General features: G+C 72.2%; 55 protein-coding genes. 21 read left to right on the top strand and 34 right to left on the bottom strand.

What is annotated here, in order from left to right; translation table 11 throughout:
• Window positions 1–56 precede the first annotated feature (56 nt).
• From CHB94_RS00290 to CHB94_RS00260, 7 genes are all read right to left on the bottom strand, one after another.
• Complete coding sequence (locus CHB94_RS00290) at window positions 57–452, bottom strand: ankyrin repeat domain-containing protein (RefSeq protein WP_089334594.1); 396 nt, start codon at window positions 450–452, stop codon at window positions 57–59.
• A 9-nt stretch (window positions 453–461) separates the two neighbouring features.
• Window positions 462–959, bottom strand: coding sequence for a GNAT family N-acetyltransferase (locus CHB94_RS00285; RefSeq protein WP_254920299.1), 498 nt, complete (start codon window positions 957–959; stop codon window positions 462–464).
• A 46-nt stretch (window positions 960–1,005) separates the two neighbouring features.
• On the bottom strand, window positions 1,006–1,758 hold the full coding sequence (locus CHB94_RS00280; protein ID WP_089334593.1) for a dienelactone hydrolase family protein: 753 nt from the start codon (window positions 1,756–1,758) through the stop codon (window positions 1,006–1,008).
• Window positions 1,759–1,804: 46 nt separating this feature from the next.
• Window positions 1,805–2,350: a hypothetical protein gene (locus CHB94_RS00275; protein ID WP_089334592.1), complete on the bottom strand. Its 546-nt coding sequence runs from the start codon at window positions 2,348–2,350 to the stop codon at window positions 1,805–1,807.
• Window positions 2,351–2,516: 166 nt separating this feature from the next.
• On the bottom strand, window positions 2,517–3,038 hold the full coding sequence (locus tag CHB94_RS00270; RefSeq protein ID WP_089334591.1) for a hypothetical protein: 522 nt from the start codon (window positions 3,036–3,038) through the stop codon (window positions 2,517–2,519).
• A 7-nt stretch (window positions 3,039–3,045) separates the two neighbouring features.
• Complete coding sequence (locus CHB94_RS00265; RefSeq protein WP_089334590.1) at window positions 3,046–3,633, bottom strand: RNA polymerase sigma factor; 588 nt, start codon at window positions 3,631–3,633, stop codon at window positions 3,046–3,048.
• Between the two features lie 38 nt (window positions 3,634–3,671).
• Entirely contained in the window at window positions 3,672–4,139 is a 468-nt protein-coding gene (locus CHB94_RS00260; RefSeq protein WP_089334589.1) for a PPOX class F420-dependent oxidoreductase, read from the bottom strand.
• 73 nt (window positions 4,140–4,212) lie between these two features.
• Between CHB94_RS00260 and CHB94_RS00255 the strand changes: the two genes are divergently transcribed.
• Both CHB94_RS00255 and CHB94_RS00250 read left to right on the top strand, forming a co-directional pair.
• On the top strand, window positions 4,213–5,526 hold the full coding sequence (locus tag CHB94_RS00255) for an AI-2E family transporter (protein WP_089334588.1): 1,314 nt from the start codon (window positions 4,213–4,215) through the stop codon (window positions 5,524–5,526).
• Between the two features lie 103 nt (window positions 5,527–5,629).
• Window positions 5,630–6,580 carry a proteasome assembly chaperone family protein gene (locus tag CHB94_RS00250; protein ID WP_089334587.1) on the top strand — a complete coding sequence of 317 codons (951 nt, stop codon included), beginning with the start codon at window positions 5,630–5,632 and terminating at the stop codon, window positions 6,578–6,580.
• Between the two features lie 57 nt (window positions 6,581–6,637).
• Here the strand turns inward: CHB94_RS00250 and CHB94_RS00245 are convergent, their stop codons facing one another.
• The 8 genes from CHB94_RS00245 to CHB94_RS00210 form a co-directional block, all read right to left on the bottom strand.
• The gene (locus tag CHB94_RS00245; protein WP_089334586.1) at window positions 6,638–7,939 is read right to left on the bottom strand and encodes an MFS transporter; all 1,302 of its coding nucleotides are present in this window, start codon (window positions 7,937–7,939) and stop codon (window positions 6,638–6,640) included.
• A gap of 158 nt (window positions 7,940–8,097) precedes the next feature.
• Window positions 8,098–9,759 carry a catalase gene (locus CHB94_RS00240; RefSeq protein WP_089334585.1) on the bottom strand — a complete coding sequence of 554 codons (1,662 nt, stop codon included), beginning with the start codon at window positions 9,757–9,759 and terminating at the stop codon, window positions 8,098–8,100.
• Complete coding sequence (locus tag CHB94_RS00235; protein WP_089334584.1) at window positions 9,756–10,229, bottom strand: Fur family transcriptional regulator; 474 nt, start codon at window positions 10,227–10,229, stop codon at window positions 9,756–9,758. Before CHB94_RS00235 ends, CHB94_RS00240 begins: the two co-directional genes overlap by 4 nt.
• 102 nt (window positions 10,230–10,331) lie before the next feature.
• Window positions 10,332–11,213, bottom strand: coding sequence for a formyltetrahydrofolate deformylase (gene purU, locus CHB94_RS00230; RefSeq protein WP_089334583.1), 882 nt, complete (start codon window positions 11,211–11,213; stop codon window positions 10,332–10,334).
• A 48-nt stretch (window positions 11,214–11,261) separates the two neighbouring features.
• The gene (gene ligD / locus CHB94_RS00225) at window positions 11,262–12,185 is read right to left on the bottom strand and encodes a non-homologous end-joining DNA ligase (protein WP_089334582.1); all 924 of its coding nucleotides are present in this window, start codon (window positions 12,183–12,185) and stop codon (window positions 11,262–11,264) included.
• 58 nt (window positions 12,186–12,243) lie between these two features.
• Window positions 12,244–13,725, bottom strand: a complete 1,482-nt coding sequence (ligD, locus tag CHB94_RS00220; protein WP_089334581.1) for a non-homologous end-joining DNA ligase — start codon at window positions 13,723–13,725, stop codon at window positions 12,244–12,246.
• Between the two features lies 1 nt (window position 13,726).
• Window positions 13,727–14,737 (bottom strand): non-homologous end joining protein Ku, encoded by a 1,011-nt coding sequence (gene ku / locus CHB94_RS00215; protein WP_089334580.1) that lies wholly within the window; start codon window positions 14,735–14,737, stop codon window positions 13,727–13,729.
• A 201-nt stretch (window positions 14,738–14,938) separates the two neighbouring features.
• Window positions 14,939–15,514 carry a DUF1360 domain-containing protein gene (locus CHB94_RS00210; RefSeq protein ID WP_089334579.1) on the bottom strand — a complete coding sequence of 192 codons (576 nt, stop codon included), beginning with the start codon at window positions 15,512–15,514 and terminating at the stop codon, window positions 14,939–14,941.
• 182 nt (window positions 15,515–15,696) lie between these two features.
• Here CHB94_RS00210 and CHB94_RS00205 point away from each other — a divergent pair, with 182 nt between their 5' ends.
• The gene (locus CHB94_RS00205; protein WP_089334578.1) at window positions 15,697–16,110 is read left to right on the top strand and encodes a hypothetical protein; all 414 of its coding nucleotides are present in this window, start codon (window positions 15,697–15,699) and stop codon (window positions 16,108–16,110) included.
• A 250-nt stretch (window positions 16,111–16,360) separates the two neighbouring features.
• Complete coding sequence (locus CHB94_RS00200) at window positions 16,361–16,756, top strand: STAS domain-containing protein (RefSeq protein WP_089334577.1); 396 nt, start codon at window positions 16,361–16,363, stop codon at window positions 16,754–16,756.
• 186 nt (window positions 16,757–16,942) lie between these two features.
• On the opposite strand, the gene CHB94_RS00195 is transcribed toward CHB94_RS00200, so the two are convergent.
• Together CHB94_RS00195 and CHB94_RS00190 are read right to left on the bottom strand one after the other, a co-directional pair.
• Window positions 16,943–17,950 (bottom strand): DNA topoisomerase IB, encoded by a 1,008-nt coding sequence (locus tag CHB94_RS00195; protein ID WP_254920298.1) that lies wholly within the window; start codon window positions 17,948–17,950, stop codon window positions 16,943–16,945.
• A 69-nt stretch (window positions 17,951–18,019) separates the two neighbouring features.
• Window positions 18,020–19,879 carry a SpoIIE family protein phosphatase gene (locus CHB94_RS00190; protein WP_254920297.1) on the bottom strand — a complete coding sequence of 620 codons (1,860 nt, stop codon included), beginning with the start codon at window positions 19,877–19,879 and terminating at the stop codon, window positions 18,020–18,022.
• Between the two features lie 227 nt (window positions 19,880–20,106).
• Between CHB94_RS00190 and CHB94_RS00185 the strand changes: the two genes are divergently transcribed.
• A complete protein-coding gene (locus CHB94_RS00185; protein ID WP_089334575.1) occupies window positions 20,107–20,604 on the top strand; it encodes an ATP-binding protein in 498 nt (165 codons plus the stop codon).
• On the top strand, window positions 20,601–21,563 hold the full coding sequence (locus tag CHB94_RS00180; protein ID WP_254920296.1) for an RNA polymerase sigma factor SigF: 963 nt from the start codon (window positions 20,601–20,603) through the stop codon (window positions 21,561–21,563). The genes CHB94_RS00185 and CHB94_RS00180 overlap by 4 nt, the downstream gene beginning before the upstream one ends.
• 165 nt (window positions 21,564–21,728) lie before the next feature.
• Here the strand turns inward: CHB94_RS00180 and CHB94_RS00175 are convergent, their stop codons facing one another.
• Together CHB94_RS00175 and CHB94_RS00170 are read right to left on the bottom strand one after the other, a co-directional pair.
• The gene (locus CHB94_RS00175) at window positions 21,729–22,913 is read right to left on the bottom strand and encodes an SPFH domain-containing protein (RefSeq protein WP_089334574.1); all 1,185 of its coding nucleotides are present in this window, start codon (window positions 22,911–22,913) and stop codon (window positions 21,729–21,731) included.
• Window positions 22,914–22,989: 76 nt separating this feature from the next.
• Window positions 22,990–23,427, bottom strand: coding sequence for an NfeD family protein (locus CHB94_RS00170; RefSeq protein ID WP_089334573.1), 438 nt, complete (start codon window positions 23,425–23,427; stop codon window positions 22,990–22,992).
• A gap of 95 nt (window positions 23,428–23,522) precedes the next feature.
• On the opposite strand from CHB94_RS00170, the gene CHB94_RS00165 reads away from it, so the two are divergent.
• Entirely contained in the window at window positions 23,523–24,263 is a 741-nt protein-coding gene (locus CHB94_RS00165) for an Rv1486c family protein (protein WP_089334572.1), read from the top strand.
• Window positions 24,264–24,343: 80 nt separating this feature from the next.
• On the opposite strand, the gene CHB94_RS00160 is transcribed toward CHB94_RS00165, so the two are convergent.
• The 4 genes from CHB94_RS00160 to CHB94_RS00145 form a co-directional block, all read right to left on the bottom strand.
• Window positions 24,344–25,468: a ferrochelatase gene (locus CHB94_RS00160; RefSeq protein WP_089334571.1), complete on the bottom strand. Its 1,125-nt coding sequence runs from the start codon at window positions 25,466–25,468 to the stop codon at window positions 24,344–24,346.
• 37 nt (window positions 25,469–25,505) lie between these two features.
• The gene (gene fabI, locus CHB94_RS00155; RefSeq protein WP_089334570.1) at window positions 25,506–26,273 is read right to left on the bottom strand and encodes an enoyl-ACP reductase FabI; all 768 of its coding nucleotides are present in this window, start codon (window positions 26,271–26,273) and stop codon (window positions 25,506–25,508) included.
• Complete coding sequence (gene fabG / locus CHB94_RS00150; protein ID WP_089334569.1) at window positions 26,273–26,977, bottom strand: 3-oxoacyl-[acyl-carrier-protein] reductase; 705 nt, start codon at window positions 26,975–26,977, stop codon at window positions 26,273–26,275. Before fabG ends, fabI begins: the two co-directional genes overlap by 1 nt.
• Window positions 26,978–27,099: 122 nt before the next feature.
• Window positions 27,100–27,600 (bottom strand): MarR family winged helix-turn-helix transcriptional regulator, encoded by a 501-nt coding sequence (locus CHB94_RS00145; protein ID WP_089334568.1) that lies wholly within the window; start codon window positions 27,598–27,600, stop codon window positions 27,100–27,102.
• 90 nt (window positions 27,601–27,690) lie between these two features.
• On the opposite strand from CHB94_RS00145, the gene CHB94_RS00140 reads away from it, so the two are divergent.
• A complete protein-coding gene (locus tag CHB94_RS00140) occupies window positions 27,691–28,266 on the top strand; it encodes an NADPH-dependent F420 reductase (protein WP_089334846.1) in 576 nt (191 codons plus the stop codon).
• Window positions 28,267–28,461: 195 nt separating this feature from the next.
• Window positions 28,462–29,367 (top strand): dioxygenase family protein, encoded by a 906-nt coding sequence (locus tag CHB94_RS00135; protein WP_089334567.1) that lies wholly within the window; start codon window positions 28,462–28,464, stop codon window positions 29,365–29,367.
• Here CHB94_RS00135 and CHB94_RS00130 read toward each other — a convergent pair.
• Entirely contained in the window at window positions 29,325–30,596 is a 1,272-nt protein-coding gene (locus CHB94_RS00130; protein WP_089334845.1) for a 3-deoxy-7-phosphoheptulonate synthase, read from the bottom strand. The two genes, CHB94_RS00135 and CHB94_RS00130, sit on opposite strands and share 43 nt — an antisense overlap.
• Window positions 30,597–30,885: 289 nt before the next feature.
• The gene (locus CHB94_RS00120; RefSeq protein ID WP_176445337.1) at window positions 30,886–31,785 is read right to left on the bottom strand and encodes a LysR family transcriptional regulator; all 900 of its coding nucleotides are present in this window, start codon (window positions 31,783–31,785) and stop codon (window positions 30,886–30,888) included.
• Window positions 31,786–31,881: 96 nt separating this feature from the next.
• Between CHB94_RS00120 and CHB94_RS00115 the strand changes: the two genes are divergently transcribed.
• The 7 genes from CHB94_RS00115 (at window position 31,882) to ocd (ending at window position 39,935) form a co-directional block, all read left to right on the top strand.
• Complete coding sequence (locus CHB94_RS00115) at window positions 31,882–32,721, top strand: amino acid ABC transporter ATP-binding protein (RefSeq protein WP_438264901.1); 840 nt, start codon at window positions 31,882–31,884, stop codon at window positions 32,719–32,721.
• Window positions 32,718–33,647: an amino acid ABC transporter permease gene (locus CHB94_RS00110; protein ID WP_089334564.1), complete on the top strand. Its 930-nt coding sequence runs from the start codon at window positions 32,718–32,720 to the stop codon at window positions 33,645–33,647. Before CHB94_RS00115 ends, CHB94_RS00110 begins: the two co-directional genes overlap by 4 nt.
• A 34-nt stretch (window positions 33,648–33,681) precedes the next feature.
• On the top strand, window positions 33,682–34,662 hold the full coding sequence (locus tag CHB94_RS00105) for a transporter substrate-binding domain-containing protein (protein ID WP_141137381.1): 981 nt from the start codon (window positions 33,682–33,684) through the stop codon (window positions 34,660–34,662).
• Window positions 34,663–34,667: 5 nt separating this feature from the next.
• Window positions 34,668–35,930 (top strand): M20 family metallopeptidase, encoded by a 1,263-nt coding sequence (locus tag CHB94_RS00100; protein WP_089334843.1) that lies wholly within the window; start codon window positions 34,668–34,670, stop codon window positions 35,928–35,930.
• 57 nt (window positions 35,931–35,987) lie between these two features.
• On the top strand, window positions 35,988–37,622 hold the full coding sequence (locus tag CHB94_RS00095) for an amidohydrolase (protein ID WP_089334562.1): 1,635 nt from the start codon (window positions 35,988–35,990) through the stop codon (window positions 37,620–37,622).
• Window positions 37,623–37,656: 34 nt separating this feature from the next.
• The gene (locus CHB94_RS00090; protein WP_089334561.1) at window positions 37,657–38,628 is read left to right on the top strand and encodes a transporter substrate-binding domain-containing protein; all 972 of its coding nucleotides are present in this window, start codon (window positions 37,657–37,659) and stop codon (window positions 38,626–38,628) included.
• 275 nt (window positions 38,629–38,903) lie between these two features.
• Window positions 38,904–39,935 carry an ornithine cyclodeaminase gene (ocd, locus tag CHB94_RS00085; RefSeq protein WP_089334842.1) on the top strand — a complete coding sequence of 344 codons (1,032 nt, stop codon included), beginning with the start codon at window positions 38,904–38,906 and terminating at the stop codon, window positions 39,933–39,935.
• 527 nt (window positions 39,936–40,462) lie between these two features.
• On the opposite strand, the gene CHB94_RS00080 is transcribed toward ocd, so the two are convergent.
• The 4 genes from CHB94_RS00080 to CHB94_RS00060 all read right to left on the bottom strand — a co-directional run bounded on the left by CHB94_RS00080 (window position 40,463) and on the right by CHB94_RS00060 (window position 46,659).
• Complete coding sequence (locus tag CHB94_RS00080; protein WP_089334841.1) at window positions 40,463–42,625, bottom strand: DEAD/DEAH box helicase; 2,163 nt, start codon at window positions 42,623–42,625, stop codon at window positions 40,463–40,465.
• 605 nt (window positions 42,626–43,230) lie between these two features.
• Entirely contained in the window at window positions 43,231–44,715 is a 1,485-nt protein-coding gene (locus CHB94_RS00070) for a mannitol dehydrogenase family protein (RefSeq protein ID WP_089334560.1), read from the bottom strand.
• Window positions 44,712–45,887: a LacI family DNA-binding transcriptional regulator gene (locus tag CHB94_RS00065; protein WP_176445336.1), complete on the bottom strand. Its 1,176-nt coding sequence runs from the start codon at window positions 45,885–45,887 to the stop codon at window positions 44,712–44,714. The genes CHB94_RS00070 and CHB94_RS00065 overlap by 4 nt, the downstream gene beginning before the upstream one ends.
• Window positions 45,888–45,930: 43 nt before the next feature.
• Window positions 45,931–46,659 (bottom strand): SDR family oxidoreductase, encoded by a 729-nt coding sequence (locus tag CHB94_RS00060; RefSeq protein WP_089334559.1) that lies wholly within the window; start codon window positions 46,657–46,659, stop codon window positions 45,931–45,933.
• Window positions 46,660–46,881: 222 nt separating this feature from the next.
• Here CHB94_RS00060 and CHB94_RS00055 point away from each other — a divergent pair, with 222 nt between their 5' ends.
• Entirely contained in the window at window positions 46,882–47,589 is a 708-nt protein-coding gene (locus CHB94_RS00055; RefSeq protein ID WP_254920295.1) for a nucleoside/nucleotide kinase family protein, read from the top strand.
• A 100-nt stretch (window positions 47,590–47,689) separates the two neighbouring features.
• Here CHB94_RS00055 and CHB94_RS00050 read toward each other — a convergent pair whose 3' ends face one another.
• From CHB94_RS00050 to CHB94_RS00035, 4 genes are read right to left on the bottom strand one after another with little or no spacing between them, the layout of a single operon-like run.
• On the bottom strand, window positions 47,690–48,649 hold the full coding sequence (locus CHB94_RS00050) for an ABC transporter substrate-binding protein (protein WP_176445335.1): 960 nt from the start codon (window positions 48,647–48,649) through the stop codon (window positions 47,690–47,692).
• Window positions 48,650–48,669: 20 nt separating this feature from the next.
• Window positions 48,670–49,776, bottom strand: coding sequence for an ABC transporter permease (locus tag CHB94_RS00045; protein ID WP_089334556.1), 1,107 nt, complete (start codon window positions 49,774–49,776; stop codon window positions 48,670–48,672).
• Window positions 49,773–50,531, bottom strand: coding sequence for an ATP-binding cassette domain-containing protein (locus CHB94_RS00040; RefSeq protein WP_089334839.1), 759 nt, complete (start codon window positions 50,529–50,531; stop codon window positions 49,773–49,775). Before CHB94_RS00040 ends, CHB94_RS00045 begins: the two co-directional genes overlap by 4 nt.
• Before the next feature lie 28 nt (window positions 50,532–50,559).
• Window positions 50,560–51,696 (bottom strand): LacI family DNA-binding transcriptional regulator, encoded by a 1,137-nt coding sequence (locus tag CHB94_RS00035; protein WP_176445334.1) that lies wholly within the window; start codon window positions 51,694–51,696, stop codon window positions 50,560–50,562.
• A gap of 248 nt (window positions 51,697–51,944) precedes the next feature.
• Here CHB94_RS00035 and CHB94_RS00030 point away from each other — a divergent pair, with 248 nt between their 5' ends.
• On the top strand, window positions 51,945–53,198 hold the full coding sequence (locus tag CHB94_RS00030; protein WP_089334554.1) for an AGE family epimerase/isomerase: 1,254 nt from the start codon (window positions 51,945–51,947) through the stop codon (window positions 53,196–53,198).
• Between the two features lie 4 nt (window positions 53,199–53,202).
• On the opposite strand, the gene CHB94_RS00025 is transcribed toward CHB94_RS00030, so the two are convergent.
• Window positions 53,203–54,036 (bottom strand): class II fructose-bisphosphate aldolase, encoded by an 834-nt coding sequence (locus CHB94_RS00025; RefSeq protein WP_089334553.1) that lies wholly within the window; start codon window positions 54,034–54,036, stop codon window positions 53,203–53,205.
• Window positions 54,037–54,244: 208 nt separating this feature from the next.
• Between CHB94_RS00025 and CHB94_RS00020 the strand changes: the two genes are divergently transcribed.
• The 3 genes from CHB94_RS00020 to CHB94_RS00005 all read left to right on the top strand — a co-directional run.
• Window positions 54,245–55,219, top strand: a complete 975-nt coding sequence (locus CHB94_RS00020; RefSeq protein WP_089334552.1) for a 1-phosphofructokinase family hexose kinase — start codon at window positions 54,245–54,247, stop codon at window positions 55,217–55,219.
• Window positions 55,216–56,604, top strand: a complete 1,389-nt coding sequence (locus tag CHB94_RS00015) for an FGGY-family carbohydrate kinase (protein WP_089334551.1) — start codon at window positions 55,216–55,218, stop codon at window positions 56,602–56,604. Before CHB94_RS00020 ends, CHB94_RS00015 begins: the two co-directional genes overlap by 4 nt.
• A gap of 207 nt (window positions 56,605–56,811) precedes the next feature.
• The coding region (locus CHB94_RS00005; protein WP_176445333.1) for a transposase at window positions 56,812–57,104 on the top strand (293 nt) is incomplete at its 3' end.

Below are 57,104 nucleotides of genomic sequence, written 5' to 3'. Positions count from 1 at the left end.
GTCCTACACCGTGCCCGCATACGGGCCGGCGCGCCTACCGGGTGCTTCCCGGGGCGCTAGCGAGCCTCGAGCAGCTCCGCCATCGCCGGCAGCTCGAAGAACACCGCGGTGGCCCGCGCGCTGGGGGCGCCGGCGTCCGGGTCGGCACCGGCCTCGAGCAACCGGGACACGGTCTCGCTCGACTGCCGGAAGACGGCGGCGGCGAGCGCGGTCTGGCCGCGGTCGTTGGCCCGCGAGTGGTCCGCGCCCCGGTCGAGCAGAGCCGCGACCGTCTCGGGGTGCCCGTGGTAGGCGGCCAGGATCAGCAGCGTGTCGCCCTTGTCGTTGGTGAGGTTCACCGGGACGCCGGCGTCCAGGTACGCGGCCAGCTCCTCCGTGCGGCCACCACGGGCGAGGTCGAAGACCCGCCCGGCCAGTTCGATGACGCCCGGATCGATCGGCTCGCCTGTCACGCGCTCAGCCTAGGAGGACCCGGCGAGCTGGAGCTTCATGCCCTCGTGCGAGGCGACGAAGCCCAGTTCTTCGTAGAAGCGGTGCGCATCGGCACGGCTCTTGTCGGTGGTCAGCTGCACGAGGCCGCATCCCCGGCGCCGGGCCTCCTCCACCGCCCATCCGATCATCGCCGCGCCCAGCCCGTGGCCGCGGGCGCCCGCCGCCACCCGTACCGCCTCGATCTGCCCGCGCAGGGCACCGCGGCGGGCCAGACCCGGGAGGAACGTCAACTGCAGCGTCCCGACGAGGGCGTCGCCGTCCACCGCGGTGACCAACAGGTGGGCGGGATCGGCGTCGAGGAGGGCGAATGCCCGGCGATAGGGCGACAGGTCGCCGTCGGCCGACTCCCGGGTCGCCCCGAGGGGGTCGTCGGCCAGCAGCCCGACGAGCGCGGGGAGATCGGCGGCGGTCGCCCGCCGGAGCTCGATGGGTGTGCCGTCCACGGTCAGGGTCACGGGCAGCTCCACGCCGACAGTGTCGCCGAACCGGTCCGGGAACTCCGGGCCGGCTCGCTCAGCGGAGCGCCACCCGGTCGGTGAGCGCCAGGATGTGCTCCCACGCGTCGTGGCAGGCGTCGGCCCACTCACCGTGCGCCCGGTCGAGGAAGGAGTGCGGCGCGCCCTCGTAGACGACGGCGTCGACCTCGGCGCCGGCCGCGCGCATGGTGTCGGCCAACGCCAGCTGATCAGCCACCGGCGTCGCGGCGTCGGCGCCGGCGATCAGCATCACGGTGGGCAGGTGCGCCCGGCCCGCCGCGTCCCCGACGACCGACGGCTTGCCGTAGAAGCCCACGCAGCCGGCGAGATCGAGATCGCCGGCCGCCTGTCGCCAGGAGAGGCTGCCGCCGAGGCAGAAGCCGACCGTGACCACCGGCAGGTCCGCGCCGGCCCGCTCCCGCAGGTAGGCGATCCCGGCGGCGATGTCGGCGTCCATCGTCTCGGCGGTGGCCGCCTCGACGTGCGACCGCCACGCGAAGTCCGCATCCCGGACCCCGCCCTCGGCCACGCCGGCGGTCCGACCGAACCAGTCGATGGCCACGGTGGGCAGGCCGGCCTGCGCGAACTGGTCGGCGAGCGCCACGTAGAAGGGAAGGAGGCCTCGGACATCGGGCAGGAGCACGACCCCGGTCCCTGCCGAGGCCGCCGGTGCGGCGTACGCGGCCGAGAAGTCGGTGCCGTCCGCCGCGGTCAGCGTGAGGACGCCTCGTTCGGCGACGTCGCCGCGCCGGGGTGGCGCGGGCGGGCGGCTGTCGTGGTCGTGGCACATGCGCCCGGTTCTACCCGCGGGCCGGAGGGCCCGCCCGGTGAGCCGTTCAGCTGTCGGCGGCAGCATCCGCGGGCTGGGGGTCCCCGCCGAACACCCGGGTGGCCACCTCGCGGCGGGCGTCGGCCAGCCAGCCGTGCTGCTTGTCGGCCTGCGCGATCAGCCGCTCCAGCAGGCCGGCGTCGAGCCGGTGGTCCACTTCGGCGAGCGCCCGCAGGGTCTCGAAGCCGGCCCGCTTGGCCAGCACCGCGGTCGCGATGAACTCGAACTCGACCAGGTCACTGAGCGGGGAGCGGGACAGCACGCGCCCGTTGAGCTTGCCCCGGGAGAGCTTCTCCCCCACCCACGACGCCACCTGCTTGTACTGGCGGACCGGCAGGCCCAGCGCGGCCATCGAGGAGCGCAGTCTCGCCCGCTCCTCGCGCAGCTCGTCGAGCAGTTCCTCCAGCCGCGGCTCGTACGCGGTTCCCCGGTGCACGCCGAGCATCCGGCTGACCAGCTCGATCCCACCGGTGGCGGCGGCCAGGTGGTCGTTGCAGTAGATGCCGAGCAGGTCGGGGTTGCGGACGGCGCCGGCTGCGGGCGACTCGGACACGGGGCCTCCAGGGACGACGACGGGTCGTGGGCCATTCTGGCGTGCGGCTCCCCAGCCCGCTCCCCGCCCGATGAGCCGGTCGGGCTCGACGACGCAGTCCGGCCGATGCTCGCGGCCGCCCATGATCCCGTCGCCGTGGAGCCGGGCGTCGGGACGCCGACGGAGCTCACCCGCGCAGCAGGACCGCCACGCCCACACAGGCAGCAGCCCAGAGCCCGCTGGCCAGGGTTCCGACGATGAAGCGTTCCGCGGCCGCGGGCGCCCGCAGCTCGGCGAAGCGGCCCAGGCCCTTGACGGCGAGGACGACGGCGAGCCCCTCCGCCGAGCCGGCCAGCAGCGCCGCGGCGACGGCGGCCCGCTCGAGCACCCCGATCCAGGCGCCACCGCGGAGGATCGACGGATCCTGCGGTCCCCCCGCGACACCGACCGCGGCGGGGTCGGCCGCCCGGAGGACCAGGGTGGCGACCGGCCCGCCGCCCAGCACCGCGGCCAGGACGGCCGCGACGGTGACGCCCTGGAGCAGTCCCCCGGCCGGGTCGTCCGCGGCCCAGGCCAGGACGGCGGCGGCCGCCAGCAGGACGGCCAGGACCGCTCCGCCCCAGCGCGGGCGGACCCGCTCACCGCGAGCGGTCAGGGCGAGGCCACCGGCGGCGATGACGGCGAGCAGGACGAGGACGGCGACGCTCATGCGCGGTTCACCCCGCGGCCCGGCTCAGCAGACGGGCCGCCGTCGGCCGCAGTTCCCGTTCGAGGTCCCACAGCCCGGCGGCCAGCCGCTGCCCGACGGCCTGCCGGGAGATGCCGAGCGTCGTGGCGGCCTCGGCCTGGGTACGCCCGCCGCCGACCAGGGAGATCGCCTCCCACGCCTGCGGGCTGCGCCGGTCGACCAGGACCGCCAGCGCACTGAGCACGGCCTGCGCGTCACCCGCGTCGGCGGGTACCGCTCCGCGCACCGCGAGGCGGGACGGCCGCTGTTTCGCCGCGTCGACCGCCCGGCGGGCACTGAGGAACGCCTGCCCGGCCCCTGCCCGCGTGGTCGGCGGCAACGGTGTCTGCACGGGGCCGGCCCCCACCCCGATGCTCCAGCCGCCGGCCCGGACCAACCGCAGCACGACGTCGACCACGCGGTCGGGGTCGTCGAGCACACCTTGGAACTCGTCTCCGGCCGTCCGCTCGAATGCCAGCAGGGTCGGGACGTCGGCATTGAGCTCCTGGAGCGCGTCGGCGACCCGGTCCAGGGTCCGCCGACTCCCCTTTTGGTCCACGGTCAGCACGTAGGGCACCAGGCAAGCCTGACAGCTTTCTCTGGTCAAGGCAAGCCTCAGAGCTTGTCGGCCACCTCGGGCGGGAATCCTCCGGTCGCGATCGGACCCCAGCCGGTGATCGTGACGCGCATCAGCGACTTCCCCTGGCGGCTCATGGCCGCGCGGTACTCGTCCCAGTCCGGGTGTTCACCACTGATGGACCGGTAGTACTCGACCAGCGGTTCCACTGCCTCCGGCAGGTCGAGCACCTCCGCCCGCCCGTCGACCTGCACCCAGGCGCCGTCCCAGTCCGGGGACAGGACGCAGAGCGAGACCGCCGGGTCCCTCCGGGCGTTGGCCACCTTCGCCCGCTGCGGATAGGTCGAGACGACGATCCGGGACTCGGCATCCACGCCGTAGGTCACCGGCGAGAGCTGCACACCGCCCTCGCGGCGGTGGGTGAGCAGTACCGCCTGGTGCCGCGGGCGCAGGAAGTCCAGCAGGGCGTCGCGGTCAACTCGGTCGGCGGTCGCGGTCCTCGGCATGCCCGCGACGCTACGACGACGGGGCCTGCCCCGCCGTCCGGTCGGAAGCCGCCCGATGTGTTGTGATCACCGCATGAGGCTGCGCCTGCCCGGTCACGCGTCCGACCGCTCCGAGACCTCGGACCGGCCGGGCACGCGCAGGACGCCGTTCACCGGGGCGACCCCCGCCGAGGTGGGTGACGCCGTCACCCGGGCGCCCGCACCGCCCGAGGGCCGGGGGCCGAAGCTGCAGCGCGCCTCCCGCAACCTGGCCATCGCGTCGGCCCAGTTCCTGCTCATCGTCGCGGCCCTCGTCGTCCTGTTCTACGTCCTCGGCAGGCTGTGGTCGATCCTGCTGCCGATCGTGCTGGCTCTGCTCATCGCCACCGTCCTGTGGCCGCTCACCCGGTTCCTGCGCAGCCACCGCTGGCCGCCCGCGCTGGCTGCGGCGACGGTGCTGATCGGCTTCCTGGCGGCGTTCGTCGGCATCATCGCCGCCATCGCCCCACAGGTGGCCGACCAGGTCACCGAACTCGCCGACGCCGCCACGGCCGCCCTGCAGGACGTGCAGGAGTGGCTGCAGGGCCCGCCGCTCAACCTCGGCGAGGACCAGATCGGCGACGCCGTCGACTCGGTGATCAACTCCATCCAGGGCAACGCGCAGAACATCGCCGGCTACGCCCTCACCGGCGCCTCCGCCGTCGGCAGCGGCCTGATCAACCTGGTCCTGGCGCTGGTGCTGGTCTTCTTCTTCCTGAAGGACGGGCCGCGCTGGGTGCCCTGGCTGGCCGCCCAGACCGGGCCCCGCGCCGGCCGGCACGTCGCCGCCCTGTGCTACCAGACCTGGACGACGCTCTCGGAGTTCATCCGCCAGCAGGCCCTGGTCGGGTTCATCGACGCGTTCTTCATCGGTCTGGGACTCTGGATCCTCGACGTGCCCCTGGTGTTGCCGCTGGCGGTCCTGACCTTCTTCGGCGCCTTCATCCCCATCATCGGCGCGTTCGTCGCCGGCGCCTTCGCCGTCCTCATCGCCCTGGTCAGCAACGGCCTCACCACCGCGCTGATCGTGCTGCTCATCGTGCTGGTGGTGCAGCAGATCGAGGGCAACGTCCTGCAGCCGGTCATCCAGGGCCGCGGGTTCAACCTGCACGCCGCCGTCGTCATCCTCGCCGTCACCGCCGGCAGCAGTCTGGCGGGCATCATCGGCGCGTTCCTCTCGGTGCCGGTCGCCGCCCTCATCGCCGTGATCTACCGCTACGCCCGGGACGAACTCGACGAGCGCTCCCCTGAGATCGCCGACGACGGCACCCGCGCGGCGCTGATCGGCGACGAGTCCGGGGCGGCGGTGATCCAGGAGCCGGTCGCTCCACCCACCGGCGGCCCGTCGGAGGAACGCCCGGTCGGCTGACCCACCTCTCTCGGGGGGACGATGGGAATGCCGCGGCCTCCGTCGCGGCTGCACCGGTCGCGGCTGCACCCGGCCGCGACGTACGACATCAGGAGGTCCGACCGTGCCGCAGCTACCGGAGGAGCTCGTCGAGCTGCTCCCGGAGGCCGAGCCCTTCCTCACGCGGGAAGCGGCGGTCGGCGCGCCGGGCGAGCGCACTGGGCTGGTTCTGGTGCACGACCTGGCCGGGGAGTTCGACGCCGCGCACGCCGGCGCCCTGGCCGGTGCGCACCTGCTGGCCGGCCTGCCGCACGAGGTGATCGCACGGTTCGACGCCGACAGCCTCGTCGACTACCGCGCGCACCGGCCCCGGATGAGCTTCAACAGCGACCGGTACGAGTCCTTCGCCGCGCCCGAGATCCTGCTGTACGCCGTGGAGGACGACGCCGGCACGCCGTTCCTGCTGCTCCACGGGGCCGAGCCCGACTACGCGTGGGAGCGGTTCGTCGCCGCTGTCGCTCAGCTCGTGGACCGCCTGGGCGTCACCTCCGTCGTGGCGCTGCAGGCCATCCCGATGCCCGTTCCGCACACCCGCCCGGTCACGGTGACCGCCCACGCGACCCGACGGCAGCTGATCGAGCCCTATCCCGTCTACTGGGGCGAGATGCGCATCCCGGGGAGCGCCTCGGCCCTGCTGGAGCTCCGTCTCGGCGAGGCCGGTGTGGATGCCCTCGGTGTGGCCGCCCACGTGCCGCACTACCTGGCGCAGGCGACCTACCCGGCTGCGTCGCTGACCCTGCTCGAGCACCTCGAGCGATTGACCGGGCTGCACCTGCCGACCGAGACGCTCCGCGAGGCCGCCGAGGCCAACCGGACCGAGATCGACGAGCAGATCGCCCGCTCCCCCGAGAACACCGCCGTCGTGGCGGCCCTCGAGCAGCAGTACGACTCGTTCAGCGCCGCGCGGGAGGGCACCGACCTGCTCTCCGGCGGGGAGGTGCCCAGCGCCGAGGAGATCGGCGCGGAGTTCGAGCGCTTCCTCGCCGACCAGGACCGCAAGCGCCCCCGCGACTGAGGTCCTCCCGAGTGGGCCCCGGAGGGGTCCGCGCAGCGGCTCCGCTCGATTGCGACGTCACCGGTCCCGTCGCCGGGCCAGGCTGAGCGCGAGCGCTCCCAGCGCCCCGACGACGGCGAACAGGTAGAAGCCTCCGGGGAAGGCGTTCCCGGCGGCGAACAGGGCTCCCGTGATGACCGGCCCCACGATCGCGCCGATCCGGCCGGCACCGGCGGACCAGCCCAGCGCCGTGGCGCGCACCTGCGGCGGGTGGTTGGCGCTGACGAAGGCGTAGACCAGCACCTGCGCGCTGAACACGAAGCAGCCGGTCAGGAAGACCATCACGTAGATCCCGGCGATCGGCAGCCGGATCGACAGCAGCGCCAGGAAGACCGCGGCGCCGGCGAACCAGGCCACTCCCGCCGCGCGGGCGCCGATGCGGTCGGCGACGGTTCCGGCGACGAGCAGGCCGACGACCGCCCCCACGTTGAGCACGACGAGGAAGGCCAGTGCCGCGCCGAGCTCGTAGTCGGCCTCCCGCATGATCGTGGGCAGCCAGTTGTTCAGCCCGTACACCAGCAGCAGGCCCATGAACGACGTGACCCCGATGACGACGGTGTTGCGCACGTAGCCGCTGGAGAACAGGGTCCGCACCGTCGCGCCGGCGCCCTCCCCCGCATGCGGAGCGACGGGGGCCTGCGGGCTCTCCAGCTCCAGCCCGTACCGGCGAGCGACCTCCTCGGCCTCGGAGCGGCGCCCGTGGGCCACCAGCCACGACGCCGACTCGGGGAGCTCACGGAGCATCAGGGGCACCAGCACCAGCGCCGGGAGCGCGCCGATCACGAACATCCACCGCCAGCCCAGCTCCGGGATGACCACGATCGCCAGGGCCGCGGTCGTGACGGCCCCGACGTGGTAGCCGGTCATGATCGTCGTGGTGGCCCGGCCGCTGCGCCCGGATCGGGTGAACTCGTTGACCATCGCGATCGCGGTGGGCAGGCAGCCCCCGAGACCGACACCGGCGAGGAACCGAAGGACACCGAACACGGTCTCGTTCGGGGCGAACGCGCACAGCAGCGTGAAGAACGAGAACGAGACCACCGCGCCGATCAGCGCCTTGCGGCGGCCGACCAGGTCGGTGAGCGTGCCGATCGTCAGCGCCCCGATCATCATCCCGACCAGGCCGATGGTGATCACGAAGGTCGTGCCGGCTCCGCTGAGCCCCCACTCCTCCGGCTGCTGCAGGGTGGGAACGACGGTACCGACCACGACCAGGTCGAAGCCGTCGAGCAGGACCGCGATCCAGCACAGGGGCGCGACCCAGCCGGCTGCCCGTGCAGCGGTCGGGGCCGAGGGTCCGGTCACGGGGGTGGAGCTCACGTCGTCTCCCTGGGGTCTGCACTGACCGACGTCCAGACCGTAGGCGACGCCCCGCGGTGCCCCGGCCCGGCCCTCCGGCCGGCGGAAGGCCGCACGAGACAGCGGGCCGCGACCGGAGATCCGGTCGCGGCCCGCCGGCCGTGCTGTGGTGCTGTCGGTCAGCCGACGACCACGTGCTCGTTGGGCACGCAGTGCGTCATCGTCAGCCCGGTGACGTCGCGCGGACCGTTCTTGCCGAGGTCGGCCGCGCGGGCCAGCTCCTCGTCGTTGAGCGTCTGCGTCTGCAGCGGCTCCAGGTCGCGGACGTCGTCCGCGGTGATGCCGAGCCCCTCCCCGACGCGCTGGCCGAGCTCGTCGTCGCACATGAAGAAGTGCCAGACCATCCGCTCCTGGACCTCGCGGACCGCTTCGCCGATGTTGTCGACCAGGTTCTTCACCAGGTCGTCCTTCTCCCACTGCTCCATGAGCTGGTAGCGCTGCCCGGCCTGCGTGTAGTCGTTGGTCCGGGGGATGCGCTTGCGGGTGAGCCGGCCGACGATCTCCGGGCCCTGCTCGTCGTGCGTCGGGTACTGCGCCTCGCGCAGACCGCCGGTGATCGACGGCTCGTAGTTCACGTGCGGGTTCTGGTTCCGGGCCAGGTCCACGCCGTAGGACATCTGCCCGCCGCGCTGGTTGGTGTAGACCGTCGCGTTCTTCGCCGAGTTGATCGGCAGCTGCAGGTAGTTGGGCCCCACCCGGTAGCGCTGGGTGTCGGAGTAGGAGAACGTCCGGCCCACGAGCATCTTGTCGTCGGAGAAGTCCAGCCCGTCGACGAGGACGCCGGTGCCGAACGCGCTCTGCTCGTTCTCGTTGTGGTGGTCGCTGATGTTGCGGTTGAGCGTCATCGTCCCGACGAGCTTGGGCTCGAACTCGTTCTCCGGCCACACCTTGGTGTCGTCCAGCGGGTCGAAGTCCAGCTCGGGGTGCTCGTGGTCGTCCATCATCTGGACGTAGAGGTCCCACTGCGGGTAGTCGCCGCGCTCGATGGCCTCGTAGAGGTCCTTCGAGGCGTGCCCGAGGTCGTTGGCCTGGATGGCGGCGGCGTCCGCGGCGGTGAGGCTCTTGACGCCCTGCCTGGGGAGCCAGTGGTACTTGACCAGCTTGGTCTCGCCCTGAGCGTTCACCCACTTGTAGGTGTTCACGCCGAAGCCCTGCATGTGCCGGTAGTCGGCCGGGATGCCCCGGGGACTGAACAGGTTGACCAGCATGTGCATGGCCTCGGGGGTCTGCGACATGAAGTCGAAGATCCGCGCCGGCTCCTGGCGGAAGGTGATCGGGTCCGGCTTGAGGGAGTGGATGACGTCGGGGAACTTGATGGCGTCGCGGATGAAGAACACCGCGAGGTTGTTGCCGACGATGTCCCAGTTGCCGTCCTCGGTGTAGAACTTCACCGCGAATCCACGGGGGTCACGGGCGGCCTCGGAGGAGTCCCGGCCGCCGATGACGGTGGAGAAGCGGATGGCGAGGTCGGTCTTCTTGCCCGGGGTGTTGAAGAGCTTGGCGCGGGTGTAGCGCTCGATGGGCTCGTCGCCCCACTTCCCGGTCGCCTCGAACTCGCCGTAGGCGACGAAGCCGCGGGCATGCACCACGCGCTCGGGGATGCGCTCGCGGTCGAAGTGGCTGATCTTCTCGAGGAACTGGTAGTTCTCCAGGGTAGCGGGGCCACGGGCGCCCACCGTCCGCTGGTTCTGGTTGTCGTAGACCGGGTGCCCCTGACGGTTGGTCAGGACGGCGCGGTCGGCCTCGCTCGGGGCCGGGCCCTGCGATGCGACGTCGGTCATGAAGATGCTCCTCCTGGGATTTCGTGCTCATCGATCTGCACTGACTCTGGTGCTGCCTCTGCCTGACAGCCGCGGCACAACCCCCAGAACACGACCTCGGCCTCGTCGACGACGAAACCGGAGGTGTCCGAGGGGCTCAGACACGGGGCCGCCCCGACGGCGCAGTCGACATCGGCGACCGCGCCGCAGGAACGGCAGACCAGGTGGTGGTGGTTGTCGCCCACCCGCAGCTCGAAGAGCGCGGGGGAGCCGGCGGGCTCGATCCGGCGGGCGAGCCCCACGGAGACCAGTGCCTCGAGCACCCCGTAGACCGTCTGCGGAGACAGCGTGGGGTGCTGGGCCCGGGCGCCGGTGACGACGGTGTCGGCATCGGCGTGGGGATGCGTGGAGAGGACGTCGAGCACCGACAGCCGGGGCCGGGTGACCCGCAGCCCGACCGCACGGAGCTGGTGTCCCCACGTCGTCTCCATCGGGTGCCACTCAACCCCGTTGTTTTGAACTAGTCAACTTAAGGACCCCCTGCCCCCACCACTCACAGCTCGCGGCGGACCCCTGCAGGGGGCCGAAGATCCTCAGGCGAAGACGATGGTGCGGGGCCCCTCGACGATCACCCGGTCCTCGACGTGCCAGGTGACCGCCTGGGCGAGCACCTGCCGCTCCACGTAGCGGCCCACCCGCCGCATGTCCTCGACGGTGGCGCGGTGGTCGACGCGGGCGACCTCCTGCTCGATGATCGGGCCGGCGTCCAGCTCGGGCGTCACGTAGTGGGCGGTGGCTCCGATGAGCTTCACCCCGCGGTCGTGCGCGGCCTGGTACGGGTTCGCCCCGACGAAGGCCGGCAGGAAGCTGTGGTGGATGTTGATCAACCGCTCGGGGAAGCGGTTGCAGAAGTCCGCCGAGACGATCTGCATGTAGCGGGCCAGCACGACCAGATCGACCTCGCCCACGAGCTCGAGGGCGCGCGCCTCCGCCTCGCCCTTCGTCTCCGGGGTCACCGGCACGTGGTGGAACGGGATGCCCGCCGCCTGGGCCACCGGCTCGAGGTCACGGTGGTTGGAGACGACGCAGGCGATGTCGGCCCGCAGGTCACCCGCTCGCACCCGGTAGATCAGCTCCTGCAGCACATGGTCGGTGCGGCTGACGAAGACGGCGAGGGTCGGCCGATGGCTGGCCTCGGTCAGCCGCCAGACCATCCGCCACTCCCCCGCCAGGACGGTCAGTCGCTTCTCGAGCTCCGCCCGACGCCCGGCCAGCCCGGCGAGGACGAACTCCAGACGCAACGTGAAGATGCCGCCGCTCGGGTCGGAGGAGTGCTGCTGGGAGTCGGTGATGTTCGCACCGAACTCCGTCATCACGCCGCTGAGCGCGTGCACGATCCCCGGCCGGTCAGGGCAGCGGACGACCAGCCGCCCCACATCGGTGAAACGGGGGCCGTTCGGACCGGGCGCGACCATGCGGGGAATCGTTACAGATCGCGATGATCCGCTGGCCAGTGGCTCGGGTCAGACCTCGGGCAAGGGTGCGCTCGTGGCACCCGCTATGTCGAACAGGTCGCCGTACTCCTCGGCCCGCGCCAGCACATCGTCGGTGGTGAACCGCAGCGAGGCCGGGTCGGCGCCCTCCCGGACGGCGTCGACCTCGTCCCAGCCGATGGGCGTGGACACCGTGGCGCCGGCCCGGGCCCGCAGCGAGTACGGGGCGACGGTGGTCTTGGCCGGGTTGTTCTGGCTCCAGTCGATGAGGACCTTGCCCGGCCGCAGCACCTTCTCCATCCGCCAGACGACGTCATCGGGCGTCTCGGCGGAGAGCTCCTGTGCCAGGGCCTTGGCATACCGGCTGGGGTGCTCGCGGTCGGTCGGCGTCTCGATCGGCGCGTAGACCTGCATCCCCTTGGAGCCCGAGGTCTTCACGACCGGGTCCAGCCCGTCGGCCTCGAGCCGGACCCCCAACCGCTCGGCGACGGCGCAGCACTCCGCGATGCCGGTCTCGGGACCGGGATCCAGGTCCAGCACCAGCAGGTCCGGCAGGGCCGGCTGCCCGTCGTCGTCCACCCGCCACTGGGGCACGTGCACCTCCAGCGCGGCCAGGTTCGCCGCCCACGCGAGGTCGGCGACCGACTCCAGGATCACCATGTCGAGGGTCTCCCGGCCGCGGGAGCTGCCGGGGCTGGGGATGGTCACCCGCCGGACCCAGTCGGGAGCGTGCCGGGCGCTGTTCTTCTCGAAGAAGGCCTGCCCCTCGACACCGTCGGGCCAGCGCGTGAACGTCACCGGCCGGCCGGCCACGTGCGGCAGGAGCACCGGCGCGATGCGGACGTAGTAGTCGATGACCTGCGCCTTGGTGAACCCCACCTCGGGGAACAGCACCTTCTCGAGGTTGGACACCTGCAGCGTGCGCCCGTCGATCTCCACCCGCTGGCGCTTCACGGCGTCACCGGCTCGGGGCCGCGGGGTGCTCCGCTGCTCGCTCCATGGCCCTGCCCGCTCACGGCTCGACCACCACGTCGTCGGGCTCCAGGTCGTCGCGGATGCCCTTCCAGGACGGATGCCGCAGCCGCCCCTCCGCCGTCCAGACGGCGTAGGCGACCTCGCCCACCAGGTCGGGTTCGATCCAGTGCGCGTCCCGGGTGACCTCGCGCGGGAGGGTGCCGTGGAACGGCGACGTCGTCCGCGCGGTGAACATGCGCTCCAGGTCCCGCAGCGCCTGGTCGGTGAAGCCGGTGCCGACGTGCCCGGCGTAGATCAGCCGTCCCTCGTCGTCGGGGACGCCGAACAGCAGCGACCCCACTCCCCCGGCCCGCCGGCCCTGGCCGGGTCGCCAGCCGCCGACCACCACCGACTGGGTGCGGACGTTCTTGACCTTGCGCCAGTCGAGGCTCCGCACCCCGGGCCGGTAGGCCGAGCCCAGCCGCTTCGCGACGACGCCCTCCAGTCCGTTCTCCACGCTCGCGGCGTGCACGCCCGCCCCGCTCCCGCGGAACCAGGGCGTGGTCACCCACCGGTGCCCCGTGAGGCCGAGCGCGTCCAGGCGCTCCCTCCGCTCGGCGTAGGTCAGGGCGGTGAGGTCCTCGCCGTCCCACGAGAGCAGGTCGAACACGAGGAAGGTGACCGGCTTGGCAGCGGCCAGCCGCGGCACCTCGGGGCCGGTGCGGTGCATCCGGTTCTGCAGCGCGCCGAAGTCCGGGCGCCCCGCTCCGTCCATGGCGACGATCTCGCCGTCGACCACGGCGTCGTGCCCGGCCAGCGCCGCGGGGAGCTTCGACACCTCCGGATAGCGGACCGTGATGTCGGTGCCCTTGCGCGAGGTCAGGCCGAACACCCCGCGGTGCACGGCGGCGACTGCCCGGACGCCGTCCCACTTGAACTCGTAGCCCCAGTCGGCGTCCTCCGCGGCCGGCGGCAGCTCTCCGGTCGTGGCCAGCATCGGCAGGGGCACCTCCGGCAGCTCGGCAGTCGGCTCGGTGGCACGGGTGGCGTCGAGCTTGCGGATGTTCCAGGTGCCGTCGTCCAGCCGGAAGAGCACGTAGCGCCCGGCGAGGCGCGTGCCGTCGAAGGTGACGGTGATGTGGTCGTCGGCCCACTTCTCCGTGGCGTAGTGGCCGGCGTCCCAGACGGTGACCGACCCGCCGCCGTACTCACCGGCGGTGATCGTCCCGGCGAAGGAGGCGTACTCCGGGGGGTGGTCCTCGGTGGGGACGGCGAGCCGGCCGGGGCCCTGTTCGACCGGCGGCCCCTTCGGCACCGCCCAGCTCTTCAGGACGCCGTCGCGCTCCAGCCGCAGGTCCCAGTGCACCCGCTCCCCCGCCCCTCGGGGGGTGTGGTGCTCCTGGACGACGAAGGTGTCGCCTCGGCCCTCCGGCAGTGCGCTGCCCGCCGGCGGGACCGGCTCCGCGGTCCGCGCCGGGTCGCGCTTGGCGCGGTACTCGGCGAGCGGGTCGGCCGCGCGGCCGCGCGGGCGGGCGGGCACGTCAGGCGCTGCGGCGGGCGCGCTTGGCCGGCGGCTTGTCCGCCGCCTTCTTCGCCGCCGGGGCCTTCTTCTCGGTCGTCGTCTTCGTCGTCGTCTTCGTCGTCGCCGGCTTCTCGGCCGCCGCCTTCTTCGCCGGCGCTGCCTTCTTCGCCGGGGCCGCCTTCTTGGCCGGCGCCCGCTTCGCCGGGGCCTCTGCCGCCGGAGCTTCCTCGGCGGCCGGGTCGTCGTTCGCGGACGCGCCGCCGCGAGCCCTCTCGACGCTGCGGCGCAGGGCGCTCATCAGGTCGACGACCGCGCCGCCGGCATCCTCCACCTCGGGGACCGACTGCACCTCGCCACCGCTCTGCTTGGCCTCGAGCAGGGCGGTCATCGCCTCGCGGTAGCCGTCGGTGAACTCGCTGGGGTCGAACTCGCCGGTCATCGAAGCGATCAGCGCCTCGGCCATCTTCAGCTCCTGCGGCCGGACGCTGATGTCCTTCTCCAGGAAGCCGAAGTCGGGCCGACGGATCTCGTCGGGCCAGCGCATCGTGTGCAGCACCAGGATCCCGTCGCGCACGCGCAGCGCCGCCAGCGACTCCCGCTGCCGGATGGCGATCTTGGTGATCGCGACCTGGCCGGCGTTCTCCAGCGCGTCCCGCAGCAGCACGTAGGGCCGCGCCGCGGGGCCGTCGGGCTCCAGGTAGTAGGTCTTCTCGAAGTGGATCGGGTCGATCTCGTCCTGGTCGACGAACTGCAGCACCTCGATCTCACGCCGCGTGCTGAGCGGGAGCTCCTCGAAATCCTCGTCGGTGAGGATCACGACCTGGCCGTCGGGCAGCTCGTAACCCTTGGCGATGTCGCTGTACTCGACCTCTTCGCCGTCGATGGAGCAGACCCGCTTGTACTTGACCCGTCCGCCGTCGGTCGCGTGGACCTGGTGGAACCGGATGTCCTTGTCCTCGGTCGCCGAGTACAGCTTCACGCCGATGCTGACGAGGCCGAACGACACGGCCCCGCGCCAGATCGATCGCATGCCTGCCCCTTACCCGTTCGGGCTCCGGACCCCGAGCCCCGTGACAACCCGTGATCGGGTCAAGATCGCAGGATAAGGGCGGGTGGGTCCCCGTGGCAGTTCGGACGGTGCGCGCCCTCCCCCGGTCGGAGGACACGCCCACCCGGGGAAGGGACGGCGAACGCGGACCGCGCCACCCCTCGACGGGACGGGCGGAGACCCTCATTCTCCCCCGTCGTCGTCATTCGTGGCGGGCGCCAGCGCACCGTTCTGGATGGCGTCGTACACGAACTGGAGGACGTCGGAACCGGCCACCATCGTCATGGTCAGGGCCGCCAACCGGGTCGCCTTCGGGGCGGTGACGTAACCGAAGACGAACCCGGTGCCCACCCACTGGGCCAGGCAGAACGGGCAGGTGAGCAGCTCGCCGATCGCGTGCTTCATCCCGCCGTGCTCGCGCACCTCCTCGGCGACCTCGGCGTGGCCCGAGGCACCCTCGAAGCGGGTGAAGGGTGCGCGGATGGGACTGGTGACCGGGTCCTTGGCGATCCGGCGGGCCAGCCGGAAGGTGGCGACGGTCAGCAGGGCGGCGTCGCCCAGCGGGATCCGCTCGGGCAGCTCCCGGCCGGAGGCCCGCACGGCCGCCCCGGCCGCCACCACGAGTCCGGCGTAGACGCCCATCGCCCCCAGGTCGCCGGCCAGTGGGCGCGGTTCGCCGTTGGTGTACTCCCGCTTCTGCGTACGGGCCCACCGGCGAACAGGGGCTGCGATCCGCTGGACCTCGTCTGCGATTGCCATGCCGTCGAGCTACCCCCGGCGCGGCAGGTGCATGCCCCGGCCGCCGCGCCGTGGGTCGACCCACACCCGCGCATGGGCCGGCAGGCCACGGGTAGGGCGAACGCAGACGCCGGTCGCCGACCGGCTCCCCGTCCCACTGAGCCCCGGCCGGTGCGGACCCGAGGCACAAGGAGGCCACAGCGATGACGCAGCCCGAGGGCCAGACCGCCCGAGACATCTTCCCCGAGGACGACGGGATCCCCGATGTCTCGCAGGACGACTCGCCCACCCAGGAGCAGGCCGAGGACCCCCAGTTCGCGCCGATGCCGGGCGAGCGGGCGAACGCGACGGTCGACTTCGGGACCACCGCGTTCGAGCAGTCCCAGGGCGAGTCCCTCACCGGACGGCTCGAGCGGGAGGTGCCGGACGACGCGCTCGACATCCGCCCGGCCGAGGATCCCGACCGCGAGGTGGGTCAGCTGGAGCAGGACACCTCGACCTCGCCGGTGAGCGATTCGGGCACCAACCGCACCGCCGACGACATCGAGGCCACGTCCGACGTCTCCGTCGGCGGCGAGGGGCCCGAGGAGGGCGCCATGCACCTCACCGAGGGCTGACCGGCGCACCGGCACACCACCGACCATCCCCGCCCCCCGCTGGGGGGCGGGGTTGGCGCGTCCGCGATCGGTTGTCTACGTTGTAATCACGGTTCAGCAGGCAGCCGCGCCGTGCCGGTGATGGAAACACCGGCACGCGACATGTTCACCACCTGCGGGATCGGGGACGACGAGCCCCCGGACCGCACAGCGGTAGATTGTCCGAGCGGCCACCGCCGCCGGGAAATGCCGCCGAGAGGAGCCACTGTCCGTGACCACTTCCGACCTGCCCGCCGAGGGGCAGCCCGACGTGTCGACCGAGGGCACCGAGGCACCCTTCGACGACGTGATCACGCTCTCGACCTCCACTGAGGATGGCGTGGCCACGGTGACGGTCGTCGGCGAGGTGGACACGTTCACCGCACCGGTGCTCCGTTCGACCCTGGACGGCCAGCTGGAGCAGCAGCCGCGGGAGCTGGTCATCGACCTCTCCGGCGTGCAGTTCCTCGGCTCCGCCGGGCTCGCCGTCCTCGTCGAGACCCAGAAGTCCGCCCGGGCGCGCGAGGTCGCCCTGCGACTCATCGCCACCACCCGCGCCGTCACCCGCCCGCTCGAGGTGACCGGGCTGATCGACCTCTTCACGATCGCCGACAGCACCGCGCGCTGAAGAACGACTCCCTGCCCCCACCCCTGCAGGGGGCCGACGACGAAGGGCTCCGCCGTTTCGGCGGGGCCCTTCGTCGTTGCCTGGAACGGTCGGGCTCCGCGACTCCAGCCCGGTGGTCGCCGCCCCGGCGGCATTTCCCCGGGGTGAAGACGACGAGCCTGGGGTGACGCGTCCGGCGTCGGGACCTCAGGCGGACAGCAACTGGCAGACGGCGGCCTCGAGCACCTTCTGGGTGTCGCGGTCGGCCTCGGCCTCCTCGGCCTCCCGCAGCACGTGGGCCACGGTCTCCCCGTTCTCGAACCTGTCGACCACGCGCGGGTCGACGTAGCTGGCCTTGCACACCGCCGGCGTGTTCCCGAGCTGCTCGCTGACCTGCTTGTAGGCGGCGCTGACCACCTTCTTGCGAGCTGTCCTGCTGGCCGGCGGCGGAACCTCCGCCAGTGCGGCCGCCATGAGGACGGTGGCCGTCCAGGTGCGGAAGTCCTTGGCGGTGATCTCCGCGCCGCTGATCTCCTTCAAGTAGGCGTTGATCTCGCCGCTGGTCACGTCGCGCCATTCGCCGTCCTCGATCTGGTAGGCCAGCAGATCCTCACCGGCGTCGACCGGGCGTTCCAGGAGCTGCCGGACGACCGTGGCCGTCGGCCGGTCGGTGATCTCGACCTCGCGCTCGATGCCGCCCTTGGCGGTGTAGGAGTAGAACGTGCGCTCGCCCCGGACCGAGACGTGGTCGCGCTTGAGCGTGGCCAGCCCGTAGGTCCCGTTCTCCTCCTCGTACTGCTCGCTGCCGACGCGGAAGGCTCCCAGGTCGAGCAGCCGGATGGCGGTGGCCAGCACGCGGTCGCGGTTCAGGCCGCGGGTGCGCAGTCCCGCCTGGACGGCGTCCCGCACGTCCGGGAGCTGCTGGGCGATCTCGAGGACGCGCTCGTGCTTCTCCGCGTCGCGCCGCGCCCGCCATTCGTCGTGATAGCGGTACTGCCGGCGACCCGCGGCGTCCACACCGGTGGCCTGGATGTGCCCGTTGGGCCAGGGGCAGATCCAGACGTCCTTCCACGCCGGCGGAATGGCCAGCGCCCGGATGCGGTCCAGCCGGTCGTCCCGGATGAGGACGCCCTCGGTGTCGTAGTAGGCGAAGCCGCGCCCGGCCCTGCGGCGCCGATAGCCGGGGCCGTTCACGTCGCTGCGCCGAAGTCTCACGTCGGGGGAATGTGCACCCGACCGGTTCCCCAAACAGGGGTGGGGGTGGCGCTCCCTCGGACGAGCGCGTCAGCGCAGGTCGACCAGTCCGCCCAGGCCGCTGATCTCGAGGATGTGCCGGGTGATGCCGCCGTCGGGGGCATGGACGACCAGGCGCCAGCCCTCGTCGCGTCCGATCCGGGCGATGGCCAGCACGACCCGCACCGCGGCACTGCTGAACAGGGACACGCCGCCGAGGTCCAGCTCGACCCGACCGGTTCCGCCGTGGCTGGCCTCCAGCAGGCGGATCCGCATCTGCTCGGCGCCCAGCTCGTCCACCGCGCCACTGGCCCGCACCACCGGTCGGGGTCCTCCCCGGTCCACCGTCACCGTGGCCGCGCTGGCGACCGAGGGCCGGTCCTCGTCCACCTCCGGGCTGCGCCGAAGCCGCAGGCTCAAGGTCACCGTCGTCCCCTTCTCCTCCTCCTCGAGGACGACGCCGTCGACGAGCTGCCGCATGATCAACAGGCCGCGCCCCCGGTCGCCGGGGTCGCGGTTGGGGGGACGCCACGTGCCCTCGTCGCGCACCGTCACGGTGAGGACGCCGTCGACGTCCACCCGCGCGGTCACCGACATGGGACCCGGCTCGGACCCCCGGTAGGCGTGCTCCGCGGCGTTGGCGCAGGCCTCTCCCACCGCCACCATCGCCCCGACGCGGTCCTGCTCGCCCATGCCGAGGGTGGTGAGCCAGCTGTTCAGCCGGCGCCGCACGCCGGGCAGCGCCGCGGGGTCGGCGATCAGATCGAGCTGCAGCGGCTCGAGGGTGTCCTCGCGGCGGTGGGCAACCAGTACGGCGACGTCGTCCAACCAGCCATCCGGGGTGCGGACGCCCTCGGCGATCGCCGAGGCGAGCTCGCCCGAGGCGTCCGGCGCCAGGGCGTCCGGGCTCGCGAGCACCGACGTCGCTGCTTCCGCGAGCCGGTCCAGCGCGGCCGAGGCCTCCGGGCCGGGGCCCGCGACGGCACCGTTGGAGAACAGCACGAGCGTCGACCCTTGGTCCAGCACGTGCCGCGAGACGGTCGTCGGGGTGCCGGGCAGGCTGCCCAGCGGCGGGCGGGGCGGAACGGGCAGGAAGGACGCCGTCCCGTCAGCCCCCACCACCAGCGGCGGCGGGTGCCCGGCCGCGGCATACACCAGATCACCGGTGCCGGCATCGAGCACGCCGTAGAAGACCGAGGTGCCTTCGACGTCCTCCATCTGCGCGGCGAAGGTGTCCAGGGCGGCGAGGACCGCGGCGGGCGAGGGGTCGCGCAGAGCCGACGACCGCATCGCCCCGCGCAGGCGGCTCATGGCCCCGGCCGCTGGGACACCGTGGCCGACGGCGTCGCCGACGACCAGCGCCACGCGGCCCGAGCCGAGCGCCACCGTGTCGTACCAGTCACCTCCGGCCGCCCGGACCGCGGAGGCGCGGTGGTAGCTGCCGGAGAGACGCAGGTCGGGCAGAAGGGGCAGGGAAGGCGGGAGCAGGGACAGCTGGGCCTGCTCGACCCCGTCGGCGGGGAGGCTGGGCCACAGCGAGGTGTCGGTCGCGGCGTCCTCGGATTCCAGGACCAGGAGCACGCCCGGCCCCCCGGCGACCTGCATCGGCCGCGCCATCACCGTCGCCGCCGGCCCGCCGCGGCCCAGTGGTCCGCAGATCGTCTCCGCCTGGCCGGTCCGCAGCACCTCGTCGAGCACGTCGGTCACCGGTCGACCGTCCACGACGGGCAGCTGATCGCGGGCCGTGCCGAGGTCCCGTGCCCGGGCGTTGGCCCAGATGGGTTCGGCAGCCGTGGCGTCGAGGACGTAGATGGCCGCGGGAGCGGTCTCCATGGCGGCGACCAGCGCACTGGCTCCCTCGTCCCGGGCGGTTGCGGGGAGGGGTGGCGGGATGCTCGGGCTCGACGTCATCTTGAGCCAGCCAATACCAGCGTTCGGGCCCCGGCAACCGCGACGACGCCTACCGTGGTGCCGTGGTGACCACCACGTTTGAGCTGTCGAGCACCCGGGGTAAAACGCCGCGGTTGAGCGCAACCCGGTGCGTCCGGACGCGCCACGACGGGCCCCGACCGGGCCCGGCAGGATGGACCGCGGCGACTCGATGGACGGGCCGACGGCAACGAAGGAGCAGACGACGGATGGTGGACTCGAGGGGCGCCCTTGCGCAGGACGGGCGACGCGCGGAGAGGTTGGAGCTGCGGGTGCCCACCACGGCGACCCAGTTGCCTGCGGTACGTGCGATGGCCGGTGACCTCGCGATCCGGATGGACTACGACCTCGACGCGGTCGAGGACCTTCGCCTCGCGGTGGACGAGGCCTGCGCGACGCTCACCCAGATCGCTGCGTCCGACGCCCCGCTCACGGTCATCTTCGAGACGACCCGGGCGGGACTGCACATCGAGGCGTGGGTGCCCACCGCCGAGGGCGTCGAGGTGCCCCGTGACGGCTTCGGCTGGGCCATCCTGGCCACTCTCGTCGACAGCGTCGACGCCCGGCGCGCCACGCAGGAGGCGGTTCCGGGCGGGAACGGCAGCCCCACCCCCGTGGGCCTGATCGCCATGGACAAGTACCTGCCCGGCCAGCACCCGACCGAGGTGGGCAGCAGCGCAGGACAGAACCTGTCGGTCGCGCAGTGAGCCGGTCCCCATCGACCGGCGAGACCCCCGTCGTGGAGGTTCCGCTGCCCGATCAGAGGTCCGAACCCATCCCCGCCCCTGCGGAGGACGACATCGCCGCACACGAGCCGGCCGACCCGGAGACCGTGCCCGACCCGCGGGTGGAGACCGGCGACGGCCCGGCCGTCGACCCGACGCCCGACGCTCCCCCTGTCTCGGACAACCGGCGGCGGGCCGAGCGGACCGCGCCGCTGTTCGCGGAACTGGCCACCCTGGAGAAGGACGACCCGCGGCGGGAGCGGCTGCGCGAGATGCTGGTGGAGGAGCACCTGCCGCTGGTGCGGCACTTCGCCCGGCGCTTCAGCAACCGCGGTGAACCGTTCGACGACCTGCTGCAGGTCGGCACGCTGGGCCTGATCGCGGCGATCGACCGGTTCGACCCGACCCGTGGCGTGGAGTTCCTCTCCTTCGCCGTCCCGACGATCACCGGTGAGATCAAGCGGCATTTCCGCGACCAGGGCTGGTCGGTGCGCGTGCCCCGCCGGCTGCAGGAGCTGCACCTGTCGTTGAACGCCGCCGTCGGCGAGCTGGCCCAGAAGAACGGCCGCGCACCGACGCCGTCGGAACTGGCCGAACACCTGGGTATCCCGCGGGCGGAAGTGCTCGAGGGGCTCGCCGTCGCCAACGCCTACCGCAGCAGCTCCCTGGACGAGCGACTCAGCGGCGAGGACGACTCCCCGACGCTCGCGGCCACCCTCGGCGAGGAGGACGCCGCGCTCGAGGGCGTGGAGTACCGGGAGTCGCTGCAGCCGCTGCTGGCCACGATCCCGGCGCGGGAGCGCCGGATCCTGATCCTGCGGTTCTTCGGGAACATGACGCAGTCGCAGATCGCCGCGGACATCGGCATCTCGCAGATGCACGTGTCCCGGCTGCTCAGCCAGACCCTGGCCAAGCTCCGCGAAGGCCTGCTGAAGGACTGAGTCACTGCGGTCCTACCGGACCGCACCGCGGCCACGAGCCGTTCCCGGCTCACGTGGAGCCGCTGCCCGTGTCCCGGTCGGGAGGTCCTCCGGACCCCCGCGACCGGGCCACCCCGGACGGGAGCCGTACCCGGCCGGCGCCGAGACGCTCGCTGACGCCGATTGTCAGTTCGGCGACTGCGGGCTCTCGCCAGCGACCTCGTGCTCGGCCACGCGGGCCAGGGACGTCGTGTCGGGGATCGTCGGGGCGGCCGCCGGTGCGGTGTCGACGATGCTCGACAGCTCGATCTTGGCCTCCGGCTGGTCTGCGGCCCGGGGCAGCGCCGACTCGAACCAGCCGGACGTGTCCATCTCGGCGGTGGGCCGACCCTCGCCGTCCCGCGAGCCCTCGACGTCCATCCACGACCGCCCGTCGCCATCCGCACCGCCCAGCTTCGCGAGGCCCTCCAGGGCCTTGCTGAACTCGCTGGGGACGATCCACATCTTGTTCGCGTCGCCCTGCGCGATCTGCGGCAGCGTCTGCAGGTACTGGTAGGCGAGCAGCCCCTGGTCGGGCTTGCCGTCGTGGATGGCCTGGAACACCGTCTCGATCGACTTCGCCTGGCCCTGCGCCTGCAGGAACAGCGCCGCGCGCTCACCCTCGGCCCGCAGGATCCGGCTCTGACGCTCGGCCTCCGCCTCGAGGATCGCCGCCTGCTTCTTGCCCTCCGCGGAGAGGATCGCCGAGGCCTTCTGGCCCTCGGCGGTGGTGATCGCCGACTGCCGGGCACCCTCCGCCTGGAGGATGATCGCGCGCTTGTCGCGGTCGGCGCGCATCTGCTTCTCCATGGAGTCGCGGATGGACGGCGGCGGGTCGATCGCCTTGATCTCGACGCGGGCCACGCGCAGCCCCCACGGGCCGGTGGTGCCGTCGAGCACCTCGCGGAGCTGGCTGTTGATGCCGTCGCGACCGGTCAGCGCTCCCTCGAGGTTGAGCCCGCCGACGACGTTGCGCAGCGTCGTCGTGGTCAGCTGCTCCATGCCGGTGATGTAGTTGGCGATCCCGTAGACCGCCAGCCGGGGGTCGGTCACCTGGAAGTAGACGACGGTGTCGATGCCGACCTGCAGGTTGTCGGAGGTGATCACCGGCTGCGGCGGGAAGGAGATCACTTGCTCACGCAGGTCGATCGTGGCCCGCACGCGGTCGACGAACGGCACGAGGATGGAGAGGCCGGGCGACAGCGTGCGGCTGTACCGGCCCAGGCGCTCGATCACCTTGGCCTGCGCCTGCGGGACGATCGTGACGCTCTTGGCCAGCACGATGACCACCAGCAACGCCACCACGAGCAGCGCGATGATCGCGGGTTCCATCAGAGACTCCCTTCCTCGAAGTCACGCCGATCCTGCCGCGCGGGGCCGGACGCGGTCACCACCCCGGCAGGGGGGTTCACTCCAGCGCGTCGCCGACGACCGCGGTGGCGCCGTCGACCTGCAGGATGCGAACCGTCTCGCCGACGGCGAAGGTCTCACCGCTGTGCTGGCTGCGTGCGGTCCACTCGTCGGCACCCATCCGGATGCGGCCCCCGGAGGAGTCCACGTCCCGGGTGACCTTGGCGGTGCGACCGATCAGCGTGTCGACGCCGTCGAGCTGCAACGGGGTGCGATTGGTGAGGTGTCTGGTGGCGATCGGGCGGACCAGCACCAGCAGCAGACCGGAGACGGCGATGAAGGCGATCAGTTGCAGCACCGTCGCACCGCCGAGCAGGGCGACGGTCATCCCACCGAGTGCACCGCCGGCGAACATGAGCAGCACGAGGTCGAGGCTCACGACCTCGCCCGCCGCGAAGAGGCCCGCGGCGATCAGCCAGAGCAACCACGCAGCCATGCCCGGAGTGTCGCAGACCGCAGGGCCGGGGTGGCCCTCGTCTCGCCCTGCGCGACCGAACTGATACCCGCAAGACCCCGTCGTAGCCTCGCTGGGTGCACGACTTCCCCGCCGGCCGGTTCGCGGTCTGGGCGACCGCCTGGCTCGCCGGCCGTACCTCCTACGACGAGGCGTTCGACGCCCTGCTCGGCGACACCGCCCATCGGGTCGCCGGCCTGCCGGGCACCGACGAGGCGGTGCCGCTGGGCTGGGCGCTGACGGCGCTGCGCGGCCTCGGCGAGCGGCGCTTCCGGCTGACGCTGCCCGTTCCCGGCGACGTCCGCGGGCTCCCCCCGGTGCCCGGGTTGGCACCGCTGGCACTGGATTCCGGCCAGGCCGCCGTCGGCGAGCGTCTGGCACTCGTGCCCGAACCGCTGGGCCCGGAGGTGGTCCAGTGGACGGCGTTCTCGCTGGACGGCGTCCCGCCGATGGCACCACCGCCCGAGGGCAACCTGCGTGCGGTCTCCGGCTCGCTGGACCTCGCGGTGGGCGACACCGCGCGGGCGCTCGCGGGCCTCGACGTCGCCCGCTGGAACCCCGAGGTGCCGGCCCTGCTCGCCGGGCTGGCCCGGACGACGGCGGCACCCGGACTACCCGCCGACCACGACCCTCTGGCGCTGTCGGTACTCGGCCGGGCCCAGCGGCTGGCGAAGGTGCTGGATCTGGCGATGGCCGACGCGCCGGGGGCCGCGGTCAACCACGTGCAGGCAGCGGCTCGGGACGGTGCCCTGCGCCCCCTGGCGCACGCGGTCCGCGAGGCGACCGTGGCCGCGTTCAACTGGGTGCCGCGCGACTGAACGCCGCTTCCCGGGCGTGACTCCTGGAGCCGTGCGTCAACCGTGCGCGGAGCCCTCCGGCCACCACGCGGCCTGACCTGTCAGGGTCGCTGCACGAAACAGCAGGCCGCCGGGCAGTCGGTGCCCAGGCGCGGCAGTCCGCCGGCACGGCGCTCCTCCAACAGGCCGCGGATGGAGTCGACGAACGCCGGATGGGTGCCGGCCGTCGCCGCACGGGCGAACGCGAGCCCGAGTTCCTCGGCCGTCTGCTTGGCCTCGTTGTCGAGGTCCCAGATCACCTCGAGGTGGTCGCTGATGAAGCCGACCGGGAAGAGCACGACGGCCCTCTCCCCCTGCGCGGCCAGGACGCGGAGGTGGTCGTTGACGTCGGGTTCCAGCCACGGCACCGAGGGCGGCCCGCTGCGGCTCTGCCACACCAGGTCGAACGACCGGCCCGGCGCGGCTTCGGCAACGACCCGTTCCGCGGCCGCCATCAGCTCCGCCTCGTAGGCGCCGCCATGGGGCCCCGCCACGGCGGCCATCGCGGTCGGGATGCTGTGCGCGGTGGCGACCAGCCGCGCGGTGTCCCGGAGGCTCTCCGGGAGCGAGGCGATCGCCGCGGCGAGCGCGTCGGCGTTGGCCTGCACGAAGCCCGGCGTGTCGAAGTAGTGCGGCAGCTTCTCCGCCGTCGGGGTTGGGCGGGTGGAGTCATGGCCGTAGGACACCCGCGCCCGGGCGATGTCCTCGTGGTACTGCCGGCAGCCGGAGAACGAGGCGTACGCCGAGGTGGCGAACACGTACACGTGCTCGATGCCGTCCTCGGCCATCTGCCGCCAGGTGTCCTCGACGTAGGGCGCCCAGTTGCGGTTGCCCCAGTAGACCGGCAGGTCGACCCCTGCAGCGGCGAGCTCCTTCTCGACGGCCGCGATCAGCGCCTTGTTCTGATCGTTGATCGGGCTGACACCGCCGAAGTGGCGGTAGTGCTCCGCGACCTCCTCCAGCCGCTCGCGCGGGATGCCGCGGCCGCGCGTGACGTTCTCCAGGAACGGCAGGACGTCGTCCTGACCCTCCGGCCCCCCGAAGGAGAGCACCAGCAGCGCCTCGCGGCGTCCTGCCGGGGCCGGCTCCGTGGAGGGCGCGACGCCGCCGTTGTTGCGGACGGCGAGCGACGGGTCCTCGTCGGGCCGCTGACCGGCGGGGGTGATGTCGACGGTTGCGCGTGGCACAGCGGTTCTTCTTCCTCGGTACGGCGGGCGGATGCACTCACACACCGACGGCGTGGAAGCCCCCGTCGACGTGCACGATCTCGCCGGTGGTGGCCGGGAACCAGTCCGACAGCAGCGCGCAGACGGCCTTGCCCGACGGCTCGGTGTCGGTGACCGACCACCCCAGGGGGGCGCGGGTCTCCCACGCCTCCTCGAACTGAGCGCTCCCGGGGATGGACTTCATGGCCATCGTCCGCAGCGGGCCCGCGGCGACCAGGTTGACCCGGACACCCTCGGGGCCCAGCTCGCGCGCGAGGTAGCGGCTGGTCGACTCCAGCGCGGCCTTCGCGGCACCCATCCAGCCGTAGACCGGCCAGGCGACGGTGGCGTCGAAGGTCAGTCCGACGACGGAGGCGGTGTCCCCGAACAGCGGGCGGCAGGCCTGGGTGAGCGAGGCCAGCGACCAGCTGGACACCTGGAACGCCGTCGCGGCGTGCTCCCACGCCACCTCCGGGAAGCCCTCCCCCATCGCCTCCTGCGGGGCGAAGCCGATCGAGTGGACCACGCCGTCGAGGCCGTCGACGTGCTCGCGCAGCCGGTCGGCGAGCGTCGACAGGTGCTCGGTGTTCGTGACGTCGAGCTCGACGACCGGCGCCTCCTGCGGCAGCCGCTTGGCGATCCGCTGGCACAGCGAGAGGGCCCGCCCGAAGTTGGAGAGGACGACGGTGGCGCCCTGCTCCTGCGCGATCCTCGCTGTCGCGAAGGCGATGGACGCCTCGGTCAGCACCCCCGCCACCAGGATCTTCTTGCCTTCGAGAATCCCCATCAGTGCCCCATCCCCAGTCCGCCGTCGACCGGGACGACCGCCCCGGTGATGTAGCCCGCAGCGTCGCTGGCCAGGAAGCGCACGACGCCGGCGATCTCCTCCGTCGAGGCGTACCGGCCGAGCGGCACCTGCCCCAGGATCTCCTGCTGCCGCTTCTCGGGCAGCTCCGCGGTCATGTCGGTCTCGACGAAGCCCGGCGCGACGACGTTCGCGGTGATGTTGCGGCTGCCCAGCTCACGGGCGATCGAGCGGGCCAGGCCCACGAGCCCGGCCTTGCTCGCCGCGTAGTTGGTCTGACCGGCCGAGCCGAGCAGGCCGACGACCGACGAGACGAAGATCATCCGGCCGGCGCGGGCTCGGACCATCTTGGCGCTGGCCCGCTTGGCCACCCGGTAGGCGGCGGTGAGGTTGGCGTCCAGGACGTCGGTGAAGTCGTCCTCCTTCATCCGCATCAGCAGCCCGTCGCGGGTGATGCCGGCGTTGCTCACCAGTACCTCGACCGGGCCCTGGCGTTCCTCGACCGCGCTGAACGCCCGGTCGACGGCCTCGGCGTCGGTGACGTCGCACTGGACGCCGAAGAGCCCGTCGGGGGCGCCGCTGCCGCGGTGGGTCACCGCGACGGAGTCGCCCTGCTCGGCGAACGAGCGGGCGATCGCCAGCCCGATGCCTCGGTTTCCGCCGGTCACCAGCACCGACCTGCCCACGAGCGACTCCCCTGCACCGTCGATGTCAGACCTGACAGCAGAAACCTATCCGCTGGGCGCGGGGCACATTCCTCCGGCGTCGTGCCCGGCGGGCACAGCCGCCGGGCGGTCAGCCCGGAGCGTCAGCGGCGCCCACTCGGGTGACCACGCTGCGGGCTCATCACCACTCCGTCGGGATCGATCCGCGCCAGGATCGCCTCGGTGATCTCCGACAGCTGCGTCACCTGATCGGCGCCCAGCGCGTCGATCACGTGGTGCCGCACGTTCGTGACGTGCCCTGGCGCGGTGTCCACGACCTTGGCCCAGCCGGCGTCGGTCAGCTGTGCATTGGTGGCCCGGCCGTCCTGCGGGCACGGGAAGCGGCGGACCAGGCCGCGGTCCTCCAGTCTGCGCACCACGTGGGACAGCCGGGGCAGCGTGGCGTGGGTGCGCTGAGCCAGCGAGGTCATGCGCAGGGTGCGGTCGGGCGCCTCCGACAGCATCGCCAGCAGGAAGTACTCGAAGTGCGTCAGCTCGGCGTCGCGCCGCAGTTGGGTGTCCAGGACACCGGGGAGCAGTTCGAGGACCGCGGCGAGCCGCACCCAGGCAACCCGCTCCTCATCGGACAGCCACTCGGTCTGCATGTCGCCCATCCTAGCTTTTAGTTGACGTGACAACCAACCAGTCATAAGGTCTTAGTTGTAGCTTCAACCAACTGAGAAGGAGTGATCTCCGTGGCACACATCAGCATCATCGGCACCGGCAACATGGGTCAGGCCATCGCGGGGATCGCGAGCAAGGGCGGCAACAGCGTCGAGCTGCTCGGCCAGTCCGACGCCGACAAGCCCGTCACCGGGGACGTCGTCGTGCTCGCCGTGCCGTACCCCGCCGTCGCGGACGTGCTGAGGGCCCGCGGAGACAGCCTCGCCGGCAAGGTCGTCGTGGACATCACCAACCCGCTGGACTTCACGACGTTCGACTCCCTCACCGTCCCGGCCGACAGCTCGGCGGCCGCCGAGATCGCCGCGGCACTGCCGCAGTCGCGCGTGCTCAAGGCGTTCAACACCACGTTCGCCGCCACCCTGACCTCCGGGGTCGTCGGCCCGCTCCCCACGACCGTCCTCATCGCCGGGGACGACGCCGACGCCAAGGCGCTGCTCGCCGGCATCGTCACCGCAGGCGGGCTGCGCGCCGTGGACGCCGGTTCCCTGCGCCGGGCCCGTGAGCTCGAGGCCGTCGGCTTCCTGCAGCTCACCCTTGCCGCCGGCGAGAAGATCTCCTGGACCGGCGGCTTCGGCCTCGTGAACTGAGTCAGCCGACTCGTAGGTCCAGGCAGCGATCGATCCTGCCGATGCCCCGGCTGGTGCCCACGCACCGGCCGGGGCGGAGCCGGCCGACATCGCTGCACCTCTCACCCGACCCACCGTCGCGAGGACCGTGACGACACGACCCGCACGGCCGTTCCTGGCAGCACGAAGCGCCGGGTCACCTTGGAGGAGCTCCCCATGACCACCGCCGCCACACGCAGCACGACCGCGGCCGCCGACGCCCGCATCCCAGCGCAGCACCCGTTCGCCGAGCATCTGCGCCGGGTCGCCGCCGAGGGCACCGGACAGGGGTCGTGGACCCCGGACGACGGTCCGCTGCCGAGCCTCTACATCAGCCACGGCGCTCCGATGCTGTTCGAGATGACCGACTGGATGACCCAGCTGCACGACTGGGCCCGGTCACTCCCCCGGCCGAAGGCGATCCTCATCGTCTCCGCGCACTGGGAGTCCGCGCCGCTGAGCCTCAGCACCACCCGGCCCACCGAGCTGGTGTACGACTTCGGCGGTTTCGACCCGCTCTACTACTCGATGCGCTACGACACCCCTGACGCCACCGACCTCGCGCGTCAGGTCGCCGCCCTGATGCCCGACACCGAGCCGGTGCACGAGCACTCCCGCCGCGGCCTGGACCACGGCGCCTGGGTGCCGTTGAAGATCATGTACCCCGAAGCGGACATCCCGGTGCTCCAGCTCAGCATGCCGACCCATGACCCGGCCCGGCTGCTCGCCCTCGGACAGCGACTGAGGACACTGCGCGAAGAGGGCGTTCTGGTCATCGGCTCGGGTTACATGACCCATGGCCTGCCGTTCCTGACCCGCGAGATGTTCGCCGGCAAGGTGGTCCCGGGTTGGTCCACCGACTTCGACATCTGGGCCGCCGAGGCCCTGGCGTCCGGCAACGTCGACGAGCTCGCCCGCTTCAGCACCGCCGCCCCGGGGATGCCGTACGCGCACCCGACGGTGGAGCACTTCACTCCGCTCTTCGTGACCCTCGGCGCCGCGGCCGATCCCGCCGCGCCGGTGACCACGACGATCGACGGCTACGCCCTGGGCCTGGCCAAGCGCTCGTTCCAGGCCGCCTGACCACGGCGCCGGGCGCGGGTCGCCTCAGCCAGCTCGGCCAGCATCGCCTCGGTCGTGTCCAGGTCGACGCACGCGTCGGTGACGCTGACGCCGTACTGCAGTCGCTCCGGATGACGGCGGTCGAGGTCCTGCCTCCCTGCGGCGAGGTTGCTCTCCACCATCACGCCGCGGATGGCCCGCTCGCCGCTCGCGATCTGCGTCGCCAGGTCCCGCACGACCTCGATCTGGCGCCGGTGGTTCTTCTGGCTGTTGCCGTGGGAGGCGTCGACGACGACCACCTCCGGCAAGCCCCGCTCGGCCAGCTTCCGCTTGGTGTCGGCGATGTGTGCCGCGGAGTAGTTGGGGCCGGACTTGTCGCCGCGCAGGATGACGTGGGCGGTGTCGTTGCCGGTCGTCGACAGCTGAGCGCTCACTCCGTGGTGGTCGACGCCCAGGAACTCGTGTGGTGCACGCGCGGCCACGACGGCCTGGATCGCGGCGTCGATGCTGCCCTCCGGGGAGTTCTTGAACCCGACGACGGACGAGAAGCCGGACACCCGCTCCCGGGCCGTCTGGTCGGTGACGTTGCGCGCCCCGACGCCGTTGTAGGTGACCAGTCCGTTGACGTACTGCGGCGTGAGCGCGTTGAGCGGTTCAGCCGCGACCGGGACGCCCAGCTCCGTGATGCGGCACATGAGCATCCGGGTCGCGACCAGGCCGACGCTGATCCGGCTGGACCCGTCGAGGAACGGGTCGTAGGCGAACCCCTTCCAGTCGACCTCGGTCCTCGGCTTCTCGGTGTAGGTCCGCATCAGGATCTCGAGGTCCTCGCCGTGCCGCTCCCGCATGCGCGCGAGGAAGGCGGCGTACTCGAGCGCGGCGGCCGGGTCGTGGATCGAGCACGGGCCGGCGATGACGGCCACGCGGTCGTCGACACCATCGACGATGTCGGTCATGGCGCGACGCCCGGCCCGCGTCGTGGTGACGGCCTCGGGCGACAGCGGGACGACCGTCGCGACCGCGGCCGGTGTGACGACGACGCTCAGGCCGGTGATCCTCGCGTTCACCAGCCCGGCGAGGTCGACATTCTGCGTCTGCACGACGCCCAGCCGCTGCTGCACCTCCGGCAGCAGGTCGGTCAACGCGGCATCGACCTGCGCGTTCACCCGGGCCTGGACGTCGAGCAGGAGGTCGGCGATCCGCGTCGCCGCCCCCAACAACTCGGTCGCCGGAACGGGGAGCTCCTCCATCGTCACGGGCCTCCAGCACCTCGTCGGGGCCGCGCCCCGGTCGGCGGCTCGGCCCGCACAGCATGGCTCGCCCCGTGACCGGGAGTGGCACCGGACCCTGCCCCGGCCTCAGCGCATGCGAGTCGCGCGGATCACCGCTTCGGCGGTCCCGGGGTCCTCGACGTCGTCGACATCGCCGAGCCGGGAGCCGGTCCGGGGCAGCAGCTGCACGACGTCTCGACCGCCGGCGTGGACTACGCCGACACCCACCCCACCCTGTCGCTCAACTGGACTGAGATCGGCAACCGGGTCAGCGAATGGCGCCGTCGACGGTGGCGAGGAAGGACCCGATCCGCCCGGCCATCGACTCGATCGCCTCGGCGGCGAAGTGCGCCGGGTCCCAGGCCGCGTTGAGGACGATGTGCAGCGCCGCCTCACCGGCGCCCCGTGGATCGGCGATGGTGAGACTGCGGGCTCCGAACCGGGGCAGGTCGGTGACGACTCCCACGCCTCGCCCGGCGGCTGCGTGCGCCTGGATGACCCGGGCGACGGCGCACTCCTCCACCCGGTCGTAGGCGAGCCCTGCCTCCGCGACCGCCAGGTCGAGTTCGACACGGGACGTGTTGTCCTGCGGTAGCAGGATCAGAGGCTCCTCCACCAGCTCGGCCAGTTCCACCCTCCGGGTCGGACGGCGCGACCAGGGGTGATCGGGTGACACGTACACCCGGAGCAGCACGGCCCCGAGCCGACGATGGGCGAGGCGCCCGGTGACCGGGGCGGGAGAGATCGCGAGGTCCGCGCCGGTTCCCAGAGCAGAGTAGGCCCGGGACGGCGATACCTCCCGCACCAGTACCAGCGGGTCCTCCTCGCCGAGCGTGCCCAGGAACGGTGCCACCAGCTCCATGAGGGTCGCTGTCGGCGCAGCCAGCACGAGCCGCCTCAGCACCCCCTCCGCCAACGTTCGCGCCGCCGCCTGTGTGCGCTCGGCCAACGCCACGAGTTCCCGAGCCACCGGGACGAAGTCGCGCCCTGCCGGGGTGAGCGAAAGACGCCCCCGCGTGCGGTCGAACAGCCGAATCCCCAGCTCGCGCTCCAGCTGGAAGAGCTGACGACTCAGCGCCGGCTGCGCGAGGCGGATGCGGTCCGCCGCCGCGGTCACCGTTCCTTCGTCGACGACGGCCAGGAAGTGCTCGACGCGGCGGAGATCCACGTCACCGACCGTATGCCGTTCCGGCATGCGATGAAAGCCAAATCAGCATTGGACTGTCTAGGTGAGCACGATCACGCTTCCCGCAACGCAGTTCCAGTGCCGAGGAAGAGTGAGGCGATCGTGGTGCAGTCGACGCACACGCCGGTCCGGGAGCAGGACGCCCCCGCGTCCGGCCCCCCGGCGATGGTGACGTTCCGGAACGTCTGGAAGTCCTTCGGCGCGATCAAGGTCCTTCGCGGCATCGACCTGACGATCGAGCGCGGTCAAGTCGTCTGCGTCATCGGCGCCTCGGGCTCCGGGAAGTCGACGATGTTGCGCTGCGTCAACGGTCTCGAGGAGGCCACCGACGGCGTCATCGAGGTGGACGGCGAGCTGATCGGCGTCCGGCTCCGCGGCGGACGGCGGCACGAACTCTCGCCGCGGGAGGCGGCAGCGCAGCGCGGGCACATCGGCATGGTCTTCCAGCAGTTCAACCTGTTCCCCAACCGGACGGCGCTGGAGAACGTCATGGAGGGCCCGGTCGTCGTCGCCGGGCTGCCCCGCGACCAGGCGCGGCGGCGCGCGGAGGAGCTGCTCACCCGGGTCGGCCTGGCCGACCGCGCCGGCATGTATCCGCGCCAGCTCTCCGGCGGCCAGCAGCAGCGGGTCGCCATCGCTCGCGCGCTGGCCATGGAACCCAAGCTGATGCTCTTCGACGAGCCCACCAGTGCGCTGGACCCCGAGCTCGTCGGGGAGGTCCTCGGCGTCATGAAGGAGCTGGCCGAGGCCGGCATGACCATGCTCGTCGTCACCCACGAGATGGCCTTCGCCCGCGAGGTCGCCGACCGGGTCGCCTTCGTCGATGCCGGCCGCATCGTCGAGTACGCCACACCCGCCGAGGTCTTCGGCAACCCCACGCACCCGCGCACCCGCGAGTTCCTGGCGCGGGTCCAGTGACCGCCCGCATCACCGCCGAGATCGCCGACGACCCGGGAGCCGCCGTGAGCACCCTCGTCCCCACCCCCACAGCGCCGCTCGGCACCGAACCCACGCCACCGGGTCTGCCCCTGGTCCGTCGCAAGCACCCCTGGCGGCTGGTCAGCTACGCCCTCCTCGCGCTGATCCTCGCGATGCTCGCCAACAGCGTGCTCACCAACGAACGGTGGCGCTGGGACGTCGTCGGGGAGTACCTCTTCGACGACAAGGTGCTGGGCGGCCTGTGGATCACCATCGTCCTCACCCTCGGCGCCGTCGGCGTCGGCCTGGCCCTCGGCTCGGTGATCGCCGGACTGCGCATGTCGTCGAGCAGGGTGCTGTCGATCATTGCCGCCTGGTACATCTGGTTCTTCCGCGGCGTCCCGGTGATCGTCCAGGTGATCTTCTGGGTCTATCTCGCCCAGCTGTACCCGGTGATCTCGATCGGCATCCCGTTCGGCCCCGAGTTCGCCTTCTACGACACCAACCTCCTGGTCGCGCCGATCATCGGCTGCATCATCGGGCTGAGCTTCAACGAGTCGGCCTACATGGCGGAGATCCTGCGCGGTGGCGTGGCCGCCATCCCGCCCGGCCAGATCGAGGCCGCGCGCGCAGTCGGCATGACACCCCGCCAGATCCGCCGCCGCATCCTGGCCCCGCAAATCCTGCCGGTGGTCCTGCCGCCCTTCTTCAACAACGTCAACGCGATGACCAAGACAACCGCCGTCGTGATCCTCGCCTCCGTCACCGACCTGTTCTCCGCGGTCATGCAGATCGGCGCCCGGAACCTCCAGCAGACCCCGCTGCTCCTGGTCGCCACCTTCTGGTACCTCGTGCTGACCGCGGGGTTGACGCTCTTCCAGGTCGGCCTCGAACGGCTGGTCGCCCGCTCGGCCACCCGCAGCTGACCTGCTCGTTCACCACCCCCTCCAAGGAGAGCCCGTGTTCCTGCTCCGCCCTGCCCTCGTTCCCCTCGCGTCTGTCGCGGTCGCCGTCCTGCTCGCCGGCTGTGGCGCCCAGGTGGAGGACCCCGACGCCGCGGCATCCCCCGACGCAGCCGGCACCTCCGCCGCCTGCGACGACCCCGACATCTCGGGCGACCCGTTCGCCGCACCGGAGTTGACCGAGCTCGAAGCGGACACCGAGCTCGCCGGTCAGGTGCCCGACACCTACACCGAACAGCCGCTGGTCATCGGCGTCGCGCCGGACCTCCCGCCGATCAACTTCGGCGGGGAGGACGGTGAGCAGCGGGGCTACGAGGCCGATCTGCTGCGCGCGGCGGGCCAGCTCGTCGGCGTCGAGATCGTCTTCCAGGAGAGCCAGAACGCGCTGCAGGAGTACAGCGCCGGGCAGGTCGACGGCATCGCCGGCGCCTTCACCGACACCCTGGAGCGCCAGAAGCTCGGCGACTTCATCGACTACAGCACCGGCTCGCGCGCCGCCCTGACCCAGAAGTGCAACCCGAAGGGGATCGAGAGCACCGAGGACCTGTGCGGGCTCGAGGTCGTCGCCGCGGTGGGCACCGTCCAGCTGGCCCAGCTCACCGACAGCGAGACGCCTGGGTCCCTCCTGACCCTCTGTGAGGAGGCCGGCCTCCCGGCGCCGATCCCGGTCCAGGCCGACACCAGCGTCTCGGCGATCACCTCGCTGACCGCCGGCCGTGCCGCCGCGATGGTCACCGGTGAGCCGATCGCCGTCAACGCGGTCAAGCAGTCCGAGGGTGCACTCACCATCGCCTACGTCGAGGAGCTGCCCGTGCCGGTCGGCGTCATGATCAGCAAGGAGCACGCCGAGCTCACCGCCGTGCTCGCGCAGGCTTACCAGAAGCTCGTCGACGACGGCACCTACGCCGAGATCATGAACGCCTACGGCATCGAGTACGGCCTGCTCGACACGATCACGATCAACGGCGCGACGAGTTGACCACCGTGCAGCAGGCGCCCGACGCCGTTCCAGCCGAGGTGACCACGGCTGTCCAGGACGCCATCGAGGCGGCCGGCCCCGGCCTCGTCCGGCTCAGCCACGACGTCCACGCCGCCGCCGAGATCGGTTTCGCCGAGCACCGGTCGGTACAACTGGTTCACGACCACCTCGCCGCGCACGGCGTCGACCTCGAGGTCGGCGTCCACGGGTTGCCCACCGCCTTCCGGGCGGCACTCGGCTCGGGTGGCCCACGGGTGGCGATCCTCGCCGAGTACGACGCCCTGCCAGGCATCGGCCACGGCTGCGGGCACAACGTGATCTGCGCGACCGCCGTCGGTGCGTTCGTCGGTCTCGCCCCGGTGGTCGACCGGCTCGGCGGGTCCGTCCTCCTGCTCGGCACCCCCGCGGAGGAGAACGGCTCGGGCAAGGAGCTGATGGCGCGGGCGGGTGCGTTCGACGGCATCGACGCCGTTCTCATGCTGCACCCGTTCGCCGGGGACGACGTCGCCGACTTCACCGCCCTCGGCTGCCGGGTGGTCGAGGTGACCTACCGGGGTGTCCCGGCGCACGCCTCGGCCACCCCCCACCTGGGCCGCAACGCCCTGGACGCCGTCGTGGCCGCGTACCAGGGGCTCGCGGCCCTCCGGCAGCACATCCCCCGGGACGACCGCGTGCACGCCATCGTCACCGAAGGGGGCGCGGCGGTGAACGTCGTCCCCGCGCTCGCGCGGGCGACGGTGATGCTGCGCTCGCCCTCCGTCGAAGGCCTGCTCGACCTGACGGAGCGGGTTCAGGCCGTCCTCGACGGGGCCGCACTGCTCACCGGCACCACGGTCGAGGCCGCATGGGATCCGGCGCCCCCGTACCTGCCGGTCCGCACCAACGGCCCGCTGGCCGAGCGCTATGCCGCCCACATGACAGCGCGAGGGCGCACCGTCCGCGCCGCCGAGGCCCTGCCCAGCGGTGGAGGCGGATCGACGGATCTGGGCAACATCAGCCTCCGGGTGCCGGCCATCCATCCGATGCTCGGGATCGCGCCGCCGTCCGCCGGCATGCACACCGCCGCCTTCGCCGAGCACGCCGCCTCGCCCCTCGCGGATCGCGGCGTCCTCGACGGCGCGCTGGGACTGGCACTCACGGCGGTCGACTTCCTCGGTGACCCGGGACTGCGGGACGCGGTGGTGGCCGACTTCGTGGCCGCGGGCGGCGCGCTCGACGTCGCAGCGCTGCTCGCCTCCGTCGCCCGCCCCGCGCCCCGCACCGCCTGACCCCCCACCGCCGGACCACCAGACCGTCGGCCCGCGCCGGCCCGGACGAGGACACCCATGCTGCTCGACGCACTCTTCACCCATGGCCGGTTCACCACCCTGGAGCCCGACCGGCCGACCGCCACCGCCGTCGGCGTGGTGGGCGGGCTGATCGTCGGGTTCGACGAGGAACTCGCCGGCTGCCGCGCGGAGACGACGCTCGACCTCGGGGGCGCACCGGTCGTGCCGGGTCTGCACGACGCCCACCAGCACCTGTCCGCCCGCGGTCAGGACCTGCTCATGTGCGACGTCTCGCCGGCAGCCGTGCGCACCCTGGACGACGTCTATGCGGCGGTCGGCCGGCACGCGGCCGGGCTCGCGCCGGACGCCTGGGTGCTGGCGACCGGTCTGGACGACGGCAAGCTGGACGGCTCCCCCACCCGCGAGGGCCTGGACGCGGTGTGCGGTGGGCGGCCGGTGTGGGTGGCGCACGCCTCCCACCACGCCGGCGTGGCCAACACGGTGGCGATCCGGCGGATCGGGTTCACCGACCCGCGGGACCTCCCCGACGTCGACGGCGGTTGGATCGAACGCCGTCCGGACGGCGACCCGACCGGGCTGATCGCCGAGCGCGCGATGACCCTGATCTTCGCCCACATCCGGCCCCAGCCGTTCGAGGAGTTCGTCCACGCCATCGAGCTCGGCAGCAGGGCCGCGCTTGCGGACGGGCTCACCAGCGTCACCGAACCGGGGATCAGCGGGGCGATGATCGGCAACAGCCCCACCGACCTCGCCGCGTTCATGACCGCGCGCGACCGCGGCGTGCTCGGCGTCCGGATGACGGTGATGCCGGAGATCTCCGCGCTGCACGACATCGAGAGGGATGGGCTCGGTCTCGATCTCGGGCTGCGCAGCGGCCTCGGGGACGACGTCCTGCGCATCGGGGCGGTGAAGATCATCAGCGACGGAGCGCTGACCGCCCGCACCGCCGCCGTGTGCTGCGACTACGCCGACCGGCCCGGCGGTCGCGGTCTGCTTCTCGACGACGCCGCGGTGCTGCAGGAGAAGATCCTCGCCGCTCACCGCGCCGGCTGGCAGATCGGCACCCACGCGATCGGTGACGCCGCGGTCGAGGTGATCCTCGACGCCTACGAGCGAGCGCAGGAGCTGCACCCGCGCACCGACCCACGGCACCGGATCGAGCACTGTGGGCTGGCAGACGACCGCCAGATCGAGCGGCTCAAGCAACTCGGCGTCGTCCCGGTGCCGCAAGGCCGGTTCCTCGACGAGCTCGGCGACAGCTACGTCACCGCCCTCGGCCGCGAGCGCGCCGGGCTGCTCTACCGCCAGCGCAGCTTCCTCGACGCCGGCATCGAGCTGCCCGGCAGCTCGGACTGCCCGGTCGTCGACGGGTCGCCGCTGCGCGGCATCCACTCCCTGGTGAACCGGCAGCTGCCCGACGGCTCGGTGCTCAACCCGGCGGAACGGCTGACTCCACTGCAGGCGCTGCGGGCCTACACCGTCGGCTCGGCCTACGCCGACCACCAGGACCACCGCAAGGGCACCCTCGCCCGCGGCAAGCTCGCCGACTTCGTCGTCCTCTCCGACGACCTGCTCCGCGTGGCCCCCGACTCGATCGGTGACGTCGCGGTCGTCGCCACCGTCGTCGGCGGCGTCGTCCGCCACGGCGCGGACTCCTTGGACCGCCATTGACCGGCGCGTACCACTCCCAGAACCGGAGAAAGTCATGAGAACCCGTCTGCTGACCGCCGTCCCGGCGCTCGGGCTCGCCGTCGTCGGCGTGCTGACCGGCTGCGGCGCCCGGGTCGACAACCCTGGGGCCGCGGGCGCCACCACTCCGCCCGCCTGCCAGACCGAAGAAGTGCCCGAGGGCGACCCGCTGGCCGCGCCCCCGCTGCCCACTCAGGAGGTCGACCCGGCGCTGGCCGGCCTCGTCTCCGAGGAGACCACGGCGCAGCCCGTGGTCCTCGGCGTCGCCCCCGACCTGCCGCCGGTGAACTTCGAGAAGGACGGCGAGCAGCGGGGCTTCGAACCCGACCTGCTCCGCGCCGCCGGCGAGCGGCTCGGCGTCACCATCGAGTTCCAGATGCTGCAGAACCCGCTGGCCGCCTACAGCGCCGGCCAGGTCGACGGCATCGCCGGGTTCTTCAACGACACCAAGGAACGCCAGGAGGTCGGTTCCTTCGTCGACTACGTCAACGCCTCGGTGTCCACCGTCGTCGCTCACTGCAATCCGCTGGGCATCGTCGAGGCCGCCGACCTGTGCGGCAGGAAGGTCACCGCCGCCGTCGGCACCGTGCAGCTGCTGCAGATCACCGACGCCGCGGCGCCGGGCTCCCTCATTGCCCTCTGCGAGGAGGCCGGCGAGGAGCCGCCGGTCCCCGTCCAGGCCGACACGTCGGTCTCGGCGGTGCAGACACTGTCGGCCGGCCGCGCCGACGCCATGGTCATCGACGCACCGATCGCGCTCAACGTCGTGCAGCAGTCCGCGGGCGCGCTCTCGATCGGCTACACCGAGACCCTTCCGAACCCGGTCGGCGTCATGCTGAACAAGAAGTTCGACGCCGAGCTGATCCCCGCCCTGGAGCAGGCGTACCAGTCGCTGGTCGACGACGGCACGTACACCGAGATCCTCGAGGCGTACGGCATGGTCACCGGGCACGTCGACGAGATCACCGTCAACCGCGGCGAGGCCTGACTCGACGCGTGGATCGAACATCGTCGGTCCGTGCCCGGCAGCGGCGCCTGCGGCCGTATCGCGGTGGTTGACAGCCCGACGCCCCATGCCCAAAGGGCATGACGGCAGGCAATTACTGGCATTGGACTGGCATGGCGCTCCCCTGGATCGTCTTCGATGGCGCAGCCGTCACGAGCCGCGGGGGGTCAACCGTGCCGGTGGGAGCAGCTGGGCACGGCGGCAGAGCCCGAGAGCCACAGCCGCAGCCGCAGCCGAGATGGAGAGTGAGGATCGAGATGACGGAGTTCGTCGGCGTTCGCGACATGGCCCGCTGGATCGCTGAGACGGGAGTGGAGAACGCCATCGACGGCATCGCCCGCTACGTGGAGCAGGACTTCCGGCAGTGGCAGGCTCTCGACAAGACGCCCCGCGTCGCCAGCCACACATCGTTCGGCGTCATCGAGCTCATGCCCGTCAGCGACTCGAGGACGTACGCCTTCAAGTACGTCAACGGCCATCCGTCCAACCCGGCCCGCGGCTTCCAGACCGTCACCGCCTTCGGTGCGCTGGCCGACGTGTCGAACGGCTACCCGATCTTCCTCGCAGAGATGACCCTCTTGACCGCACTGCGCACCGCCGCGACGTCGGCCGTCGCGGCCGCGGCCCTTGCGCGTCCCGATTGCCGACGACTGGCTCTGATCGGTGCGGGCAGCCAAGCCGAGTTCCAAGCCTTGGCGATGCGGGGCGCGCTGGGCATCGAACACGTCGCCGTCTGGGACATCGACCAGGCCGCCTCGGCCAAGGTGCAGCGCAACCTGGAACCACTCGGGTTCACCGTCACCATCGCTTCTTCCGGACAGGAGGCGGTCCGCGGCGCGGACGTCGTCACGACCTGCACCGCCGACAAGGCGCTGGCCACGGTGCTGCCCGCCGCCTGGGTCGAGCCGGGCATGCACATCAACGCCATCGGCGGGGACTGCCCCGGCAAGACCGAGCTGGATCCGGCGATCCTGCGCGACGCAGGTGTGTTCGTGGAGTTCACTCCACAGACCCGGATCGAGGGCGAGATCCAGGTCATGGAACCGGACTTCCCCGTGACGGAGCTCTGGGAAGTGATCACCGGTCGGCGCGCCGGCCGCACATCGGCCGATCAGGTCACGGTGTTCGACTCCGTCGGCTTCGCCGCCGAGGACCTCTCCGCCTTGCGTTACGTACGCGACGCCGTGCGGGGAACACCGTGGGTGGACCACATCGACCTGGTCGCCGAGCCCGATGACCCCAAGGATCTCTTCGGCATGGTCACCGCACTCTCACCCCTCCCGGCCTGAGGAGCGGCCGCACCGCAACCGGCCCCGCCGGCCACCGCCCGTCGTCGCCCCCGCTCGACCAGCTCCGTGCACTCGCCACGTTCATCGGTATCCCGGTCGCGGGGGCGACCCGCAACGCGGCGCCGCGCCTGATCAGCGAGCCTGCTCACCACCCCGGCCACCGGACAACGGGAAGGGGCGACGGCGGGCGCGGCGAACCGCCCTCGACGTTCGGTGCAGGGCGCCACCGCCCGTCGGTCGATGACGACACCGAAGGTGACACCACGAAGAACACAACAGCGGATCTGGTGCGGTTCGGTCCTCCGGCCATGGGCTGGACGGACGATCTGCCGAGCTGGCCCGCCGGTGGTCGGTGCGGTCGCCCCGGGCCGTGATGCGGTCGCCGAGCACCGGGCGCTGGAGGAGGTGACCCTCTCTCCCGCGACCCCGAGCGGCGGCCGAACTGCTCGCCCACACCTGGCCGTGACCGCCACGACTCTCAGCCAGTGCACCGAGCGCGGCACCTGAGGCCCACGGCGCTACTCGGGTCAGCGGCGGGTGCGGGAAGTCTCCGGCGCCTGCGACAACGCGTCGGTCAGCAACGCGACGAGGGCCTCGAGCTGGACGTCGGCCGAGGACTGCGCCCCCTCGTCGGAGCCGTCGAGCGCCCGCGCGGCCAGCCCGGCCTTGCTGTCGATCAGCTCGGCGATCCGGGCGTCGAGGGTCTGCGCGGCGATGATCCGCCACGCGGTGACGGGTTCGGTCTGCCCGATGCGGTGGCTGCGGTCGATGGCCTGCGTCTGCTCCGCATCGGTCCAGGACAGCTCTGCCAGCACGATGTTGGAGGCGACCTGGAGGTTGAGCCCCACCCCGGCCGCGGTCAGGGAGCAGACCGCGACGGCGACGTCCGGATCGTTCACGAAGGCGTCGATGTTCTTCTGCCGCGAGGTGGGCGTCTGGTCGCCGCGGATCGACGAGTAGCGCACCCCGAGCCTCTCGAGGCTCTCCTCGGCGACGTCCATGACGTCGACGTGCTTGGCGAAGAACACCACCTTGCCCGCGCCTCGGGCGAGCTGCGCGGCGTAGTCCGCGGCGAGGCCGGCCTTCGCCTGTCCGATGCGCCGCATCATGCTGAAGACGTTCTCGCCGGTCGACGTCGTGCTCGTCTCCTTGAGTTCCCGGCCGGCCACCCGACGCACGAGGTCCATGTCGATGCGGCTGTCGATGCCTGACACGACGGTGTCGGACGCGCGGGCCGCCAGGGCGCTCTCGTACCGGGACACCAGCCGGCGCGCGAGGTCCCGCTCGGCCGCCCGGATCGACCGGCCGGCCTTGTCGTCGAGCTCGACGGGCAGATCGGCGATGCGGCGCGCGGGGATGTCGGCCGCCACGTCGACCTTGCGACGACGGACGATGCCGAGGTCGATGACGCACTGGCGAGCGGCCGGATAGAACCCGGGGTCCGCCGGGGTCAGGCCGGCATCCTCCAGGCAGTCCATCAGCTCGCCGACCGGCTGGGTGTCGTCGATCCAGCCCAGGAACTGCCAGATGGCGCGGAAGTCGTCGATGTCGTTGATCAGCGGGGTGCCGGTGAGCGCCATGAGGAGCGGGCGTGCGATGCGCGACCGGATGCGATCGGAGAGCTCCAGCACGTGCTGCGACCGCTGCGAGGTCTTGTTCTTGATGAAGTGCGCCTCGTCGACGACCATGCCGCGGAAGCCGAAGTCGCCCAGCCAGTCGACGTGCCGGTCGAGCACCTCGTAGTTGACGACGACGATGTCGGCGAAGCCGTCGATCCTCTCGCCGTTGCCCTGGATCACCGTCGCCGGGCGGTGCGGCGTCCAGCGGCCTGCCTCGCGGGCCCAGTTCGTCTTGACCACGTTCGGCACGACCACGAGCAGCGGGTAGGCGTTCGCCGCCTCGGCGGCCAGCAGCGACTGCGCCGTCTTGCCCAGGCCCGGCTCGTCGGCGAGCAGGAAGGTCCGGTGGCCGGCGGCGGCCGCGGCCACCAGCCGGGCCTGGTGCGGCATCAGCTCCAGGCCGGCGGGGACGTGCCACGGAGCCGGCTCAGGGAGTTCCATGCAGGCCGGGGCGCCGCCGCCGGCGCGCTCGAACGAGCTGAGCAGCGGGCCGAGCAGCTCCCAGCCGGCCAGCCGGCGCGGACGTGGTGGAGCCGGCCGCGCGGCGGAGAAATCGGGGGCGAGGAAGGGGTTGGCCAGCTGCCGCGAGATGACCGACTGCGGCACCACCCGGCGTTCGGCGAACGCCGAGGAGGCGGCCGGCTCTGCCGGCGGCGGCGCGTCGGGGACGGGCTCGATACCGGCGACCCTCAGCATGTCCCGCTTGCGTGACCTGGCAGCGTCGGAGGCGACGGCGTCGTCCGCCAGCAGTGCGAGGAGTGCCGAGTCGCGCACGGCCACCCTCGCGAGGATCGCGGCGATCCCGTCCAGGCGCTTGAGCTGCTCGGCCCGGGAGGTGGCGCTGCCGGTCTGGTCCGCCAGCACACGGGCGCGCTCCTCGCGCAGCAGCAGAGCGACGGCCTGGAACTCGGCGCGCACAGAGGGCGTCGCGGCGCGACGCTGGATGGCCGCCTCGACGTCACGGACGGAGCGGGCGAGCACCGCCATGACGTCGTCGCCACCGCGGACGCGCCGCTGGTTGCGCGGGGCGTTGCGGCGCGCGCCCGTCGGGCGACGGCCTGGTCGAGCCACGAACTCCTCCTCTGCCATGCCCGGCGCGGCTGCGACGGCAGGCTGCCGAAGACAGCCCCCAACCCGACGGCGGAGGCCGTGAGCCGGGACCCTGCTCCGCCACGACCCACGAGAGATCGATGCCTCCGCGCGGACGGCCGGCCACGGTGGGGACCTCAGCCGCCGGGTCCATCGCCGGGGGCACCCTCGGCAGAACGAAAGCCGTTGCCGACCGAGCGGCGCGTGCCTGGGCGCTTGCTGGACCCACAGTAGTACCTGTCGGCACGCGCGGGCGTGGACGCGCGCGGACGAGGCACGGGGCGGGCACCACGTCGTTCTCGCCCTCGCAGCGAGAGCCCTCGTCGGGCGCCCTGACCTCGGCCCATGCGAGCCGTGCAGATCACCCGCTTTCACGGTCCCGAGGTCCTCGACGTCATCGACCTCCCGGAGCCTGTACCCGGTCCGGGCCAGCAGCTCTACGACGTCTCCACCGCGGGGGTCAACTACGCCGACACCCACCACCGGGTGTCCAGACCTCCACCTCGGGGCCGATGGACCGCAGGTCCGGTTCGAACATCGTCGCCCCGGGGGCTGTGTGACGACACCAGGTGGGAGAGGCCTGGCGGTCACGAGGTGACGAGGTGCGCCACCGCCCCGCGGGCTCCCAGCCGGTTCAGCAACGCTGCGGACCGCGAGTAGGCACCACGAAACCGCTCGTCGCCGACGAGATCGCCGAAGACCTCCTCGAGCGTCAGAACGGCCAGCGGATCCTCGTGCTGGGACCGCACCAGCGGGATCAACTGCTCCAAGCGGGCGTCCACCACGGCGATCGGGTTGCCGTCCTCGTCGGTCCCTGCGGCGTACCGGGCCCATGCGGCCACGGCCAGCACGGCGATGTCGATCGGACCGCCGTGGCTGAGCTGGTCGCGGATGACCGGGAGGAGGAAGGTCGCGATGCGCTCGGAGCCCTCCGCGCAGTTGCGGGCGAGGGTGTCGCTGACGGCGGGGTTGGCGAAGCGTTCGAGCAGGCTGCGCCGGTACTCGGCGAGGTCGGTGTCCGGTACCGGCGGGAGCGTCGGCGTGGCCTCGACGCGCATGTACCGCTCGACCAGCTCGGCGAAGACCGGATCAGCGAGCACCTCGTCGACCCTGCGGTGCCCGGCCAGATATCCGAGGTAGGACAGGACCTGGTGGCTGGCGTTGAGCAGGCGCAGTTTCATCAGCTCGTACGGGCGAACGTCCTCCACGAGTTGGACCCCGACCTCGTCCAGGGGCGGACGCGCGTGGCTGAACCGGTCCTCGAGGACCCACTGCAGGTACGGCTCGGCCACGACCGGCCACTGGTCCACGACGCCGGTCTCGGCCGTCAGCCGCCGACGGTCCTCGTCGGTGGTGGCCGGCGTGATCCGGTCCACCATGGAGTTGGGAAAGGCGACGGTGGCGGCGATCCAGTCCGCCATGCCGTCCTCGCCGTCGGCCTGCTGGAGCCGCGCGAACTCGATCAGGGTCTGGCGGGCGAGATTGCCGTTGCCCTCGACGTTGTCGCAGGAGACGACGGTGAAGGGCGGCGTCCCGGCATCCCGCCGCCGACGCAGCGCCTCGGTGAGCAACCCGAAGGCGGTGCGCGGCAGCGGCCTCCCGAGGTCGGCGGCCAGCGCGTCGTCCAGACGGAACCGGCCGGTGGTCTTGTCGGTGCTGTACCCGCCCTCGGTGATCGTCATGGTCACCATGCGCGTCGCCGGCGCGGCCATCACCCCCAGGACCGCCTCCGGGTCCTCCTCCAGCAGCAGGAGGTCCCGCAGCGAACCGATGACCGACGGCTCGATCGACCCGTCGGCGGCCTTGAGCACGAGGGTGTAGAGCCCGTCCTGGGCCCGCAGCGCCGCATGGAGCGGCCGGTCGACGGCGAGCACGCCGACCCCGGTGATGCCCCAGTCGGCGTGCCCTCGCGCGAGCAGGCGGTCGAAGTAGACGGCTTGGTGCGAGCGGTGGAAACCGCCGACACCCAGGTGAACGACGCCACTGCGGACGGCGGCGCGGTCATACGTCGGTCGCCGCACCGTCTGGGGCAGCGTCGCCAAGGTCGTCTGACGAAGGAGCGAGGTGGTCACGGTGTCGGCTCCTCCACGAGCGACGGGACCGGGATCGCGGCCGGCCGGTGGGCGTGGGCGTCGGGCGTTGCGGCCTGGACGTGCGAGGCGCTGGGCCCCGCACCCGGGAAGGAGCTGGGGAACAGGACCGCCGACTGGGCGGGAGACCAGCACGATCGTCGCTCCACGAGCCGGACCGGGGTGACGGTGCGCCTGCGGAAGCGGCGTCCGGGCGTGGCGAGCCGCTGGATCACGCGTTCGGCAGCCATGTGCCCGAGGGTCGCGGGGTCCTGGTCGATGACGGTCAGTGCCGGCGAGAGCATGTGCGCCATCGGGAAGTCGCCGAAGCCGACGACGGCCCAGGTGCTGCCGGCCAGCGCCGGGACGAGGGTCATCGTCGTGCGGGCATCGGCGCTGACGAGCGCCGTCGGGGGCGGACCGGCCCGGCGGAGACGACCGACCACCTGCTCGGCGCGTGAGGGATCGGTGGCACCATCGGGGGCGGACCGGCTGCAGGAATCCGAGGCACCGCGGGAGCCCCAGGCGCCGAAGGTGACGAGGTTCCCGCTCGGCTCGAGTCCCGCATCCACCAGGGCCGACCGGTAGCCGGCGAGTCGCTGGCCGGTCGTGGACGTCCGTGGGTCGTCCCCGACGAAGGCGATCTCCCGGTGGCCGTGGGAGATCAGGTGCTCGGTGGCGATCCGGCCGCCCTCGTGGTCGTCCCCGAGGAAGGCGTCGGCGGTCAGTCCCCGGGGAGGGCGGTCGACGAAGACGACGGGGAGCCGGGCGGCCCAGGTGCCGAGATGGCCCTGGTCCTGCGACGTGGGTGCGACGACCAGCCCGCTGAGGGAGCGGCGGAGCAGTGATTCGAGCGCGCCCGCCTCCCGCTGCGGGTCGTACCCGAGGCTGCTCACCACGACCCCCATGTCGGCACGGGCCGCGACCTCCTCCACCGCCTTGGCGATGACGGCGAAGAAGGGGTCGGCGATGTCCGGCACGGCCACGCCCAGGACCGGGGACCGGCCGGTGCGGAAGGTGCGGGCGAGGGAGTTGGGCACGTAGCCCAGCTCCCGCATCGCATCGGCGACCCGCGCCCTCGTCTCCGGCAGCACGTGCGGGTCGTCGTTGAAGACGCGGGACACCGTCTTGGCGCTGACCTTCGCGAGGACGGCGACGTCCCGCATCGTCGTCATCGCGGAACGGCCCCCCGACCCCCGGAGAGCGACCTAGTCACGCTCACCGGGCGGTGTAGCCACCGTCGATGGGCAGGGAGACCCCGGAGATCATCGACGCACCGTCGCTCAGCAGGAAGACGATCGGCGCGGCGATCTCGTCCTCGGTGGCCCACCGTCCGAGGGGCATCTGCTCGAGGAACGGTCCCTGGATCTCCGGACGTCCCCAGTAGAACGCCGACATCTCCGTCATCACCACGGTGGGGTTCACGCTGTTGACGCGGATGCCGTACCTGCCGAGCTCGAGCGCCGAAACGCGGGTGATGTTGTCCAGCGCCGCCTTCGAGGAGCCGTAGGAGATGTGGCCGGACAACGCCACGAGACTCGCCTGGCTGGAGACGTTCACGATGGCACCGCCCTGGCCGAGGCGGATCATCGAGGCGGAGGCGTACTTCGTCACCAGCAGCGCGCCGCGGGCGTTGATGCTGATCACCTTGTCGAAGACGGCGATGTCGGTCTCCATCGGAGTGGCGATCTCCCCGCCGAAACCGCCGCAGTTGACGACGCCCCACAGGTCCAGTCCCTCGAGCGCCGAGCGGACGCTGTCCTCGGACGTGAGGTCGAAGGCGAGCGTGCGCGCGCCGGTTTCGGCGGAGAGCGCCTCCAGACCTTCGACCGAACGGCCAGTGGCGATGACGTCGGCCCCGGCGGCCACCAGCTGGCGGACCGTGGTGCCCCCGATGCCCCCGGTCGCACCGGTGACCAGAACGGTTCGGCCGTCGAAGTCCGTCATGTCAGCGCATCTCCTCAGCAGGGTCCAGCACGGTCGGATTCCGGCATCCAGCGGCCGGTGCTGCAGCGATGCAACCACAGTCCGCCCCTTCATGTCACCGATGACATGGACCTGGAGGATCGCGTTGATATGGATGTCGCAGCGTCCCTACCGTGCCGCAGGGATGGCCGTCGGTCTCCGTCCCGGCAACGCTCGACGGCCAGACAGAGAGGACAGGACCCCGTGCACCAGGCACCCCGGTCCCGCACCGGCCCGCCCCCGGTCGTCCGCGAGTCGCTGCAACAGCTGGTCGATCGCGCCGCGGCCCTGGCGCGTCCCGGTTCCCGGCGCATCCTCGGCATCACCGGTGCGCCGGGGGCGGGCAAATCGACCCTGTGCGCGGCCCTGCTCCCCTCGCTCGGCGACCAGGCGGCCCTGGTGGGGATGGATGGGTTCCACCACGCCAACGTGGAGTTGCGGCGCCTGGGGCGCAGCGATCGCAAGGGCGCGCCCGACACCTTCGACGTCGACGGCTACGTCGCCCTGCTGACCCGACTGCGGGCGCGGTCCCCAGGACCGATCTACGGGCCCGTCTTCGACCGCGCTCACGAGGAGCCCATCGGCAGCGCCGTTCCGGTGTTCCCGGACGTTCCGCTGGTCATCACGGAGGGCAACTACCTGCTCCGGGAGGACCACGGCTGGTCCGCGGTGCGCGCCTGCTTGGACCAGCTGTGGTACCTCGACGTCCCACCGGAGATCCGTGAGCAACGCCTGATCCGTCGCCGCGAGTCGTTCGGTCATGAACGGCAGGCAGCCGAGGACTGGGTCCGCACCGTGGACGGACGCAACGGCCGAACGGTCGAGACGTCGCGGTCGCGTGCCGAACTCGTCGTGCACCTCGACATGCCCGAGAGATCCCCGGACGGGACGGAGCTGCCCGTCCCCGGCTGACCCGCCCCCCGGAGCACGAGCGACGCCTCGTCCCCCGGGGAGGGACGGGGCGTCGCTCGTCCCCGGGGGCCGGCGCGGCAGACCGCGCCGGCACCGCGGATCAGCAGTCGGAGCGGTAGAGGGCGTCCTGGTTGTCGGCCAGGTTCTCCTTCGTGATGATCGTGAAATCGGTCTGGATCTCCGCCTCCGGCTCCTCGCCGTTCAGCGAGGCCACCACCTGCTCGAGACCCTGGCGCCCGATCTCCGCCGGCTGCTGGGCGACGAGGGCCTGGACGGTCCCGGCCTCCAGCGCCTCGACCTGGGCCGGGCCGGCGTCGAAGCCGACGACGGTCACCTGCTCCTGGGCGCCGGCTTGGCGCAGCCCGGTCGCGGCGCCCTCCGCCGCGAACAGGTTGGTGCCGAAGATGCCGATCAGGTCGGGGTGGGCCTGGAGGGTCGAGGTGACGATCCGGGCGCCCTCGGCGGGGTCGTTCTGCGCGTACTGCGTCGGCAGGGCCGTAAACTTCGGGTCCTCGGCCAGGGCGTCGAGGAAGCCCTTGATCCGCGCCTCGTTGGTGCTGATGCCGGGCTCGTGCCCGACGACGAGCACCGTGCCGCCCTCGGGATTCGCCTCCTGGATGGCCTGGAAGGCCGCCGCGCCGCCACCCTCGTTGTCCGAGGCGACCTGGGTGACCGCCATGGACGGGTCCTCCAGGGTCGTGTCGACGAGACCGACGGTGATGCCGGCGTCCGCCGCGACCTTGATCGGGCGGTACATGGCGCTGACGTCGGTCGGGGCGATGAGCAGCCCGTCCGGCTGGCTGGCCACGACGCTGTCGACGATCGGGGTCTGCAGGGCCGGGTCGAACTGCTGGGGGCCCTGGACCGTCACCTCGACCCCGAGGTCCTGGGCCGCCTCCTGGATCCCGCACTCCATCGTGATGTAGAACTCGTCGCCCGCCACGCCCTGGACGAACGCGACCTCGTACGTGTCCTGGCCGCCGCCGCCCCCGCCGTCACCGCCGCCGTCGTCCCCACCGCAGGCGGCCAGGCCGAGCGCGAGGGCCGAGACGGCCGCCATCCTGGCAGTGGTCCTTCGATTCACTGTGCTTCCTTTCGACGAGCCCCGACGGGGCGGGAGAAACGGGAGGACAAGGAACGACGGTTGCTCGCTCCACGGGCCGCCGCTGCGCGGCGGACCTGGTCGATGTAGACGGCCGCGATGAGGAACGCCCCCACGACGACCTGCTGCCAGAAGGGCTGGACACCCATGATCACGAAGCCGTTCTGCAGCACGGCAGGGATGAACAGGCCGACGACCGTGCCGGCGATCGTCCCGATGCCCCCGAAGAGGCTCGTACCGCCGATGACGACGCCGGCGATGACGTTGAGCGCGGTGTTCGACTGGCCCGCGATCGTGGTCGACGCGAAGAACGCCAGATTCAGGATCCCGGCCAGCCCGGCGCAGAACCCGGCGAGGGTGTACACGAGGACGAGGTGACGGTCGACCCGGACGCCGACCCGCCTGGCCGCCTCGTCGTTTGAGCCGACGGCGTACGTGTAGCGCCCGAACCGGGTCCGGTGCAGCAACACGGCCCCAAGCACCACGACCACGAGCGAGATGATCGAGAGGTAGGGGATCTGTCCGAACAGGCGCCCGAAGCCGATCGTGTCCGTCAGCACCGTGGGGGCGCCGCGGACGTCGATCCCGCCGGTGAGGATCTGCGCGCCGCCCAGAGCCATGCCGAGCGTGCCCAGGGTGACGATGAGGGGCGGCACCTTCGCCTTGGCGACGAGCACCCCGTTGAGCAGGCCCCAGAGGGTTCCGGACACGCAGGCCACCAGGACGCCGATGAGCGAGACCCCGACACCCTGACCCCCGAGTGCCTCCATCGTCTTGGCCGCGACCACCCCGCTGAAAACCAGCACGCTGCCCACGGACAGGTCGATGCCGCCGGTGATGATCACGAACGTCATGGCCACGCCGATGATCGCGAGGATCGAGACGTTGACGACGATGTTGCGGAAGTTGTTGACCGACAGGAACGCGTCGGGCTCGGCCACGCTGAAGAGCACGACGAGCACGAGCAGCACGGCGAGGATTTGGAAGGCCTGAGCGCTCAGGAGCCGCTGCCAGGGCGTCTTTGGCAGCTCCTCCTCGGCCGGCGCAGGTCCCGCGGCCTGCTGCTGCCCCGTGGCGGTGGTCACGCCGCCTCCTGGCTGATCGCCCCGGTCATGGCTCCCACCAACTCCTCCATCGAGGTCTTCTTCGCGTCGTAGGTCGCCACCCGCCGCCCCAGCCGCAGCACCTGGATACGGTCGGCCACCTCGATCACGTGGGGCATCGAGTGGCTGATGAAGACGACGGCGATACCGCGGTCTCGGACCCGCCGGATCAGATCGAGCACGTTGCGCGTCTGCACCACGCCGAGGGCCGCGGTGGGTTCGTCGAGGAAGATGACGCGACTGGCCCACGCCGCGGCGCGGGCGACGGCGATCTGCTGGCGCTGGCCGCCGGACATCGAGCCCACCGGCGCGGCGAAGTCGCGCACCGTCGCCCCGAGGTCGGCGAACGCCCGGCGGGTGTGCTCCTTCATCTCGTTGTGGTCCATGAACCCCAGCCGCCCGAGGAGACCGGACCTCATGACCTCGCGACCGAGGTACATGTTCTGCACCGGGTCCAGGTGCGGCGCGAGCGCCAGGTCCTGGTACACGGTCTCGATGCCGAGCGACCGCGCCGCCGTCGGGCTGTCGATCGTGACCGGCTTGCCGTCGCTGAGCAGCTCACCCGAGTCGACCGCGAGCGAGCCCGAGAGCGCCTTGACCAGCGTGCTCTTGCCGGCGCCGTTGTCCCCGATGAGTGCCACCACCTCCCCGGCATTCACATCGAAGTCAGCGCCATCGAGGGCACGCACGTGCCCGAACTCCCGCCGGAGGCCACGGGCCTCCAGGGCGGGGGTCACCGCGTTCCCGCCTGTCCGTGTGGCTGCGTCATGGTCGACGCCCCCTTCCGCTCCGTCGTGCTCCATCTGCTGCTTCCTGTCGTGGTGCGGGCCGCATGTCCCGCTCCGCCGGGGAAGCCGGCGGGCGTCTTCCGTCCGCCCCGCTGTCCCGTCCGCCCGACGGCCCCGGCGGACGCAGCTCGCCGGATCCGCGTGGCACCAGGCGGACCGGCACCACGACCGTCTCGGCGGGGGCGTCGAGGTCCTCGAGCCGGCGGAACAGGCGGTCCGCAGCGGCGCGCCCGATGAGCTCCGGGTCGTGGTCGATGACCGTGACCGCCGGCTCTAGGGAGTCAGCCATCGGGAAGTCGTCGAAGCTGACCACGGCCACGTCGGTCCGGCCGCTGCCGTGGAGCAGCGGAACCAGCCCCAAGGAGCAGCGCATGTTCGAGGAGAAGATCGCGGTGGGCGGCCGAGGCCCAGAGAGCAACTTCTCCGCGGCCTCGCGGGCCTGTTGCGCCGACCCGGCGCCGACGGCCACCAGCGACCCGTCGTCGGGGATCCCCCGCTCGGCCAGCGCCCGGCGGTACCCGGCCAGGCGCAGCCGGGTCGTCGGATTCCGGAGCTCTGAACCGAGGAAGCCGATCCTGCGGTGACCGTGGTCGAGCAGGTGGCGCGTCGCGGCCTCCCCCGCGGCCAGGTCGTCGACGAGCACGGCGTCGCTGGTGATGTCCTCGGGCAACCGGTCCACGAAGACCACCGGGGTCCGTTGCTGCGTCCCGGCCAGGTAGGCGTGGCTCTGCGACATGGGGGTCACGATGAGACCGGCGACCTGGCGGACCAGGAGGCTCTGCACGATCACGCTCTCCCGCTCGGGCACGTGACCGACGCTGGAAACCATCACTGCCAGGCCGCGCTCGTGGGCCTCCTGCTCGACAGCACTGGTGAGCCTGGCGAAGAACGGATCGGCGAGGCTCTCCACCACCAAGCCGATCACGTCGGCCCGGCCCACCCGCAACGACCTGGCGACGAGGTTGGGCTGGAAGCCGAGGTCGGCGATGGCCCGCTGCACCCGGGCGCGCGTGCTCGGAGTGACGTGTTCGTCCTGGTTGACCACGCGGGAAACCGTCTTCGCACTCACGGCGGCGACGCGGGCGACGTCACGCAGCGTGACGCGCGCAGGCACGAGGAACCCCTTCGGACACAGCCGCAGGACCGCCGCCCACCGGTCGGGAGGTCCTCGGTCGAACGAGCACGGCACGCACCTTTGCGAGTCGGACGTCTCTGTCACGGGGTGACGCCGGTCATGGAACAAGCCCGTGTCAACGATGTCAACACCTCGATACACGACTGAGACACGACCGTTTCCGGCGACTAGGGTCCGTCCTCTGACCGCTCAGGCCGGCTGGAACGGCCCCGCTCACAGGAGGACCCATGACGCTCACCGGCGGTGACGAGCAATCCGGCTCGTGGACCTCCCTGCCGGGACATCGCGCTTGGCTGGACGGCGAGGCGGACCGGCTGCTCGGCTTCGCCGAGGGCGCCGGCGAGGCTGCGATCGGCTTCGCGTGGCTCGACGAGGACGGCCGACCCGACCGCGACCAGCCCCCGCAGCTGTGGATCACCGCCCGGATGACGCACGTCTTCGCACTCGCCCACCTGCGCGGCCGCCCGGGCGCCGGGCTGCTGGCCGACTCCGGACTGGCCGCCCTGACCGGCCTGTTCCGCGACGCCGAGCACGGCGGATGGTTCTCGTCCTTGACCAGCGAAGGCGCGCCCGCCGTCACGGACAAGGCCGCCTACGACCACGCCTTCGTCGTCCTCGCGGCCGCCAGCGCCACGGCCGCAGGACGTCCGGGCGCCGGCGACCTGCTGCAGGAGGCGCTGGCCGTGGTCGAGCGGCACTTCTGGCAGCCCGACGAGGGCCGCTGCGTGGAGAGCTGGGACCGGACCTGGACGGAGCTGGAGCCCTACCGGGGCGCCAACAGCAACATGCACATGGTCGAGGCCTTCCTCACTGCGGCGGCAGTAACCGGCGACGACCGGTGGCTCACCCGGGCCACGAGCATCGCCGAACGACTCGTGCACACGGCCGCCCGGGAGAACGGCTGGCGGCTCCCTGAGCACTTCGATCCCGGGTGGCACCCACTCCCCGACTACAACGCCGACCGCAAGAACGACAAGTTCCGTCCCTACGGGTCCACCCCGGGCCACTGGCTCGAGTGGTCGCGTCTGTTGCTGCACCTCGAGGCGGCCCTGGGAGGAGACGGACCGGACTGGCTGCTGGCGGACGCCAGGAGCCTCTTCGGAGCGGCGGTAGAGGTCGGATGGGCGCCGGACGGGGAGTCCGGCTTCGTCTACACCCTGGACTGGCAGGACCGGCCCGTCGTCGCGTCCCGACTGCACTGGGTCCTCACCGAGGCCATCGGCGCAGCGGCCGCCCTCGTCCAGCGCACCGGTGAGGCCGAGTACGAGCGCTGGTACCGGACCTTCTGGGATGAGGCCGCCGCCCGGTTCATCGACCGAGACCGCGGCAGCTGGGTGCACGAGCTGCCCGTCGGGGACGCGGAACCGGTCTGGTCCGGGAAGCCGGATGTGTACCACGCCTACCAGGCGACGCTGCTGCCGCAGCTCCCCGTGGCACCGGTACTGGCGGCCGCCCTGCGGCGGACTCTGCGCGACGGCTGACCTGTCACTCCGCGAGGAGCCGGACCAGCCTCTCGACCTCCTGCGCGGTCGCCGTCCTCGCCGCCCCGAGGTACTTGCGTGGGTCGACCAGCGCCGGGTCGGCGGCGAGGACCTCGCGGACGCGCCCGGTGAACGTCCCGTTCAGGTGCGTGGAGATGTTGATCTTCGTCATGCCGGCTGCGACGGCCTCACGCAGATGGTCGTCCGGAACGCCGGAGGAGCCGTGCAGCACCAGCGGCACCGGCACGGAGTCCCGGATGACCCCGATGAGTTCGAGGTCCAGCTGGGCGGTGCGGGACGTCATCGCGTGGGAGCTGCCCACCGCGACTGCAACGGCATCGATCCCCGTGGCCTCCACGAATCGAGCGGCGTCCTCCGGTCGCGTCCGCACACCGGGGGCGTGGACGCCATCCTTGCCCCCGATCTCGCCGATCTCGGCCTCGACGGAGACGCCGAGGGCGTGCGCCCGCTCGACGACGCCGCGCGTGGCGGAGAGATTCTCCTCGACGGGGAGGGTGGAGCCGTCGAACATCACCGAGGTGAAGCCGAGGGCCAGGGCCTGCTCCACCAGCCCGACGTCGGTGGCGTGGTCCAGGTGCACCACCACCGGCACGTCGGCCGCGTCGGCGATCTCCAGCATCGCGCGGCCGATGGGCGCCAAGGCCCCGTGGTAGCGGACAGCGTTCTCGCTCAGCTGCAGCACGGTGGGCCGCCCGGCGCCCTCCGCCCCGGCCACGATGGCCTCGGCGTGCTCGATCTGGATGACGTTGAAGGCGCCCAGTCCGCGGCGCCCCTGCTGTGCCGGGGCCAGGACGTCGGTCAGTGCTGCGCGTGGCACGGCGTGCTCCTCGGGTCGGATGTCCCCCGGGGCGTCCTGGATGGGCTCGGGGGTGGCGGGAAAGCCCAGCGGGCCGCCGGCGCGCGGGTCGCCCGAGCTGTCCGGGGAATCGAGGACGCCCGCCGCCCGGCGGCGAAGGTAGCAGCAGCCCGCTCTAGCCTGCTGACCGGCGAGCGCCAGGAGCGCCGGTCGCCCACGAGGAGGACACGTGCAAGGACCCCCCGCAGGCCCGACGATCCACGTCGTCAGCCCGAACCCCGCACAGGACCGTCTGCAGGTGGTGTCGCGCCTGGTGGTGGGTGAGGTGCACCGCGCGACCGAGGTCATCAGCCGGCCGGGCGGCAAGGGCATGATCGTGGCCCGGGGGGTGGTGCGGCTGCGCGGCCGTGCCGCGTTGCACGGCTTCGTCGGCGGTTCCGTGGGCGCGCAGATCTCGGCGGGGTGCCGGGAGCTCGGCATCGAGGACCGTCAGGTGCCGATCGACGGGGAGACCCGGGTGACGACCGTGATCGTGGACAGCACCTCGGGCACGTCCACGGTGGTCAACGAGCCGGGTCCCGAGGTGCGCCCCGCGGACGTGGATGCGCTGGTCGAGGGGCTGCTGGAGGCGGTCCGGCCGGGCGACCTGGTGGTGTGCACCGGCAGCCTCCCGCGCGGCGCCCCCGTGGACCTGTACGCGCGGTGTGTCACCTCCCTGCGCGGGCGGGAGGTGGTGACCGTGGTCGACACCTCCGGACCGGGACTGGCCCTGGCGGTCCGGTCCGGGCCCGACGTGCTCAAGGTCAACGAGGAGGAGCTCCGCGCCGACGCCGACCTCGCGGAGCCGGACGACGACCCGGCGGACCTCTCGGCCCTCATGTGCCGGGCCGTGGATGCCGGGGTCGGGGCGGTCATAGTCACCCGTGGCGCGGCGGGCCTGTCCTACCGGTCGGCGACCGAGGGGTGGGACGTGCAGAGCCCAGCGGTGTCCGTGGTCAACGCCACGGGCTCCGGAGACATGATGCTGGCGGGGTTCGTCACGGCCCTGGCACGCGGGGACGACCGGCAGTCGGCACTGCGCACAGGCGCCGCCGCCGGAGCCGCCAACGCGGCCCGGCTCGAACCGGATCTCAGCGGGCCGGACGAGGTCGTCGAGCTCCGTGCCCACGCTGTGGCCACCGGCGTGCCGGGAGTGCGGGGGTGAGCGCGACCTTCCTCGGGATCGACGTCGGTACGACCCGCACGAAGGCGGTACTGCTCGCGTCCGACGGTTCCGTCGTCCTCGCCACGGCCGCCGCTCCGACGCCCCAGGGGGACTCCGGCGGCGTCGCCGTCCACTCCCCGCGGGCGATCAGGGAGGTCGCGGTCGACACGGCACGGCGCGCCCTCGCCGAGGCCGGTTCGGAGGCCCGCGCCGCGCTGGGCGGGATCGCCGTGACGTCCGTGGGCGAGGAGGCGGTGCTGCTCGACGCCGCGAGCCGGCCGGTCGGGGACGTGCCCACCTGGTTCTCCGGCGTCGGGCACGGCCCGGCCCGGGAGCTCGCCGCCGAGCTGGACCGCCACGCTCCGGTGACCGGCCTCCGGCACCCTGAGTACACCGTCCACACGCTCGCCTGGTGGGCGCGCACCCGTCCGGCCCAGGCGCAGACCGCCGTGACGATGACCGACCTGGGCAGCTGGCTGCTGTCCTCCCTGGGGCCGGGCGACCTGGTGATGGACCACTCCCATGCGTCCCGAACCGGCCTCTTCGACGCGCCCACCCGATCCTGGCGCCCCGAGGGCCTGAACGTGGTGGGGATGGGCGGGCTGACGCTCCCCCGGCTGGTGCCCTCGGGCACCGTGGTCGGCGAGCTGGGGACGGAGGCTGCGGCGGAGTTCGGCCTGGCGCCCGGCGTGCCGCTGGTGACGGGCGGGCACGACCACTTCTGCGGCGCCCTCGCCGCGGGCGCGCGTTCCCCCGGCGACCTATTCATCTCGGCGGGGACCTCCGAAGCACACCTGCTGGTGACCGACTCCCTCGACCCGGGAGCGACTGCCGACAGCGAGGTCGGCTGCTTCGTCACCGACGGGCTCTACTACCTCCACGCGGCGCTCCCCTCCGGCGCGCTGTACCTGACCTGGACGCGGTTGCTCGGGCTGGATCCCGCCGCGCCGCTGGACGCGCTCCTCGGCGAGGAGCCGGTCGGCAGCCGCGGGGTCCGCGGGCACATCTCCGCCGACCGCAGGCTGTCCCTGACCGGGGTGCCGGTCGACGCCGACCCGGCGACGCTGCTGCGCGCCCTCATGGAAGCCACCGCGGTCTCGTCCCGGGAGCTGACCCGCCATCTCAGCCGCACCGCGGGCCGGGCCGTCGTCCAGCGCTTGCTGGCAGGCAGGCCCGCGCAGTCGCCGGCCTGGCGGGAGATCCGCGGGGCGATCGGTGAGGGCGCCGCCGCCTTCGTCGACGCGCAGGAGGCGACGGCCCTCGGCGCGGCCCACCTGGCCGTGCGGGGTGTCACCGGCACACTGCCGGCGCCGCTCCCGCGACGCCACCTTGACCCGGACCTGCCGCCGGCCCGCCGTCAGGAGTACGCCCGCGCGTTCGGCTGACGCGCGGTGGAGTGCTCGAGCATGTCGACGACCTCCGTGTGGAACTCGCGCCCTCGTGGAGCCGGCTCGGTGGAGAAGTAGCCCGACCTGAGCCTGGTCGATGCATCGACTGCTCTCCGCGAAGCGACTGGGGGGTCGTACCGCCGCGCTCCCGCTGTCTCGCCCCGGGTCTGATGGAGGCTCTCAATCCACTGGAGGATGAGAGTCATGGCGGCACCGAGGAAGTACCCCGACGAGCTGCGGGAGCGGGCCACCCGGATGGCCGTGGAGGCCCGGCGTGATCCGGCCACCCGCCCGGGTGCACTGGCCCGCATCGGCAAGCAGCTGGGCGTCAACCCCGAGACGCTGCGCAACTGGGTGACCCAGGCCGAGATCGACGAGGGAACCCGTCCGGGCACTACCACCGACGATGCGACGCGGCTTGCCGAGCTCGAGCGCGAGGTCCGTGAGCTGCGCCGCGCGAACGCCATTCTGAAGAGCGCGTCGGCTTTCTTCGCGGC

Source organism: Blastococcus mobilis, assembly GCF_900188025.1.
GTDB classification, from domain to species: Bacteria; Actinomycetota; Actinomycetes; order Mycobacteriales; family Geodermatophilaceae; genus Blastococcus_B; species Blastococcus_B mobilis.
Note: the sequence above shows the minus strand (reverse complement) of the source record. Positions and strands in the feature narration are given on the sequence as shown.

What these genes read in the sequence shown, in the direction of transcription:
- CHB94_RS00050 (WP_176445335.1), bottom strand. Translation starts at nt 48,649, where the DNA reads ATGGCGGCCGTCTCGGCCCTCGCGCTCGGCCTGGCCGCCTGCGGTGGG.
- CHB94_RS00255 (WP_089334588.1), top strand. Translation starts at nt 4,213, where the DNA reads ATGAGGCTGCGCCTGCCCGGTCACGCGTCCGACCGCTCCGAGACCTCG.
- CHB94_RS00095 (WP_089334562.1), top strand. Translation starts at nt 35,988, where the DNA reads ATGCTGCTCGACGCACTCTTCACCCATGGCCGGTTCACCACCCTGGAG.
- CHB94_RS00185 (WP_089334575.1), top strand. Translation starts at nt 20,107, where the DNA reads ATGGTGGACTCGAGGGGCGCCCTTGCGCAGGACGGGCGACGCGCGGAG.
- CHB94_RS00280 (WP_089334593.1), bottom strand. Translation starts at nt 1,758, where the DNA reads ATGTGCCACGACCACGACAGCCGCCCGCCCGCGCCACCCCGGCGCGGC.
- CHB94_RS00205 (WP_089334578.1), top strand. Translation starts at nt 15,697, where the DNA reads ATGACGCAGCCCGAGGGCCAGACCGCCCGAGACATCTTCCCCGAGGAC.
- CHB94_RS00090 (WP_089334561.1), top strand. Translation starts at nt 37,657, where the DNA reads ATGAGAACCCGTCTGCTGACCGCCGTCCCGGCGCTCGGGCTCGCCGTC.
- CHB94_RS00130 (WP_089334845.1), bottom strand. Translation starts at nt 30,596, where the DNA reads ATGGAGGAGCTCCCCGTTCCGGCGACCGAGTTGTTGGGGGCGGCGACG.
- ocd (WP_089334842.1), top strand. Translation starts at nt 38,904, where the DNA reads ATGACGGAGTTCGTCGGCGTTCGCGACATGGCCCGCTGGATCGCTGAG.
- CHB94_RS00065 (WP_176445336.1), bottom strand. Translation starts at nt 45,887, where the DNA reads ATGACGACGATGCGGGACGTCGCCGTCCTCGCGAAGGTCAGCGCCAAG.
- CHB94_RS00240 (WP_089334585.1), bottom strand. Translation starts at nt 9,759, where the DNA reads ATGACCGACGTCGCATCGCAGGGCCCGGCCCCGAGCGAGGCCGACCGC.
- purU (WP_089334583.1), bottom strand. Translation starts at nt 11,213, where the DNA reads ATGGTCGCGCCCGGTCCGAACGGCCCCCGTTTCACCGATGTGGGGCGG.
- fabI (WP_089334570.1), bottom strand. Translation starts at nt 26,273, where the DNA reads ATGGGGATTCTCGAAGGCAAGAAGATCCTGGTGGCGGGGGTGCTGACC.
- CHB94_RS00145 (WP_089334568.1), bottom strand. Translation starts at nt 27,600, where the DNA reads ATGCAGACCGAGTGGCTGTCCGATGAGGAGCGGGTTGCCTGGGTGCGG.
- CHB94_RS00060 (WP_089334559.1), bottom strand. Translation starts at nt 46,659, where the DNA reads ATGACGGACTTCGACGGCCGAACCGTTCTGGTCACCGGTGCGACCGGG.
- CHB94_RS00260 (WP_089334589.1), bottom strand. Translation starts at nt 4,139, where the DNA reads ATGCCGAGGACCGCGACCGCCGACCGAGTTGACCGCGACGCCCTGCTG.
- CHB94_RS00235 (WP_089334584.1), bottom strand. Translation starts at nt 10,229, where the DNA reads ATGGAGACGACGTGGGGACACCAGCTCCGTGCGGTCGGGCTGCGGGTC.
- CHB94_RS00170 (WP_089334573.1), bottom strand. Translation starts at nt 23,427, where the DNA reads ATGGCTGCGTGGTTGCTCTGGCTGATCGCCGCGGGCCTCTTCGCGGCG.
- CHB94_RS00210 (WP_089334579.1), bottom strand. Translation starts at nt 15,514, where the DNA reads ATGGCAATCGCAGACGAGGTCCAGCGGATCGCAGCCCCTGTTCGCCGG.
- CHB94_RS00135 (WP_089334567.1), top strand. Translation starts at nt 28,462, where the DNA reads ATGACCACCGCCGCCACACGCAGCACGACCGCGGCCGCCGACGCCCGC.
- CHB94_RS00270 (WP_089334591.1), bottom strand. Translation starts at nt 3,038, where the DNA reads ATGAGCGTCGCCGTCCTCGTCCTGCTCGCCGTCATCGCCGCCGGTGGC.
- ku (WP_089334580.1), bottom strand. Translation starts at nt 14,737, where the DNA reads ATGCGATCGATCTGGCGCGGGGCCGTGTCGTTCGGCCTCGTCAGCATC.
- CHB94_RS00190 (WP_254920297.1), bottom strand. Translation starts at nt 19,879, where the DNA reads ATGACGTCGAGCCCGAGCATCCCGCCACCCCTCCCCGCAACCGCCCGG.
- CHB94_RS00175 (WP_089334574.1), bottom strand. Translation starts at nt 22,913, where the DNA reads ATGGAACCCGCGATCATCGCGCTGCTCGTGGTGGCGTTGCTGGTGGTC.
- CHB94_RS00030 (WP_089334554.1), top strand. Translation starts at nt 51,945, where the DNA reads ATGACGCTCACCGGCGGTGACGAGCAATCCGGCTCGTGGACCTCCCTG.